The organism is Amycolatopsis sp. NPDC031561 (assembly GCF_055580625.1).
Genome location: NZ_JBVILA010000001.1, coordinates 434,728 through 490,141, shown reverse-complemented (window position 1 = coordinate 490,141; position 55,414 = coordinate 434,728). Strand labels below are relative to the sequence as shown.

At 68.4% G+C, this 55,414-nt stretch carries 57 protein-coding genes; 32 read left to right on the top strand and 25 right to left on the bottom strand.

The genetic code is table 11. The features are described from left to right. Window positions 1-955: 955 nt before the first annotated feature. From ACZ5IK_RS02375 to ACZ5IK_RS02365, 3 genes are read left to right on the top strand one after another with little or no spacing between them, the layout of a single operon-like run. Window positions 956-1,528, top strand: a complete 573-nt coding sequence (locus ACZ5IK_RS02375) for a TetR/AcrR family transcriptional regulator (protein ID WP_465486205.1) — start codon at window positions 956-958, stop codon at window positions 1,526-1,528. Beyond that, window positions 1,528-2,358, top strand: a complete 831-nt coding sequence (locus ACZ5IK_RS02370; RefSeq protein ID WP_465486204.1) for an MBL fold metallo-hydrolase — start codon at window positions 1,528-1,530, stop codon at window positions 2,356-2,358. The genes ACZ5IK_RS02375 and ACZ5IK_RS02370 overlap by 1 nt, the downstream gene beginning before the upstream one ends. Further along, complete coding sequence (locus ACZ5IK_RS02365) at window positions 2,355-3,182, top strand: MBL fold metallo-hydrolase (RefSeq protein ID WP_465486203.1); 828 nt, start codon at window positions 2,355-2,357, stop codon at window positions 3,180-3,182. The genes ACZ5IK_RS02370 and ACZ5IK_RS02365 overlap by 4 nt, the downstream gene beginning before the upstream one ends. A 5-nt stretch (window positions 3,183-3,187) precedes the next feature. Here the strand turns inward: ACZ5IK_RS02365 and ACZ5IK_RS02360 are convergent, their stop codons facing one another. The 5 genes from ACZ5IK_RS02360 to ACZ5IK_RS02340 all read right to left on the bottom strand — a co-directional run bounded on the left by ACZ5IK_RS02360 (window position 3,188) and on the right by ACZ5IK_RS02340 (window position 8,244). Further along, window positions 3,188-4,573 carry an APC family permease gene (locus ACZ5IK_RS02360; protein ID WP_465486202.1) on the bottom strand — a complete coding sequence of 462 codons (1,386 nt, stop codon included), beginning with the start codon at window positions 4,571-4,573 and terminating at the stop codon, window positions 3,188-3,190. A 95-nt stretch (window positions 4,574-4,668) separates the two neighbouring features. Then, on the bottom strand, window positions 4,669-5,253 hold the full coding sequence (locus ACZ5IK_RS02355; RefSeq protein WP_465486201.1) for a DUF3558 domain-containing protein: 585 nt from the start codon (window positions 5,251-5,253) through the stop codon (window positions 4,669-4,671). A 24-nt stretch (window positions 5,254-5,277) separates the two neighbouring features. Then, the gene (locus tag ACZ5IK_RS02350; protein WP_465486200.1) at window positions 5,278-6,561 is read right to left on the bottom strand and encodes an MFS transporter; all 1,284 of its coding nucleotides are present in this window, start codon (window positions 6,559-6,561) and stop codon (window positions 5,278-5,280) included. A gap of 117 nt (window positions 6,562-6,678) precedes the next feature. Beyond that, on the bottom strand, window positions 6,679-7,359 hold the full coding sequence (pdxH, locus tag ACZ5IK_RS02345) for a pyridoxamine 5'-phosphate oxidase (protein ID WP_101610812.1): 681 nt from the start codon (window positions 7,357-7,359) through the stop codon (window positions 6,679-6,681). A gap of 513 nt (window positions 7,360-7,872) precedes the next feature. Further along, a complete protein-coding gene (locus ACZ5IK_RS02340; RefSeq protein ID WP_465486199.1) occupies window positions 7,873-8,244 on the bottom strand; it encodes a hypothetical protein in 372 nt (123 codons plus the stop codon). Window positions 8,245-8,634: 390 nt separating this feature from the next. Between ACZ5IK_RS02340 and ACZ5IK_RS02335 the strand changes: the two genes are divergently transcribed. Genes ACZ5IK_RS02335 through ACZ5IK_RS02305 form a run of 7 tightly spaced genes read left to right on the top strand, consistent with a single transcriptional unit; the run spans window position 8,635 to window position 15,461 of the window. Further along, entirely contained in the window at window positions 8,635-9,639 is a 1,005-nt protein-coding gene (locus ACZ5IK_RS02335) for an ABC transporter substrate-binding protein (RefSeq protein ID WP_465486198.1), read from the top strand. Next, a complete protein-coding gene (locus ACZ5IK_RS02330) occupies window positions 9,636-10,595 on the top strand; it encodes an ABC transporter permease (RefSeq protein ID WP_465486197.1) in 960 nt (319 codons plus the stop codon). Before ACZ5IK_RS02335 ends, ACZ5IK_RS02330 begins: the two co-directional genes overlap by 4 nt. Next, entirely contained in the window at window positions 10,592-11,368 is a 777-nt protein-coding gene (locus ACZ5IK_RS02325) for an ABC transporter ATP-binding protein (protein WP_465486196.1), read from the top strand. The genes ACZ5IK_RS02330 and ACZ5IK_RS02325 overlap by 4 nt, the downstream gene beginning before the upstream one ends. 14 nt (window positions 11,369-11,382) lie before the next feature. Then, window positions 11,383-14,067 (top strand): sensor histidine kinase, encoded by a 2,685-nt coding sequence (locus ACZ5IK_RS02320; RefSeq protein ID WP_465486195.1) that lies wholly within the window; start codon window positions 11,383-11,385, stop codon window positions 14,065-14,067. Continuing rightward, the gene (locus tag ACZ5IK_RS02315; RefSeq protein WP_005156032.1) at window positions 14,064-14,489 is read left to right on the top strand and encodes a roadblock/LC7 domain-containing protein; all 426 of its coding nucleotides are present in this window, start codon (window positions 14,064-14,066) and stop codon (window positions 14,487-14,489) included. Before ACZ5IK_RS02320 ends, ACZ5IK_RS02315 begins: the two co-directional genes overlap by 4 nt. Before the next feature lie 20 nt (window positions 14,490-14,509). Next, window positions 14,510-14,890: a DUF742 domain-containing protein gene (locus ACZ5IK_RS02310; protein ID WP_101610818.1), complete on the top strand. Its 381-nt coding sequence runs from the start codon at window positions 14,510-14,512 to the stop codon at window positions 14,888-14,890. Further along, window positions 14,868-15,461 carry a GTP-binding protein gene (locus tag ACZ5IK_RS02305; protein WP_101610819.1) on the top strand — a complete coding sequence of 198 codons (594 nt, stop codon included), beginning with the start codon at window positions 14,868-14,870 and terminating at the stop codon, window positions 15,459-15,461. The genes ACZ5IK_RS02310 and ACZ5IK_RS02305 overlap by 23 nt, the downstream gene beginning before the upstream one ends. Before the next feature lie 69 nt (window positions 15,462-15,530). On the opposite strand, the gene ACZ5IK_RS02300 is transcribed toward ACZ5IK_RS02305, so the two are convergent. Continuing rightward, window positions 15,531-16,151: a TetR/AcrR family transcriptional regulator gene (locus ACZ5IK_RS02300; RefSeq protein ID WP_465486194.1), complete on the bottom strand. Its 621-nt coding sequence runs from the start codon at window positions 16,149-16,151 to the stop codon at window positions 15,531-15,533. 91 nt (window positions 16,152-16,242) lie between these two features. Here ACZ5IK_RS02300 and ACZ5IK_RS02295 point away from each other — a divergent pair, with 91 nt between their 5' ends. After that, the gene (locus ACZ5IK_RS02295) at window positions 16,243-17,334 is read left to right on the top strand and encodes a lipase family protein (protein WP_465486193.1); all 1,092 of its coding nucleotides are present in this window, start codon (window positions 16,243-16,245) and stop codon (window positions 17,332-17,334) included. A gap of 84 nt (window positions 17,335-17,418) precedes the next feature. Here ACZ5IK_RS02295 and ACZ5IK_RS02290 read toward each other — a convergent pair whose 3' ends face one another. The 6 genes from ACZ5IK_RS02290 to ACZ5IK_RS02265 are packed head-to-tail and all read right to left on the bottom strand — an operon-like array spanning window position 17,419 to window position 21,828. After that, window positions 17,419-18,117 carry an urease accessory protein UreD gene (locus ACZ5IK_RS02290; protein ID WP_465486192.1) on the bottom strand — a complete coding sequence of 233 codons (699 nt, stop codon included), beginning with the start codon at window positions 18,115-18,117 and terminating at the stop codon, window positions 17,419-17,421. Continuing rightward, entirely contained in the window at window positions 18,114-18,818 is a 705-nt protein-coding gene (ureG, locus tag ACZ5IK_RS02285) for an urease accessory protein UreG (RefSeq protein ID WP_465486685.1), read from the bottom strand. The genes ACZ5IK_RS02290 and ureG overlap by 4 nt, the downstream gene beginning before the upstream one ends. Window positions 18,819-18,825: 7 nt before the next feature. After that, a complete protein-coding gene (locus ACZ5IK_RS02280) occupies window positions 18,826-19,500 on the bottom strand; it encodes an urease accessory protein UreF (RefSeq protein WP_465486191.1) in 675 nt (224 codons plus the stop codon). Then, window positions 19,500-21,221, bottom strand: coding sequence for an urease subunit alpha (locus ACZ5IK_RS02275; RefSeq protein WP_465486190.1), 1,722 nt, complete (start codon window positions 21,219-21,221; stop codon window positions 19,500-19,502). Before ACZ5IK_RS02275 ends, ACZ5IK_RS02280 begins: the two co-directional genes overlap by 1 nt. Further along, on the bottom strand, window positions 21,221-21,514 hold the full coding sequence (locus tag ACZ5IK_RS02270) for an urease subunit beta (protein ID WP_465486189.1): 294 nt from the start codon (window positions 21,512-21,514) through the stop codon (window positions 21,221-21,223). The genes ACZ5IK_RS02275 and ACZ5IK_RS02270 overlap by 1 nt, the downstream gene beginning before the upstream one ends. Before the next feature lie 11 nt (window positions 21,515-21,525). Next, entirely contained in the window at window positions 21,526-21,828 is a 303-nt protein-coding gene (locus ACZ5IK_RS02265) for an urease subunit gamma (RefSeq protein WP_465486188.1), read from the bottom strand. Between the two features lie 292 nt (window positions 21,829-22,120). On the opposite strand from ACZ5IK_RS02265, the gene ACZ5IK_RS02260 reads away from it, so the two are divergent. Then, entirely contained in the window at window positions 22,121-23,272 is a 1,152-nt protein-coding gene (locus tag ACZ5IK_RS02260; RefSeq protein ID WP_410665671.1) for a citrate synthase 2, read from the top strand. Window positions 23,273-23,326: 54 nt separating this feature from the next. Here the strand turns inward: ACZ5IK_RS02260 and ACZ5IK_RS02255 are convergent, their stop codons facing one another. Genes ACZ5IK_RS02255 through ACZ5IK_RS02245 form a run of 3 tightly spaced genes read right to left on the bottom strand, consistent with a single transcriptional unit; the run spans window position 23,327 to window position 27,168 of the window. After that, entirely contained in the window at window positions 23,327-23,917 is a 591-nt protein-coding gene (locus tag ACZ5IK_RS02255) for a TetR/AcrR family transcriptional regulator (protein WP_465486187.1), read from the bottom strand. A 23-nt stretch (window positions 23,918-23,940) separates the two neighbouring features. After that, entirely contained in the window at window positions 23,941-25,632 is a 1,692-nt protein-coding gene (locus tag ACZ5IK_RS02250) for an SDR family oxidoreductase (RefSeq protein ID WP_465486684.1), read from the bottom strand. Between the two features lie 36 nt (window positions 25,633-25,668). After that, a complete protein-coding gene (locus tag ACZ5IK_RS02245; protein WP_465486186.1) occupies window positions 25,669-27,168 on the bottom strand; it encodes an MFS transporter in 1,500 nt (499 codons plus the stop codon). 351 nt (window positions 27,169-27,519) lie between these two features. On the opposite strand from ACZ5IK_RS02245, the gene ACZ5IK_RS02240 reads away from it, so the two are divergent. The 9 genes from ACZ5IK_RS02240 to ACZ5IK_RS02200 all read left to right on the top strand — a co-directional run bounded on the left by ACZ5IK_RS02240 (window position 27,520) and on the right by ACZ5IK_RS02200 (window position 34,753). Beyond that, window positions 27,520-28,113 carry a TetR/AcrR family transcriptional regulator gene (locus ACZ5IK_RS02240; protein ID WP_465486185.1) on the top strand — a complete coding sequence of 198 codons (594 nt, stop codon included), beginning with the start codon at window positions 27,520-27,522 and terminating at the stop codon, window positions 28,111-28,113. 48 nt (window positions 28,114-28,161) lie between these two features. Next, a complete protein-coding gene (locus tag ACZ5IK_RS02235; RefSeq protein WP_465486184.1) occupies window positions 28,162-28,899 on the top strand; it encodes a type IV toxin-antitoxin system AbiEi family antitoxin domain-containing protein in 738 nt (245 codons plus the stop codon). A gap of 51 nt (window positions 28,900-28,950) precedes the next feature. After that, entirely contained in the window at window positions 28,951-29,595 is a 645-nt protein-coding gene (locus ACZ5IK_RS02230) for a nucleotidyl transferase AbiEii/AbiGii toxin family protein (protein ID WP_465486183.1), read from the top strand. After that, complete coding sequence (locus ACZ5IK_RS02225; protein ID WP_465486182.1) at window positions 29,517-29,879, top strand: hypothetical protein; 363 nt, start codon at window positions 29,517-29,519, stop codon at window positions 29,877-29,879. Before ACZ5IK_RS02230 ends, ACZ5IK_RS02225 begins: the two co-directional genes overlap by 79 nt. 84 nt (window positions 29,880-29,963) lie before the next feature. After that, window positions 29,964-30,803, top strand: a complete 840-nt coding sequence (locus ACZ5IK_RS02220) for an ABC transporter ATP-binding protein (RefSeq protein WP_465486181.1) — start codon at window positions 29,964-29,966, stop codon at window positions 30,801-30,803. After that, window positions 30,800-31,624, top strand: a complete 825-nt coding sequence (locus tag ACZ5IK_RS02215; RefSeq protein ID WP_465486180.1) for an ABC transporter permease — start codon at window positions 30,800-30,802, stop codon at window positions 31,622-31,624. Before ACZ5IK_RS02220 ends, ACZ5IK_RS02215 begins: the two co-directional genes overlap by 4 nt. Next, on the top strand, window positions 31,621-32,775 hold the full coding sequence (locus tag ACZ5IK_RS02210) for a sensor histidine kinase (protein ID WP_465486179.1): 1,155 nt from the start codon (window positions 31,621-31,623) through the stop codon (window positions 32,773-32,775). Before ACZ5IK_RS02215 ends, ACZ5IK_RS02210 begins: the two co-directional genes overlap by 4 nt. Next, window positions 32,772-33,392 (top strand): response regulator, encoded by a 621-nt coding sequence (locus ACZ5IK_RS02205; protein WP_101610838.1) that lies wholly within the window; start codon window positions 32,772-32,774, stop codon window positions 33,390-33,392. Before ACZ5IK_RS02210 ends, ACZ5IK_RS02205 begins: the two co-directional genes overlap by 4 nt. Window positions 33,393-33,406: 14 nt before the next feature. After that, entirely contained in the window at window positions 33,407-34,753 is a 1,347-nt protein-coding gene (locus ACZ5IK_RS02200) for a serine hydrolase domain-containing protein (protein ID WP_465486178.1), read from the top strand. Here the strand turns inward: ACZ5IK_RS02200 and ACZ5IK_RS02195 are convergent. Both ACZ5IK_RS02195 and ACZ5IK_RS02190 read right to left on the bottom strand, forming a co-directional pair. Next, window positions 34,750-35,268, bottom strand: coding sequence for a hypothetical protein (locus tag ACZ5IK_RS02195; protein WP_465486177.1), 519 nt, complete (start codon window positions 35,266-35,268; stop codon window positions 34,750-34,752). The genes ACZ5IK_RS02200 and ACZ5IK_RS02195 overlap by 4 nt on opposite strands. Further along, the gene (locus tag ACZ5IK_RS02190) at window positions 35,268-35,585 is read right to left on the bottom strand and encodes a hypothetical protein (RefSeq protein WP_465486176.1); all 318 of its coding nucleotides are present in this window, start codon (window positions 35,583-35,585) and stop codon (window positions 35,268-35,270) included. The genes ACZ5IK_RS02195 and ACZ5IK_RS02190 overlap by 1 nt, the downstream gene beginning before the upstream one ends. 115 nt (window positions 35,586-35,700) lie before the next feature. On the opposite strand from ACZ5IK_RS02190, the gene serC reads away from it, so the two are divergent. Beyond that, window positions 35,701-36,828: a phosphoserine transaminase gene (gene serC / locus ACZ5IK_RS02185; RefSeq protein ID WP_465486175.1), complete on the top strand. Its 1,128-nt coding sequence runs from the start codon at window positions 35,701-35,703 to the stop codon at window positions 36,826-36,828. On the opposite strand, the gene ACZ5IK_RS02180 is transcribed toward serC, so the two are convergent. From ACZ5IK_RS02180 to ACZ5IK_RS02160, 5 genes are all read right to left on the bottom strand, one after another. Next, complete coding sequence (locus ACZ5IK_RS02180) at window positions 36,825-38,027, bottom strand: glycosyltransferase 87 family protein (protein ID WP_465486174.1); 1,203 nt, start codon at window positions 38,025-38,027, stop codon at window positions 36,825-36,827. The two genes, serC and ACZ5IK_RS02180, sit on opposite strands and share 4 nt — an antisense overlap. Window positions 38,028-38,119: 92 nt before the next feature. After that, window positions 38,120-39,340 carry an ABC transporter permease gene (locus ACZ5IK_RS02175; protein WP_465486173.1) on the bottom strand — a complete coding sequence of 407 codons (1,221 nt, stop codon included), beginning with the start codon at window positions 39,338-39,340 and terminating at the stop codon, window positions 38,120-38,122. Next, the gene (locus ACZ5IK_RS02170) at window positions 39,337-40,023 is read right to left on the bottom strand and encodes an ABC transporter ATP-binding protein (protein ID WP_101610843.1); all 687 of its coding nucleotides are present in this window, start codon (window positions 40,021-40,023) and stop codon (window positions 39,337-39,339) included. The genes ACZ5IK_RS02175 and ACZ5IK_RS02170 overlap by 4 nt, the downstream gene beginning before the upstream one ends. Further along, on the bottom strand, window positions 40,020-41,120 hold the full coding sequence (locus ACZ5IK_RS02165; protein ID WP_465486172.1) for a peptidoglycan-binding protein: 1,101 nt from the start codon (window positions 41,118-41,120) through the stop codon (window positions 40,020-40,022). Before ACZ5IK_RS02165 ends, ACZ5IK_RS02170 begins: the two co-directional genes overlap by 4 nt. Next, window positions 41,117-41,674 carry a hypothetical protein gene (locus ACZ5IK_RS02160; RefSeq protein ID WP_465486171.1) on the bottom strand — a complete coding sequence of 186 codons (558 nt, stop codon included), beginning with the start codon at window positions 41,672-41,674 and terminating at the stop codon, window positions 41,117-41,119. Before ACZ5IK_RS02160 ends, ACZ5IK_RS02165 begins: the two co-directional genes overlap by 4 nt. A 230-nt stretch (window positions 41,675-41,904) precedes the next feature. Between ACZ5IK_RS02160 and ACZ5IK_RS02155 the strand changes: the two genes are divergently transcribed. The 4 genes from ACZ5IK_RS02155 to sepH all read left to right on the top strand — a co-directional run bounded on the left by ACZ5IK_RS02155 (window position 41,905) and on the right by sepH (window position 46,611). Further along, on the top strand, window positions 41,905-43,710 hold the full coding sequence (locus tag ACZ5IK_RS02155; RefSeq protein ID WP_465486170.1) for an alpha-L-fucosidase: 1,806 nt from the start codon (window positions 41,905-41,907) through the stop codon (window positions 43,708-43,710). Between the two features lie 46 nt (window positions 43,711-43,756). Beyond that, complete coding sequence (locus ACZ5IK_RS02150; RefSeq protein WP_465486169.1) at window positions 43,757-44,416, top strand: response regulator transcription factor; 660 nt, start codon at window positions 43,757-43,759, stop codon at window positions 44,414-44,416. Continuing rightward, window positions 44,413-45,576: an ATP-binding protein gene (locus tag ACZ5IK_RS02145; protein WP_465486168.1), complete on the top strand. Its 1,164-nt coding sequence runs from the start codon at window positions 44,413-44,415 to the stop codon at window positions 45,574-45,576. Before ACZ5IK_RS02150 ends, ACZ5IK_RS02145 begins: the two co-directional genes overlap by 4 nt. A gap of 189 nt (window positions 45,577-45,765) precedes the next feature. After that, window positions 45,766-46,611 carry a septation protein SepH gene (gene sepH, locus ACZ5IK_RS02140; protein WP_465486167.1) on the top strand — a complete coding sequence of 282 codons (846 nt, stop codon included), beginning with the start codon at window positions 45,766-45,768 and terminating at the stop codon, window positions 46,609-46,611. A gap of 36 nt (window positions 46,612-46,647) precedes the next feature. Here sepH and ACZ5IK_RS02135 read toward each other — a convergent pair whose 3' ends face one another. After that, the gene (locus tag ACZ5IK_RS02135) at window positions 46,648-47,013 is read right to left on the bottom strand and encodes an MmcQ/YjbR family DNA-binding protein (RefSeq protein WP_465486166.1); all 366 of its coding nucleotides are present in this window, start codon (window positions 47,011-47,013) and stop codon (window positions 46,648-46,650) included. Window positions 47,014-47,046: 33 nt separating this feature from the next. Here ACZ5IK_RS02135 and ACZ5IK_RS02130 point away from each other — a divergent pair, with 33 nt between their 5' ends. Then, window positions 47,047-47,865: a hypothetical protein gene (locus ACZ5IK_RS02130; RefSeq protein WP_465486165.1), complete on the top strand. Its 819-nt coding sequence runs from the start codon at window positions 47,047-47,049 to the stop codon at window positions 47,863-47,865. Here ACZ5IK_RS02130 and ACZ5IK_RS02125 read toward each other — a convergent pair. After that, window positions 47,862-48,482 carry a DUF2537 domain-containing protein gene (locus ACZ5IK_RS02125; RefSeq protein WP_465486164.1) on the bottom strand — a complete coding sequence of 207 codons (621 nt, stop codon included), beginning with the start codon at window positions 48,480-48,482 and terminating at the stop codon, window positions 47,862-47,864. The two genes, ACZ5IK_RS02130 and ACZ5IK_RS02125, sit on opposite strands and share 4 nt — an antisense overlap. 27 nt (window positions 48,483-48,509) lie before the next feature. Continuing rightward, entirely contained in the window at window positions 48,510-49,325 is an 816-nt protein-coding gene (locus ACZ5IK_RS02120; RefSeq protein WP_465486163.1) for a TrmH family RNA methyltransferase, read from the bottom strand. A gap of 217 nt (window positions 49,326-49,542) precedes the next feature. Between ACZ5IK_RS02120 and ACZ5IK_RS02115 the strand changes: the two genes are divergently transcribed. From ACZ5IK_RS02115 to ACZ5IK_RS02095, 5 genes are all read left to right on the top strand, one after another. After that, on the top strand, window positions 49,543-51,042 hold the full coding sequence (locus ACZ5IK_RS02115; RefSeq protein ID WP_101610853.1) for a glutamate-cysteine ligase family protein: 1,500 nt from the start codon (window positions 49,543-49,545) through the stop codon (window positions 51,040-51,042). A gap of 26 nt (window positions 51,043-51,068) precedes the next feature. Continuing rightward, window positions 51,069-51,662 carry a TetR/AcrR family transcriptional regulator gene (locus ACZ5IK_RS02110; protein WP_465486162.1) on the top strand — a complete coding sequence of 198 codons (594 nt, stop codon included), beginning with the start codon at window positions 51,069-51,071 and terminating at the stop codon, window positions 51,660-51,662. 73 nt (window positions 51,663-51,735) lie between these two features. Continuing rightward, window positions 51,736-52,404 carry a biliverdin-producing heme oxygenase gene (locus ACZ5IK_RS02105; RefSeq protein ID WP_465486161.1) on the top strand — a complete coding sequence of 223 codons (669 nt, stop codon included), beginning with the start codon at window positions 51,736-51,738 and terminating at the stop codon, window positions 52,402-52,404. Window positions 52,405-52,652: 248 nt separating this feature from the next. Then, window positions 52,653-54,521 carry a serine hydrolase domain-containing protein gene (locus ACZ5IK_RS02100; protein ID WP_465486160.1) on the top strand — a complete coding sequence of 623 codons (1,869 nt, stop codon included), beginning with the start codon at window positions 52,653-52,655 and terminating at the stop codon, window positions 54,519-54,521. 198 nt (window positions 54,522-54,719) lie between these two features. Continuing rightward, window positions 54,720-55,343 (top strand): superoxide dismutase, encoded by a 624-nt coding sequence (locus ACZ5IK_RS02095; RefSeq protein WP_037317970.1) that lies wholly within the window; start codon window positions 54,720-54,722, stop codon window positions 55,341-55,343. Window positions 55,344-55,414: the final 71 nt, after the last annotated feature.

The window sequence follows — 55,414 nt, the reverse complement described above, 5'->3', positions numbered from 1 at the left end:
GTGTTCCTTCTTTTCTGCCCCTCCCCCCCTCCCCCCCCGGGGGGGGGGGTTTGGGGGGGGGGGGGGGGGGGGGAAACCCCCCCCCCCCCCCCCCCCCCCCCCCCCCCACCCCCCACCTTTGCCACTCCCGAGCACGCATCGCCCAAACGAGTGAGAAGTTGTTGCGCCGCAAGGACGGATCGCTCATCCCCGGCATCGAGGAGATCCGCCGCGACAGCCGCCGGGACCGCGTAGCCATCCGATCCCGGTGGACGCAGCACACCATGCAGAGCCGGAACCCGGATCACCACGTTGGGCGCCGCGCTGTCCAGCCGAAGGCGCCGTGACCGCGCGAGCTCGTCGAACCGGGCGGCGTCGACATAGAACTCCTCGTCCGCACTGCCCGCCATCAGATCGGCACCGTAGTGCCCGGCCGCGACAGGACCACTGACGACGGCATGAGGGTCTTCCCGTAGTCGTGCCAGCGGCCCGGGCAGCATCCGCACGCGGTGCACACGCGCGCGGCCGGAGAGCAAGCGCGGCCAGTGAACGGGCTCGCGTTCCCGTGCGTAGCGTTTGAGCCGGACCCGTTCCGACGGCGAGATCCACTGCGGATGATGGCCACTCAGCGACCACAGGAATCCCCAGGCCATCCGCGCGGAAAGCGGCCTGCCGGCCACGGGTTTCACCACGCTCTTCCGATGCTCGACCGACCGCGCGTCGACCAGCAGTTCGCGACCGATCCGGATCGCGTCCAGCCTGCCACCGTGCACGAGTTCACGGACGCGCTCTCGCGAAATGTCCAGAACTCGCGCGGCCCGCGCGACCGGGAGCAGATCGGCCGAGTCAGCCATGTCCACTCCCTTCGCCTGTCGATCGGTTCACCACCAGTTTACACAAACCCCCCTTAGTCATGGGCATTTGTGTAAACAGCACTTACTAGACCGGTCGTCATACTTTGGCTACAGTCGGCCGCATGGTCCGCCGCACCGACACCCGGCAGCGCATGCTCGATTCCGCCGCCGAGCTCTTCCACCAGCAGGGTTACCACGCCACCGGTCTCAACCAGCTCGTCGCCGCCGTCGGCGCGCCCAAGGGATCGCTCTACTTCCACTTCCCCGGCGGCAAGGAGCAGCTGGCCGCCGAGGCCATCCGCCAGTCCGCCGAGCGCCTCTGCGACACGTTGCGCGCGATCGTCGTGAGCTCACCCGACGTCATCACCGGCGTCGAGAACGTCGTCGAGGCGCTGGCGACCTCGTTGGAGGAGTCGGATTTCCAGCGCGGGTGTCCACTCGCGACGGTCGCGCTCGACGCGTCGGGTGACAGCGAGGCGATCCGCCAGGCCTGCGCCGACGGCTACACCTCCTGGCACACCCTCATCTCCGAAGCGCTGAACCAGCTGGACACCGACAAGGCGGATCACCTGGCGACAGTCGTCCTCGCCGCCGTCGAGGGCGCGTTGCTGCTGGCCAAGACGTTGCACGACACCGCGCCGCTGCGCGCGATCGCCCCTCACCTCCGCACCACACTCGAACGGGAGCTGTCCTGATGCGCGTCCACCACCTCAACTGCGGGACCATGCGGCCGGTCGGCGGCAAACTCGTCGACGGCAGGCCGGGGCTGTTCCGCCGCGCGGAACTGGTCTGCCATTGCCTTCTGCTGGAGACCGAAACCGGGCTCGTGCTCATCGAGACCGGCGTCGGCACCCCGACCGTCACCCGGCCCGTCGAATGGCTCGGCGCCGGGTTCGTCCGGCTGGTCCACCCCGACAGCGACGACGACCTCAGCGCCACCACGCAGATCCGCAAGCTCGGTTTCGACCCCGCCGACGTGCGCGACATCGTGCTGACCCACCTCGACCTCGATCACGCGGGCGGGCTCGTCGACTTCCCGCGGGCACGGGTCCATGTCCACGCCCGGGAGCTCCAGGCGCTGGAGAAGCCGGTCGACCGCAAGGAGGCGAGCCGCTACCGGAAGGTCCAGTTCGACCACGGCCCGATCTGGCGGTCGTACCGCGCCGACGGCGAGCCGTGGTTCGGTTTCGACGCCGTCCGCGAGCTCGAAGGGGTCCCGGACGTCCTGATCATCCCTCTCGCCGGGCACACCCGCGGGCACGCCGGGATCGCGGTCGACACCGGGGACGGCTGGCTCCTCAACGCGGGCGACGCCGTCTTCCACGGCGGCGAGCTGGAGCGAAAGCCTCACATCCCCTTCGCGCTGGGCTTCTTCGAGTCGTACATGCAGACGGAGAAAACGGCACGACTGGACAACCAGCGCCGGCTGCGCGAACTTGTCAGTAACAACGGTGACGAGGTGACGGTCTTCGCCGCGCACGACGCCACCGCATTCGCACGGCTCAGCCAGAGGAGCAGGCTATGAAGGTCCACCACCTGAACTGCGGCACGATGCGCCCGGCGGGAGGCAAGTTCCTCGACGGCCAGCCCGGACTGCTGCGCCGCGCCGAACTGGTGGCGCACTGCCTGCTCATCGAGACCGGCGACGGGCTCGTGCTGGTGGACACGGGCTTCGGCCGTCAGGGGGTGGCCCGGCCGGGTGCCTGGCTCGGCACGCCGTTCACGGTGATGGTCGGCGCGAAGCCGGTCGAGACGGAGACGGCGGCCCACCACGTCGAAGCGCTCGGTCACAAGCTGGAGGACGTGCGGCACATCGTCTGCACGCACCTCGACGTCGACCACGCCGGCGGGCTCGCGGACTTCCCGAACGCGGTCGTGCACGTCCGCACCGCGGAGCACGACGCGGCGACGTCACCGTCCAGCCAGAGCGAGAAGCTCCGGTTCCGTGCCAACCAGTTCGCCCACCGTCCACTGTGGAGCAAGTACGACGAGGCCGGGGACGACTGGTACGGCTTCCAGGCCGTCCGCGAACTCAAGGGCCTGCCGCCGGAGATCCTGCTGGTACCGCTCGCGGGGCACACCAAGGGCCACACCGGGGTGGCGGTCGACACCGGCGACGGCTGGCTGCTGCACGCGGGCGACGCGTACTTCTTCCACGGTCAGATGGATCCGGTGAAGCCGCACTGCACACCGGGGATGACCGTCTTCCAGAACATGGTGCAGACCCTGCGCAAGCCGCGGTTGGAGAACGTCGAGCGGCTGCGCGAGCTGAGCCGAGAACACGCCGACGAGATCACCGTGTTCTCGGCCCACAGCCCGGTCGAATACCAGTCGCTCAGCCGCGGGTAACGAGGTCAGCCGACCGGCGGCTCGATGGGCTGCCGGTCCTCCTCGCTGTGCGTCGCCCGCATGACCAGCCAGTTGATCCCCCACAGCACGATGCCGACGCCGAGCAGGATCGCGGCGACCTTGTAGTCACGGGCGGGCCGCCCGGACAACGGGGTCACCAGGTAGAGACAGAAGATCGCGGCCAGCACCGGGATGACGGTCGGCGCGCGGAAATGCTTGTGCGCCGACTTCTCCTTGCGCAGCACCAGGACCGCGACGTTGACGATGGCGAACACCGCCAGCAGCAGCAACGCCGTCGTACCGCCGAGCACACTGATGTCCACAAAGGACACCAGGCCGATGGCGATGACGCTGGTGAACACGATCGCCACCCACGGGCTGCGGCGGAACGGGTGCACCGTGCCCAGCTGCTTCGGGATGATCCGCTGGTTCGCCATGCCGTAGAGCAGGCGGCTGGCCATCAGCATGTTGATCAGCGCCGAGTTGATGACCGCGAAGAGACCGATCGCGGAGAAGACCTCGCGCGGGAATCCGGGGGCGCCGACGTCGAGCACCTTCAGCAGCGCGCTGCTCTTGGCGGCCTCCAGTTCGTCGGCGGGCACCAGCAGCGAAGAGGTCACGGAGACCAGGATGTAGATGGTCGCGGCGATGACCATGCCCCACAGCATCGCCTTCGGGAAGATCCGGATCGGGTCCTTGCACTCCTCGGCCATGTTCACCGAGTCCTCGAAGCCGACCATCGCGAAGAACGCCAGCGACGTCGCCGAGGTGATCGCCACCAGCATCGTCTGGTTCTCGGTGTCGAACTCGACCAGTCGCGAAGCGTCCCCGTTGCCGTTCAGCACCGCCCACACGCCGACGCCGATGATGATCAGCAGACCGCCGATCTCGATGCAGGTCAGCACCACGTTGGTCTTCACCGATTCGGAGACCCCGCGGAAGTTGATCAGCGCGAGCCCGATCACGAACAGGATCGCCACCAGCGGCATCGGCGCGGTGATGAACTCGGCGAGATAGGTGTCACCGAAGGCCTTCGCCGCGGACGAAGCCGACGTGATCCCCGAGCACATCACCGCGAACGCCACCATGAAGGTGAGGAAGCGGATCTTGAACGCTTTGTGCGTGTAGAGCGCGGCACCCGCCGCCTGCGGGTACTTGCCGACCAGTTCCAGGTAGCTGAACGCGGTCATGATCGCGACCACGAACGCGATCAGGAACGGCAGCCACAACGCGCCGCCGACCCGGCCCGCGACCTGTCCGGTGAGCGCGTAGACGCCCGTCCCGATGATGTCCCCCACCACGAAGAACAGCAGGAGCTTGGAACCCATGACCCGTTTGAGGCTCGGCTGACCGGTCGGCCCGGCCTCTTCTGATGTCGTCGTGTCCGCCATGCGGCAAGAGTGTGCCGTATCACGTCTGTGGCCGACAGTCCGATTTGGTCAGTTCTTCGTCACGGGTTGGCGAAGCGGGCTTTTGGGTAATCCGGTCAGTTGGCGTCGACCGCGGTCTTCACCAGCGGGACCATCATCTCCTGCGTCATCTTCATCGGCCCGGTGTAGTTGACCAGCACCGGAACGTCGTTCACGAGTTCGGCGGCCGCCAGCGTCGCGGTCTTGTTCTCGTCGGTGTAGTAGACGGCGCCCTCGCCGACACCGGCGACGTCCTTCGCGCCCGGCTTCGCCTTCTTCAGCGCGGCGACCATCTCGGCGGGCTTGATCGGGTTCTTCTCGAAGCGGGTCACCGCGAGCGCGCCGATCTGCTTGCCGGCGGCCGAGTAGACACAGCTCTTGGCCTTGCCACCGTTCGCGGCGTTGTCCTGAACCGGGCCCGGCGCCGACGTCACGCCCTGGACGGAGATCGCCTTCCCGACGGCTTCGGCGGGCAGCAGCGCGCACGGTTCCTTCGCGCCGGCGCCACCGGTGGGAGCGGCCGAGGAACTCGGGGCGGTGGACGGAGCGGGGGCCTGGCTCGACGGCTTGGCCGCGTTGTCCGGCTTTTCGTCCCCGGAAGAACAGGCGGAAAGGGTCGCGATGACAGCGGCGAATCCGGCGATCGCCCGTGAAATACGCATGGATCCGACGATAGCCCCGGCGAATCAGTCCATCGGGGCCCGGTACCGCCAGAAGGACGGGATCAGCAGCGCCGCGGCGACGACCAGCACGATGACCAGGACCCCGCCGCCGGAGGCCGCGGCGGCCGTGCCGACACCGGCGGCGGCCCAGCCGTGGGTGAGGTCGGCGATGCGCGGACCGCCCGCGACGACGACGGTGAACACGCCCTGCAGCCGTCCGCGCATCTCGTCGGTGGTGGCGACCTGGAGGATCGACATCCGGTAGATCGCGCTGACCATGTCGGCGGCCCCGGCGAGCGCCATGAAGAAGACCGCGAGCCACAGCGAATTCGCGAGACCGAAACCGACGATCGCGCCGCCCCAGACGCAGACCGAGACGATCACGCCGACGCCCTGCTTCTGGATCCTCGTCAGCCAGCCGGAGAAGAGACCGATCAGCATCGCGCCCGCCGGGAGCGCGGCGTAGAGCCAGCCCAGTGCCGGGCCGCCGCCGGGCGGGTCGCCGAAGGTGCGCTCGGCCATCTCCGGGATCAGCGCGCGCGGCATGCCTGCCACCATCGCGATGATGTCGACGAGGAAGGAGGCCAGCAGGATCTTCTGTTTCGCCAGGTACTTGAAGCCGTCGATGATGTCGCGGATCCCGGCGCGGCGCGCGATCTCGCCGAGGGGCGGGATCGGTGGCAGTTTCCAGACCGCGATGAGGGTCAGGGTCAGCGCGACGACGTCGATCAGGTAGAGCGTCGAGAGGCCGAGGATCGGGATCAGCGAACCCGCGAGCAGCGGTCCGAAGACCGCGCCGAAGGTGGACATCGTGCTGCTCAGCGCGGTCGCGGGCGCGATCAGGTTGTCCGGGACCAGCCGGGCGACGACGGCGCCGCGGGTCGGCATGTTGATCGCGAAGAACGCCTGGTTGACCGCGAGCAGCGCGAGCACGAGCCAGACGGAGCCAAGGTTCAGGAACGCCTGGAGCCACAGGACCGCCGAGGTAACGGTGACCCCGACGTTGGTGACGAGCAGGAGTTTGCGACGGTCGACGGCGTCGGCGATGGCGCCGCCCCAGAGACCGAAGACGAGCAACGGGATCAGGGCGACCAGGCCGGTCAGACCGACGTAGGCCGACGATCCGGTGAGGTCGAAGACCTGCTTGGGGACCGCGACGGCGGTGAGCTGGCTGCCGACGGCCGTGACCGCGGTGGACAGCCAGAGGCGGCGGAACGCGGGGATCTTGAGCGGCCGGGTGTCCACGACGATCGAGCCGAACAGCTTGCGGACACCTTTACGCTGCTCAGCCCCCACATCGTTACTCACAACCCGACAGCTTAGCCGCGCTAACTAACCAAATGCGCGCGATTTATGTCACCCGCGCGCGTGAAGGCCCCCTTCCCTCGGCTGAGCCGAGGGAAGGGGGCCTTCACGCGCGTTGAGCTACGGCGCTACGCGCTCGATCTGCCAGCCGTCGTCGGTGCGGACGTAACGGAGCCGGTCGTGCATGCGGTCCTCGCGGCCTTGCCAGAACTCGACGACGTCGGGCCGGATGCGCCAGCCGCCCCAGTGCGGCGGGAACGGGATCTTCTCGACGTCGGCGAAGCGGCGCTCGATGCCGTGAAGCGCGGTCTCGAGGGCGCGGCGGCCGTCGACGACGCGGGACTGCGGCGAAGCCCAGGCGCCGAGCTGCGAGCCTCGCGGGCGGGAAGCCCAGTACTCGGCGGTCTCGGCGACGTTGACCTTCTCGACCTCTCCGCGCACGTGGACCTGACGCTGCAGGGCGTACCACGGGAAGGTGATCGACGCGTAGCGCGTCGCGGTGAGGTCGTGGCTCTTCGTCGACGTGTAGTTCGTGTAGAACACGACGCCGCGTTCGTCGAGGCCCTTGCACAGGACTGTCCGGGAGGACGGCCTGCCCTCCGGGTCGGCCGTGGCGAGCACCATCGCGTTCGGTTCGGCGACCCCGGCGGAAACGGCCTGGTTCAGCCAGTCCTGCAGCTGAGCGGTCCAGGTTTCCGCCAGCGCGGACTCGTCGAACGCGGCCCCTTCGTAGGCCACGCGCATTCCGGGCAGGCGCACGACGGCGTCACCGTCCACGCCATCCTTGATCTCCGGCATCATCCGCCAAACCTCCGCACCCGGTCAGGGCATCTGTGACTTCGGCTTTGCCGCCGACGGTATTGCCTAGAAGGCGGCGGCGAAACCCACTGAACGGTGACACCCGCCACCCCCGGTTGATCATCTGTGCGTAACCGCCGGACCGCAAGCCGTTACCTCCCGGTTACCTGCCGGTCCCTGATCGATCAAGGGCTCATGAGTGGCAAGGACGGTTCTAAGCGTCCTTGCCACTCACGAGCCCTTGAATTCACGAAAACTTATTATTCGAAAATCGGCGACCCTTCGACAATTCCCGCGTCGCCCTTTTCCTGATTTCGAACAATTGATTACGACATTCGGCCCATCGTCCGTCTCGCCACCCCGATGGCGCGCCTAATTCTGTCAAACGATAGAAATTACCCTCACGACACATACCCGCGAGTTGTGCCAAGCCTCCCGATCGCGAGACGCGGCGAAGGCCGCCCTCGGGAGGGTCGAAATCCCGAAACCGGCCTTCGCTTCTTCTGTCTCGCCCTGTCAGTTCGTGACAGTGAACTCCGCGCGAACAATCCATCCCCAACAGTCGTACGACGCCGTGTACCGGCCCGGCACCGTCCCCACCGGACCGTCGCCCCGCAACGCGACACCGATGCCACCGGTGCCGCCGTCCCCCACCACCCGCAGGGGAATCGGCGCGGCGAGACCGTCCGCGACGAGGGTCTTCGCGAGCTCGCCGGCACCGGACGGGCGCAGGCAATAGATGTCCGCGGTCACCATCCCACCTGCGACGATGGCGTTGGGACTCAAGACAAGACTGGACGGTCTGGTCGCGTTCGCCTGTCCCGCTCCGACCATCGTGGACACGATCGCCGCCCCCGCGACGCACAACGCGGCCGAACGAAATTTCATCTTCTGCTCCCTCCAGGAGACGGGCGGAGATTTCACCCGTCACCCGATGGACGCGCCTCCGGCGGCACCGGGTTGCCCACCGGCCGAGACGCCGCCCGTTGGGGCGAACGCCCCTGATTTAGCAGAATGTGACAGCAAATCGTGCAAGAGCTGATGATCACACTAGGTAGACCTTGCGCCACTCGATAGGATCGCCGCCGAGAGCAACGGGGTGATCACCTCTATCCAGTGTGTTCAGAGGTTTGGATGGGACGGCCGGGTGTGCGGCTGCTCCATCCGCTATTGCCGGCCGGGCTTCCGCGAGGGAGTTCGACGTCGGTCGATCACCCCTGCGCTCGAGCCGCCGGAACTTTCTACGACCTTGTTACTCCCCTTCCCCAGGAGTGCGTTGTGATTTCCCGTTCCCGCCGTGTCATGACGGCGTTGTTGTGTGCCCTTTCGCTGGCTGGCGTGACGGCCCTTTCGGCCTGTTCCGACAGCACGGCCGCTTCCGGCACCAAGGTCACCATCGGCTACAGCGCTTGGCCGGGCTGGTTCCCGTGGGCCGTCGCCCAGGAGAAGGGCCTCTTCGAGAAGAACGGCGTGAGCGTCGACCTGAAGTGGTTCGACAGCTACACCGAAAGCATCAACGCACTCTCCTCGGGCGCGATCGACGCGAACAGCCAGACCCTGAACGACACCCTCGCCTCCGTCAGTGGTGGCGCGAAGCTGTCGGTGGTCCTGGTCAACGACAACTCGACAGGCAACGACAAGATCATCGCCCGCCAGGGGATCACCGGCGTCGCCGACCTCAAGGGCAAGAAGATCGCCGTCGAGCAGGGCACCGTCGACCACTACCTCCTGCTGCTCGCGCTGCAGGAAGCGAAACTGACCGAAAAGGACGTCCAGCTGGTCCCGCTGCTGACCGACGCCGCCGCGGCCGCGTTCGTCGGCGAGCAGGTCGACGCGGTCGCCGCCTTCGCCCCCTTCACCTCGAAGGCGCTCGAGCGCCCCGGCAGCCGCGCGATCGCGACGTCCGCCGAGTTCCCCGGTGCCATCCCTGACCACCTCGTCGTCTCCGAGCAGATGTCCAAGGAGCGCAAGAAGGAGGTCCAGGCGCTGGTGACCACCTGGTTCCAGACGATCGACTGGATCAAGCAGAACCGGGACGAGGCCGTGCAGATCATGGCCAAACGCGGCGCGGTGTCGATCGACGAGTACAAGAGCTACGACGCGGGCACCACGATCTTCACCAAGCAGCAGAACCTCGACGCGTTCACCCCGGGCGTCACCCCCGCCCACCTGAACTTCCAGGCAGGCAAGATCGCCGACTTCATCATCTCCAACGGGCTCGCCCAGAACCGGCCCAGCTTCGACGGGCTGTTCGACGACCAGTACGTCAAGGCGGTGAAGTGAGCACCACGGATTCGGCCCGTCAGGCCACTCAGCGGACGGACGCCGCTGACGAGGCCGAGGCGCGCCGACTCGACGATGAGCAGCGGCTCGCCGAAGCGCAGGAAGGCCGTCTCCGGGATGGCAAGCGACCGGACTGGTCGCCGCTGCCGCGCCGGGCGGGCCTCAAGCCGAACGCCTCCCCGTTGTTCTCGCTCCGGACACCGATCCCCGCGCGCTGGCGGTGGACGCTGGCGGTGGCCTCGTTCGCGATCCCGCTGCTGATCTGGGTGACGCTGAACGCGCTGGGCACCATCAAGCCCACGTTCCTGCCGACCCCGGTCGCGGTGTTCGACGCGCTGCTCAAGATGATCGAGTCCGGCGAACTGTTCAGCGACCTCTGGGCCACCACCCAGCGGGTCCTGCTCGGCTTCGGGCTCGCGGTGCTCGTCTCGATCCCGCTCGGCATCGTGATGGGGACGTTCAACGCGGGACTGGCGCTGTTCGAGCCGGTCATCGCGATGCTGCGCTACCTGCCGGCGAGCGCGTTCATCCCGCTGCTGATGATCTGGCTCGGTCTCGGCGAGCCGTCGAAGGTCGCGGTCCTGTTCCTCGGCACGGTCTTCTTCAACACGCTGATGACGGCCGACGCCGTCCGCGGGGTGCCGCGTTCGCTGATCGACGTGTCCTACACACTCGGCGCGCGGCGCGGCGAGGTCCTGCGCAAGGTGATCGTCCCGCACGCGCTGCCCGGTATGATCGACGCGACCCGCGTCAACGCCGCGGCCGCGTGGAACTTCGTGGTGGTCGCCGAACTGATCAACGCCACCGCCGGTCTCGGCCTGCGGATCATGCGGGCGCAGCGGTTCACCCAGACCGACCGGATCTTCGCGCTGCTGATCGTGATCGGCCTGCTCGGACTGGTCATCGACATCGCGTTGCGGCAGCTGCGGACGCGTGTCGGGAAGTGGGCGGTATGACGCTCCAGCTGAAGGCCGTCGCCAAGGACTACACCGTCCGCGGCAAGACCACCCGGGCGCTCGACGGGATCGATCTCGACATCGCGCGCGGCGACTTCGTGTGCGTGGTCGGCGCGAGCGGGTCCGGCAAGTCGACGCTGCTCTCGCTGATCGCCGGGCTGGCCGAACCGTCCGAGGGCCTGATCACCCTCGACGGCGACGCGGTGACCGGGCCCGGCCCGGATCGCGGGCTGGTGTTCCAGCACGGGGCGCTGTACCCGTGGCGTCCGGTGGAGAGCAACGTCGCGTTCGGACTCGAACTGCTGAACCTCGACAAGGCCGAGCGAGCGCGCCGAGTCGACTGGTATCTCGAAGAGACCGGGCTCGACGGGTTGCGGAAGTCGTTGCCCAAACAGCTTTCCGGCGGGCAGAAGCAGCGGGTCGCGATCGCGCGGGCACTGGTGTGCGAACCCGAAGTCCTGTTGCTGGACGAACCTTTCGGCGCGCTGGACGTCCAGACCAAAGAAGACATGCAGGTCCTGATCCGCCGGATCTGGACCGACACCGGCACCACCGTGCTGATGGTGACCCACGACGTCGAAGAGGCAGTGTTCCTCGGAAGACGCGTCGTGGTGCTGGCCTCGGACCCGGGCCGTGTGGCCGCGGACATCGTGGTCGACCTGCCCGGTGAACGCGACCTCGCGGTCAAACGCGCGCCGGAGTTCCTCGCGTTGCGCGCGTCCATCGAAGATCTCGTCCGGGAGCAGCACCGCGGGCACCTCGGACGAAGCTGAGAAGAAAGGTGATCATGAGGCACGGGAAGACCCGGCCGGAACGCACCCCGCGTTCCGGGTTACTCGGCAGACTCGGCATCCGGGGCAAGCTCAACCTGCTCCTGATGTTGCCGCTGACCGCCGTGGTCCTGGTGTCGGTGCCTTACGTCGCCGGGGAGATCGACGACGCCCGGTCCGCCCGAACCACCGCCGACGTCGCGTCGCAGGCACGCGCCCTCGGCACGCTGGCGTGGGAGCTGCAGCGGGAACGGCTGCTGACGGCGCACTACATCGCGTCGTCGACGGCCAGCAGCGGGGCCATGCAGAAGCAGCAGGGCGTCGTCGCGGACACGGTGAACCGGGTGCGTTCGCAGCTGAGCGCCGACGCGCCCGAGGAACTCGCGGCCGCCCTGGTGCGGATCGGGTCACTGAACGAGATCCGGGAGAACGCGCTCCGGCGCGGTGCCTCGCTGGACAGCGTGGCGCGGACGTACCACGCGGTGATCGACTCGGTCATCAACTCGCTCCGCCTCGTCCCGCAGCAGACCAGTGACGCGGAGGGCACCCGGCAGCTGACCGCGCTCGACGCGCTGCTGCGCGCGAACGAGGAGAACTCGCTGCGCGGGATGGCGCTGATCATCGTGCTGATCACCCCGGATTCGGGTGAGCCGGTGCTGGACGACGCGAAGCAACAGGCGTCGCTGTTCCTCGAACGGTTCGTGCAGCAGGCCGACGTCACCCAGGCGACGCAGGTCGTCTCGGTGGAGCAGGGCGAGACGGGCCGCCGGGTCGACGCGCTGGAGACCAGGCTTCCGGACACCCGGGGGCAACAGGCCGTGCAGGCCTTGCTGCCGGACATCCTCGGCGCCGTCGAGGCCCAGTCGAACCAGCGACGGCTCGCCCAGGACACGGTCACCACCGGCATCACCGACGCGGCGACCGCGCGAGCGGACGCCGCGCAGAACCTGGCGTGGACGATCGGTGTCGGCGCCGGGGTGCTGTTCCTGCTGGTCGGTGGTCTCGCGATCGCGGTCAGCCGGTCGATCGCGGATCCGCTGCGGAAGCTGACCACGGCGGCGACGTCGGTCGCGGACCTCGCGAGTACCGAACTGGTCCGCGTGACCGACACCGAGCAGGCCGAAGAACTCGCGCCGCGGCTCGCCACCATCGACGTGTCCTCCCAGGACGAACTCGGCAAACTGGCCGAGGCGTTCAACCGGGTGCAGGCCACCGCGGCCGAACTGGTGGAACGGCAGGCCGTCACGCGGCGCAACGTCGGCCTGATGTTCGCCAACGTCGCGAAGCGGACGCAGAACCTGGTGGGCAGGCAGCTGGCGCTGGTCGACGAACTGGAGCGCAACGAGCAGGACGTCGCCCTGCTGGCGAGTCTCTACCGGCTCGACCACCTCTCCACCCGTCTGCGCCGGAACGCGGACAACCTGCTCGTCGTTTCGGGAAACCGCGACGAGGCAAGGATTTCCGGGCCGATCGAGCTGTCGACCGCGCTGCGTTCGGCGCTCGCGGAGATCGAGGACTACCAGCGGGTCCGGCTGGGCTCGATGGGCGACGTCCTGCTGTCGTCGCCGTTCGGTTCGGATCTGGTGCTGATCTTCGCCGAGCTGCTGGAGAACGCGACGTCGTTCTCCCCGCCGGAGTCCTTTGTGGACGTCGGCACGAAGATCCTGCCCGACGGCTCCTGCCTGATCGTGATCGTGGACCAGGGCATCGGCATGACCGCCGAACGGCTCGCCGAGGAGAACCGGCGGCTGGTCGAGCGCGAGCGGCTCGAACTGGCGCCGACCAGTGTGCTCGGGCTGTTCGTGGTCGGGCGGCTCGCGCGGCGGCACGGGCTCAAGGTCGAGCTGACCGAGACCGAGCCGGGAGCGGGCATCACCGCGCGCATCGCCGTCCCGCCGAATCTGCTGACCTACCGGCAGCCCGTGCAGAAGGCCGTTCCGCCGCCGGCGTGGCCGACGACGGAACCGGGCGACGAGCCCGCCCCGCCGCGGTCCCAGCCCAAGTCCCAGCCGCGGGCCAAGGCGTCCGGGCGCGAACTGCCCACACTGGCGATCGCCGGAATGATCCCGCGCGACGGCCAGCCCCCCAAGGACTTCCGGTGGTTCCGCAAGACCGACCGGGAAATCCCGGAGCCGACGCCGATGCCGGAACCCACCCCGTTGCCCGTACCGATGCCCGTTTACGAGCCTCCCGCGCCGGCACCGGTCGCCGATTCCGGGGAGACCCGCGGCGGATTGCGGCGGCGGGTCAAGGGCGCGCAGCTTCCCGGTGCCCCCGAAGCACCGTCGCGACAGAAGTCAAGGCATGATCCAGAAGCGGCGAAAGCGGCCTTCGACGGTTTCGAGGCAGGACTCGCGAAGGCCACCGGGGGGCCAGCAGAATCGGTACCGCCGCAAGCCCCGCCACCGCCGGTGAGCCCACCGGCGGGCAACCCGATGCCCATGCCCATGCCGACCCCGACGCCCGTGCCCGCCGCCTCCCGCGGCGGTCTCACCCGCCGGGTCCCCGGTGCCCAGCTGGCGCCGGGCCTGTCGAAAGGACCGGCCGCGCGCCACCAGACCGCGCGGGCCGCCCTGAACACCGCCAAGCCCAAGGGCATGCGTGACCCCGAGGCCGAACGTGCCGCGTTCGACGCCTTCAGTGACGGGTTGGAGAAAGCCGTCAACCCGGAGATGGAACAGAGAGAGAAGAGCAAGAGATGACGACCGGAGTCAGCGTCGAAGCCCGGAACTTCAACTGGTTGGTGACGCGCTTCGCACAGAACACGGCGAGCGCGATGGGCGCGATCGCCGTCTCGGCCGATGGCCTGCTGATCGCGATGTCGTCCGAGCTGGAACGCGCCAACGCCGACCGGCTGGCCGCGATCTGCTCGGCGATGCTCGGCTTGGCCCACGGTGTCTCGGAGAGCCACCCGCTCGGTTCGCCCGACAAGATCATCATCGAGCTGGAGCAGGGCTACCTGCTGGTCTGCACGATCAGCATCGGCTGCTCGCTCGGCGTGCTCGCCACCAAGCAGGCCAGCCTCGGCACGATCGCCTACGAGATGGCGATGTTCGCCAACCGGGCCACCGAGGTGCTCACCCCCGCGCTGATCGAGGAACTCAAGAAGAGCGTCGGCAGCTGAAATGACGAGGGGATAAGGGAATGAGCGACGATCAGGTACCTCGGCCCCGCGGCGGCGATCAGGGAATCTCGCCGCTGCGCCCGTATCTGCTCACCGCCGGCCGTGCGCAGCCGGTGGACGGCACGCTCGAAATCGAAGCGCAGGTGCTCACCAGCAGGCTCGGCGCGGCGTCGCAGGCGAGGCTGACCTTCGAACGACGGGAGATCGTTTCCCTTTGCCGGGACACGAAATCCGTCGCCGAAGTGGCGGCGATGCTCGGCCTGCACATCGGCGTGGCCAGGGTGCTCGTGGCGGATCTCGCCGCGCTCGGCTACGTGGTGCTCCGGCGCCCGGCCGGAGCCCTCACCCAGGACCTCGGCATGATCGAAAGGGTCATTCGTGGACTCGAAGCAATTCGCTGAACCGGCGGCGGTCAAGCCGCCGACACCGGTCAAGATCGTCATCGCGGGCGGATTCGGCGTCGGCAAGACGACCACCGTCGGGGCGATCTCGGAGATCAAACCGCTGACCACCGAGGCCGCCATGACCTCGGCCGGCGCGGCCGTCGACGGCACGAGCGGGGAGGTGCCGTCGAAGACCACCACCACGGTGGCGCTGGACTTCGGCTGCCTCACCATCGACGACGAGGTGAAGCTGTACCTCTTCGGCACGCCGGGGCAGGACCGGTTCGGCTTCATGTGGCACGACCTCGTGCTGGGCGCGCTGGGCGCACTCGTCATCGTCGACACCCGGCGGCTCGACGACTGCTATCCGGCCGTCGACTACTTCGAGAAGGCCGGTTTGCCTTTCGTGGTCGGGGTGAACGTCTTCGACGGTTCCCTCAAGCACGACCTCGAAGACGTGCGCTGGGCGCTCGCGGTGAGCGAGGACGTCCCGCTGATCACCTTCGACGCGCGGCAGCGGCTGTCGGTCCGGGACGCACTGCTGGCCGTCCTGCACAACACCTTCCGCCGGGCGTCCACCGCCTCCTGACGCGTTTAGTCCTCTAGTTGCGGTCTATGTATACGCATAGACCGCAACTAGAGGACGAAACGCGGGGCGTCAGACGGGCCGGGTGATGGCGGCGAGCATCAGGGCCCGGAGTTCGGCGGCGACGTCGGCGACCGGTAACGGCGGCGTGTGTGCCTGCCACTCGCGCAGCAGTCCGGTCGCCGCGCCGACGAGCGCGATCGCGGTCAGGTGATAGTCGCGGTCCGGTGCGACGCCCGCCACGGCGGCGTGCCGGGCCTCCGACTCGATGAACGCGGCCCACCGGTCGACCCATTCCTGGTGCTGGGCCTCCAAAGCGGCGCTGACGCCGACCGCTTCGACGTAGTTCAGCCGCGGCATCCGGGGATCCGAGGTCACCGTGCTGACGAAGACGTCCAGCAGCGTCCCGATCCTGGTGACCGCGTCCGCGTCCTCCAGCCGTTCCAGGATCCCGGTGACGTGCTCCAGCGCGAGGGCGTTGATGCGCTCGTGCAGGGTCAGCAGCACCTTCTCCTTGCTCTCGAACTCCTCGTAGAAGTTCCGCGTCGAGACGCCGGCGCGCGTGCACAACTCGGTGATCTTCGCCTGCTGGTAGCCCGTCGAAGTGAACAGGTCCAGGGCCGCCACGAGCAGGCGTTCACGCCGTTCGGCGCGCCGTTGCTCGGGTGCGACCCCGCCGTACGTGCGGGCCACTCGACCTCCCCCGATTCGGTAATAGGGATTGCCAGATGCTACCAACACCGCCTACATTGCGAAAATCTTAATTACCAAACTGGAGGCAACGGTGCTTCGGACAGTTCTGGTCTCAGCCCTCGCAGCCGCCCTGATCGGCGCGCCCGCCGCGCAAGCCGCGCCGAGCGCGCCAGGGGATCTGGTCGACTACCGGCCGGTGATCGCCACCGCCCCGGCGAAGGCCTGGAAACTCAACTACCGCTCGACCTCGGCGACCGGACAGCCCAACACGGTGTCGGGCATCTTGCTGGTCCCGCACACGCCGTGGACGAAGGGGCCGCGCCCGCTGGTCAGCTACGCCGTCGGCACCCACGGACTCGGCGACCGCTGCGCGCCGTCGACCCGGCTGACGAACGGGTCCGAGAACGAAGTCCTCCTGATGAGCCAAGCACTTTCGCGCGGCTGGGCGGTCGTCGTGACCGACTACGAAGGCCTCGGCACGCCGGGCACGCACACCTACGCCGTCGGCCAGTCCGAAGGCAGGGCCGTCCTCGACGCCGCCCGCGCCGCCTCCCGCGTCCCCGAAGCGGGCCTGTCCAAGACCGGACCGGTCGGCGTTTTCGGTTACTCACAAGGAGGTCAGGCCGCGGCGTTCGCCGGCGAACTGCAGCCGTCCTACGCGCCCGACGTCAACCTGGTCGGCGTCGCGGAAGGCGGTGTCCCGGCGGATCTGAACGCGGTCCTGAAGTTCAACGACGGCGGCCCGGCGTTCGGGCTGGTCCTCGGCGCCGCTGTCGGCTACTCGACGGCGTACCCGGAACTGCCCTTCAACGACGTGCTCAACGCGAAGGGCGAGAGGGCCGTCGCGAAGGTCAAGGAAGCGTGCGTCGTCGAACTCGGCGCGGCGGCACCTTTCGCGCGGCTCAACGACTTCACGACCGTGCCGAACGTCCCGTCCGACCCGCGCTGGCAGGCCCGGCTGAGCGAGAACCAGGCGGGCAAGACCAAGCCGGGCGCGCCGGTCTACCTGTACCACGCGTCGCTGGACGAGCTGATCCCGCTTTCGGTCGGCAAGGGCCTGCGTGACCGCTACCGCGCCCTCGGCGCCGACGTCACCTGGCAGGAGTTCCCGCTGCTGGAACACATCGGCGGCGTCTCGGTGGGCGGGCCGGTCGCGATGACCTGGCTGGGCACCAAGTTCTGACGGGGAGTCGGGCTGAAGGGGCCCTTCGCCGCATGCGACGCGGCGAAGGGCCCTTTCGTCGCGTTGGACGCGGGGAAAGTCCCTTCAGCTCAGCGGCTTGAGCGCGGTCACGGCATCGGGCGCCAGCGACGTCATAAGTGTCCCACCGGCGGCGAGCGATGTCCGCGACCACCACTCACCGGAAGCTTCAGGAACCGAAGGACCGCCGACGACCAGATCGGTCGCCAGCACCCTGCGTCCGGCCAGATGTGCGAGACTGGAGTCCAAAGTGGAATCCCCGATCTCCAACGTCTGCCGCAACACCGGGACTTCACCGCGCGTCACGTGCTGAGTCGTCACCAGTGAACCAGGCCGCTCACCGGCCCTGCCGAGCACGAGCACCTCCCGCGTATGCAGGTAGGCATCGGCCGCCAGGGACGCCTTGAACACCGCGGAGTGCCGGGCCCGCGCGGTCACGACGGTCGGCTCCGGCAGGTACTCCAGCGACCCGCCGTCCTCGACGGAAACATCCACTTCGGACACACTGCCCTCGCCGTGCAGACCGGGAAGAGCGATGGTCGCTGCGACTCCGGAGAGCCGAAGCGAAGCACCGGCGCCGACGCGGATGGTCAGCTTCAGCTCATCGCCGCCGAGCGGCGACGTCGCCGAGTTGACCAAGTGCACGATCGCCGTCGCACCGGTGCCCCGTTTGGGAAGGAGCGTGAGCGGCGCCATCGAGCGCAGCTCACGCAGTACGGTCCGGCCGCCCTCGAAGCAGGCGGTCAGCCGCGCGTGCGCCTTCACCCCGCTCGGACCGGCAGCAATGAACGGACCCAGGCCGCGACGTCCGGCGCGTTCGGAGTGTCCACAAGAGACTGCGTGATGACCGGCAGCTCACCCCGCATCCGGTGCGCGTCCGACGTCATCACGTCCATGTCCGCGCCGACCAGATGCGCGATGTCGATCTTGTTGATCACCAGCAGGTCCGCGGTCGTCACGCCAGGACCGCCCTTGCGCGGCACCTTGTCGCCACCAGCGACGTCGACCACGAAGACCTGGCTGTCGGCGAGCCCCCGGCTGAACACCGCGGTGAGGTTGTCGCCGCCGCTTTCGATGATCACCAGGTCGAGCCCCGGGAAGCGCTCCTCCAGCAGTTCGACGGCGTCGAGGTTGGCGGTGATGTCGTCGCGGATCGCGGTATGCGGGCAAGCCCCGGTCTGCACGGCCTCGATCCGTTCCGGGTCGAGCACTCCGGCCTTGCGCAGGAAGTCGGCGTCCTCGGTGGTGTAGATGTCGTTGGTGACGACGGCGAGGTTCACCTCGTCGCCGAGCGCCCGGCACAGCGCCGCGGTGAGCGCGGTCTTCCCGCTGCCCACCGGCCCGCCGATGCCGATCCGGTACGCGCGTCCAGCGGTCGGTGCCTGGTCGTAGTGATCGGGTTCGGCGGCGGTCGGGTCGAAGTTGACCGGGTGGACGTGACCGTGTCCGTGGCCACGCTTTTCAATGTCACTGTCAGCTGGCAAAGAGACGCACCTCTTCCTTGTGATGCCGGGCGTGTGCCTCGGCGAACAGATCGAGCGCCGGAGACCCCGGCGCCGGAAGCTCGGCCGGGTCGTCCCCCGCGACCTCGGCCGCACGCAGGGAAACCTCCCGGACCTCGGCGGAAAGCCGTGCCACGACGGCGTTGACAGCGAACGGATCCAGCCCGAGCAGCCGGACGGCCGCGCTCGCCGGACCGCTGATCGCCAGATACGCGACCGCCATCGCCGCGTCGAAAGGCACTCTGATCAGCGCACCGACGATCACCGGATGATGCGGCCGCGGGGTTTCCTTCAGCAGTTGGGAAAGCACCGTCGACGGCCACGCCGCCTTGCCCGCCCTCGCCGTTCCTCGCCCTTGCGCCCGGGACGCCTCCCGCTGCGCGAGCGACGGTGTCCGGGCGTCGAGTTCGAGGTCGAGCCGCCGCCAATGTCCACTCTGGACATTCCGGGCGGCCGCGTGCGCAGACGCCGCGGCGAACACGGCGGCCAGCGACCCCGCAGTCCGCAACCGCCCGGAGAGGAATCCCGGCAGGTCGCGTTCGTGAGTGATCAGCTTGCGGGCGACGGCTTCTTCGAGACCGCCGGAATGGACGTGGCCACCCCCGGGAAACCGGGAGTCGGCCAAAATGAGCGCGGCGAGGTCCATCAAAACAAGAAATACCTTTGCGCCATCGGCAGTTCCGTCACCGGTTGCGGCTCGATCAGCTCACCGTCGACGTGCACGGCGAAACTGTCCGGCTCCACCCGGATGTCCGGCGTGGCGTCGTTGAGCACCATGTCGGCCTTGCCTCGGGAGCGGGTGTTCGAGACCGGCACCAGTGTCCGCGAGATGCCGAACCGTTCGGCCACTTCGTTGTCGATCGCTTCCTGCGCCACGAAATGGAAACTGCTCGCGGACGCGACCGTCGGGGCCGCGCCGAACATCGGCCGGGCCAGCACCGGCTGCGGTGTCGGGATGGACGCGTTCGCGTCGCCCATCGCCGCCCACGCCGGGAAGCCGCCTTTCAGCACGACATGCGGCCGGACGCCGAAGAACTTCGGCTCCCACAGCACGAGATCCGCGAGTTTCCCGATCTCGACCGAACCGATCTCGCGTTCCATCCCGTGCGCGATCGCGGGGTTGATCGTGTATTTGGCGACATAGCGACGAGCCCGCAGATTGTCGGCGGCGCCGTCACCGGGCAGTGCGCCGCGCCGCCGCTTCATCACGTGCGCGGTCTGCCAGGTCCGGATGATCACCTCGCCGATCCGGCCCATCGCCTGGGAATCCGAGCTCATCATGGAGATCGCGCCGAGATCGTGGAGGACGTCCTCGGCCGCGATCGTCGTCGGCCGGATGCGGCTTTCGGCGAACGCCAGATCCTCGGGCACGGACGGGTTCAGGTGGTGGCAGACGACGAGCATGTCGAGGTGCTCGTCGAGGGTGTTCGCGGTGTGCGGGCGCGTCGGGTTCGTCGACGACGGCAGGATGTTGGGCAGCCCGGCGACCTGGATGATGTCCGGCGCGTGCCCGCCGCCCGCGCCTTCGGTGTGGTACGCGTTGATCGAACGGCCCCGGATGGCGTCCACAGTGGACTCCAGGAAACCCGCCTCGTTCAGGGTGTCGGTGTGGATCGCCACCTGGACACCGGATTCGTCGGCCACGGTGAGGCAGGCGTCGATCGCGGCCGGGGTGCTCCCCCAGTCCTCGTGCAGTTTGAACCCGCCCGCGCCGGCGGCGAGCTGTTCGCGCAGCGCCTCGTGCCGGACGGTGTTCCCCTTGCCCAGCAACAGGACGTTGACCGGCTGGCCGTCCATCGCCTGCAGCATCCGGCCGAGGTTCCACGCGCCGGGCGTGACCGTGGTCGCCTTGCTGCCCTCGACCGGCCCGGTCCCGCCGCCGACCAGCGTCGTCAGCCCGGACGCCAGCGCGGTATCGGTCAGCTGGGGGCAGATGAAGTGGACGTGACAGTCGATCCCGCCCGCGGTGAGGATCTTCCCGTTGCCGGACAACACCTCCGTCGACGGCCCGACGACCAGCGCCGGATCCACACCGTCCATCGTGTCCGGGTTGCCCGCCTTGCCGATCCCGACGATACGGCCGTCCCGGACCCCGACGTCGGCCTTGATGATCCCCCAGTGATCCAGGATCACCGCGCCGGTGATGATCAGATCGGGCGCTCCTTCGGCCCTGGTCGCCATTCCCTGGCCCATGGATTCGCGGATCACCTTGCCACCGCCGAACAGCACCTCGTCCCCGCTGCCGGACGGCCCCATGCTGCGGTCTTCGGTGACCTCGATCAGCAGGTCCGTGTCCGCGAGGCGGATCCGGTCCCCGGTCGTCGGGCCGAAGAGTTCGGCGTAACGCTCGCGGTCGATCGACGGCATCAGGATTCCTTCCGCAGGCCGGGCACGAGCCGGTTCCCGACCAGCGGAACGAGGTCGACTTCCCGTTCGACGCCCGGTTCGAACCGCACGGACGTTCCCGCGGGCACGTCGAGACGATGCCCGCGCGCGGCTTCGCGATCGAATTCGAGGCCCGGATTGACCGCCGCGAAATGGTAGTGCGAACCGACCTGGACGGGCCGGTCGCCGAGGTTCCGCACGAGCAGCCGGATCCGCGGCCTGCCGGGATTCAGTTCGACCGGTTCCGCGCCGGTGATGATCTCTCCTGGGCGCACCCGTCCCCCTTCTAGACGATCGGGTCGTGCACGGTGACGAGCTTCGTACCGTCCGGGAAAGTGGCTTCGACCTGGACGGAATCGACCATTTCCGGCACCCCGTCCAGCACTTGTGCCCGGGAGAGCACCGACCGGCCGCCGGCGACGAGTTCGCTCACCGTCCGCCCGTCCCTGGCGCCTTCGAGAACGTGGTCGGTGATCAGCGCCACCGCCTCGGGGTAGTTCAGGATGACCCCGCGTTCCAGGCGTTTGCGCGCTACGTCCGCCGCGACGTGGATGAGCAGTTTGTCCCGCTCCTGGGGGCTCAGGTGCATGAGAAAGGTCTATCACCGGAAACCGTCCCGCGCCGGTTCTCGAAACACAGGATTTACCTCGGCGTCCGGTACACGCAAAGTGAACGTCGCCGTAACTCTTCGCGTACGAAGGCCGTTTTCACTGAATCGTTCTCGTAATCGTGACCGAAACCACCACATCTTTCGATTGCCCCTGGCCCCGACGTGGAGCAAGGTTTGTCCATCCGTGCGATGAGGCGCGCCTTCGCTGCGTGTATCCCGTCCACGCGTGAAACACAAAGCCGGGGAATGCGCATCGAAAGGTTTCACCACAGTGAGTGCCTCCACGATCAGCACCAATCAGCCGTCCGACCAGGTCGACGACGGTTTCCGACCGGGCCTCGAAGGCGTTGTCGCCTTCCGGACCGAAATCGCCGAGCCCGACCGTGACGGTGGCGCCCTGCGCTATCGCGGTGTCGACATCGAGGATCTCGCCGGCAAGGTGACCTTCGGTGACGTCTGGGGTCTTCTCGTCGACAGCCGGTTCGGCCACGGGCTACCGCCCGCCGAACCGTTCCCGCTGCCGGTGCACACCGGTGACGTCCGGGTCGACGTCCAGGCCGCGCTGGCCATGCTCGCCCCCATCTGGGGCTACCGGCCGCTGCTCGACATCACCGACGAAGAGGCCCGCGACCAGCTGGCCCGCGCTTCGGTGATGGCGCTTTCCTACGTCGCCCAGTCCGCTCGCGGCATCGGGCAGCCCGCCGTCCCGCAGACCCGGGTCGACGAGGCGAAGTCGATCACCGAGCGGTTCATGGTCCGCTGGCGGGGCGAGCCCGACCCGGCCCACGTCAAGGCCATCGACGCCTACTGGGTCTCGGCCGCCGAGCACGGTCTCAACGCCTCGACCTTCACCGCCCGCGTCATCGCCTCGACCGGCGCCGACGTCGCCGCGGCGCTGTCGGGCGCGATCGGCGCCATGTCCGGCCCGCTGCACGGCGGCGCGCCGGCGCGGGTGCTGCCGATGATCGAAGAGGTCGAGAAGACCGGTGACGCGGCCGGCCTGGTCAAGGGCATCCTGGACCGCAAGGAACGGATGATGGGCTTCGGGCACCGCGTTTACCGCGCGGAGGACCCGCGGGCGCGCGTGCTGCGCCGCACCTGCCAGGAACTCGGCGCGTCACGCTACGAGGCGGCCGCCGAGCTGGAGCAGGTGGCGCTGAAGGAGCTGCGCGAGCGGCGTCCGGATCACCCGATCGAGACCAACGTCGAGTTCTGGGCGGCCGTGATCCTGGACTTCGCCCAGGTACCGCCGCACATGATGCCCGCGATGTTCAGCTCGGCCCGCACCGCAGGCTGGGCCGCCCACATCCTGGAGCAGAAGAAGACCGGCCGCCTCGTGCGCCCGTCGGCCAAGTACGTCGGGCCGGAGCCGCGCAAGCCGGAAGACGTCGAAGGCTGGGACCTGGTCGCGAAGCAGGCCTAGCGCGGCATGTCATGAAAGGGGCTTTCAGGACGTTTCTTGTCCTGAAAGCCCCTTTCATGACATCTGCGGGACCGAAGAATCGTGCTGAGCGGTAGTGGCGAGCATGGCCGTCAGCTGATCGACCAGCCAGCCGTCGAGCACCTCGCGCGGCACGGAGCGCTCCTGCAGCCAGCTCAGCAGGGCGCCCTCGACGACAGCGGTCCAGCACCGCAAAGTCAGCAGGAGCATGGGCGAGGGCTCCGGCACCACCAACGCGTCGAGGATGAGCTCGACGGCACGGTTGCGGACCTCGTCGATCGCCGCGTCCGTCTCCGAGGTCGCGATCACCGAACCGCTGCGCAACAGGGCGACGTAGCCCGCGCGGTAGTGGTCGGCGACGTCGATCAGCCCGCGGACGGCGGCCCGCAGTCGCGTTTCGGGCGGGCCTTCCTCGAGTCCGGCCAGGCCGTCTATGAGCCCTTCGGTGACCGTCTTCAGCGCCTCGACCTGTAGTTCCCGCAGGCTCGAGAAGTACCGGTAGAACAACGGCCTCGAGACCTCGGCGCGGGCGATGATGTCGTCGACCGTGACGAGTTCGGGCGCGCGCGAACCGAACAGGTCCAGCGCGGCGCGGATCAGATCCTCGCGGCGCGCCTGGGGCGACATCCGGCGAGGCCGTCTGGCGGATGTCACGGGGTGATGTCCAGTTTCGCCGCGGCCCGCAGCAGTCCGGGGGTGAGCCGGGAGAGGACGAGCGCGGCCTTGGCCTCCGGGGTCGACGGCTGGATCGCCTTGTCCTTCTCGACGGCGCGCAGGATGTCGCGCGCGACCTTCTCCGGGCCGAAGCCGCGTTTCGCGTACAGCTTGCTGCTCGACTTCTGGCGCCGCTTCTGTTCGACGTCGTCGACGCCGACGAACCGCGTGGTGCTGGTGATGTTGGTGTTCACGATGCCGGGGCAGATCGCGGTGACGCCGATGTTCTCGGCGGCGAGTTCGGCACGCAGGCACACGCTCAGCGTCAGCACGGCGGATTTCGTGGTGGCGTAGGCGGAAAGGATCTTCGACGGCAGGTACGCGGCGGCCGAGGCGACGTTGACGATCTGGCCGCCTTCGGCCCGGTCCCGCATCTGCTCGGCGAAGACGCGGCAGCCGTGGATGACGCCCCACAGGTTCACGTCGATGAGGCGTTCCCAGTCCTTGACGGTCGTGTCGAGGAACGGGCCCGACAGGCCGATCCCCGCGTTGTTCACGACGATGTCCGGGACGCCGAACTCCTCCTTGACCTGCTGGGCGAACTTCTCGACCGCTTCGGCGTCGGAGGAGTCCACTGTGTACTCGCCGACGGTGACACCCTTGTCCCGCAGGAGTTTCGCGGTGTCCGCGGCCGCCGAGCCGTTGATGTCGGTGATGACGAGGTCGGCCCCCTTGTCCGCGAACGCGAGCGCCGTCGCGCGGCCGATCCCGCTGCCCGCGCCGGTGACCACGACGAGCTTGTGCGCGAAGCCGCCTTCTCGGGCTTGCTTGAGCGCGCGGCTCTCCTCGCCGCCTTCGACGTGGTCGATCAGCTCGGCGGTGGCCGTCGCGATCACCTGCGGCTTTTCGCGGACCACCCAGTGCGTACCGGCGATCCGGCGGACGCGCAGATCCGGCGCCCAGCGCTCGATCTCGGTCTGCAGCGGCGTGGTGACGAACTTGTCGCCGGTGGGCGCGAGCACCTGCACCGGGATCTCGGCGTTACGCGGCTTCGGCCGGGAGAGGCGCGTGAACATGTTGGCGCGGTAGAGGTTGAGCCCGTAGAGGCCGTCCGAAGTGGAGGGTGCGGCCGCCGCCGGGTCCATGCGGCCGATGAGCGCGCCCATCGCGCCGGTGCGCCACAGCAGCTGCGGGATCAAGGGAAGCTGGAAGCCGAGAATGTACGTCGAGTGCGTGCCCTGCGCGAGCGCGTTCTTGAGCCGCCTCGGATTCGGGCGCATCTGCGCGCGGAACCACGCGCCGGCGTGGTCGAGGCTCGGCCCGGAGATCGACGTGAACGACGCGAGCCGTCCGCGCAGCCTGTCACCGGTGACGGAATGCCAGGTCTGGATGGAGCCCCAGTCGTGGGCGAGCAGGTGGACCTTGCCCTCGGGCTGGACCTCGTCGACGACCGAGGCGAGGTCATCGGACAACTGGTCCAGCTTGTAGGACTTGCGTCCCGAAGGCTTGTCCGAGCGGCCCGCGCCGCGGACGTCGTAGACGACGACCCGGAAACGGCGTTCCAGCAGGGCGGCGACGCCGTCCCACATGGAGCCGTTGTCCGGATAACCGTGGACGAGCACCACCGTGGGCGCGTCGTCGACACCGGTCACCCGGACCGAGAGGCGGACACCGTCGCTGGCCGTCACCCACGTATGAGACATAATGTCATGTTAGACAACATGTCAATAAGGCCGCTTTCCCAGGAGTGCGCGACCCGCCGTCCACACGGTGTCGATCACGAAGACGAAGGTCCAGATCCGGCCGAGGTTCAACAGCCAGTGACCACTCTCGTTCCAGAACCAGGCGGCGTCGTGCGGGCCGCCGAGCAACGCTTCGACGGGCCAGCTGTATCCGGCCATCGCCAGCGCCGCCTGCGCGAGGACGTAGACGGCGGCGTGGATCGCCCAGTTCCGGAACGAATTCGCGCGCTTGTTCGCATCGGCCTTCACCGGTTCGGTCGCTTGCGGACTCTCCTCGACCATGCGGGGAGCCGTTTTTTCCTTCTGTGACACCGTTTTCGCTGGTTCCACGGGAAACTCTGCAACTCCGACACGCCGGACGGCGCCGCGAACCACGAACGCTCCGAAGAGCAGGAGTACCGCCGCGCCGAAGCAGGCGACGCGCCAGCCCGCGTCCGAGCCGTAGAGCTGCCCCGCCAGGAACGTCCCGACCGTCGCTCCGAGTAGCGTCGCGCTTTCGTAGATCCCCATCGCCCTGCCGAGGCTCAGCCCAGCCGCCTCGGCGACCACCGCCTGCTCCACCGGGATGGCCGCCGCGAACGCCGCCGCGGACAGGATCCACATGACCGCGAGCACCACCGGACTCGGCGCGAAGGACAGCCCTGCGGCGAAGAGCGCGCTCGCGACCATCGCCAGCGCGAGTACCCGCGTCCGGCCGATCTTGCGGACGAAGCCGTGCAGGTAGTCCGGCAGGACGCTGTACACGATGAACCCGGGGATGAAGACGGCCGCGATCTCCCCCAGTTGCAGCTGATGCCCGCGCTGCAGATGCATCAGGAGCAAGAGAGCGACCCCGGCCTCGGCCATCGCGGTCAACGCTACGAGCGCCAGCATCGGGCGCATCCGTTTGCCCAGTTGCAGAAGCCGCGGCGAGCCTTCCGCCCGGACCGGCGCGGATTTCGCGTTCAGCAGGACCACCGCGGCCACCACGCAGGCCGCCGCGCCGAGCCAGAACACGCCCCGGTAGTCGATCCAGGCGATCGCGGTCAGCGCGACCACGAACGCGATCCACGTGCCGCCGCCCTCGGCCGCGAACAACCTGCTGAACGCGGCGTCGTCCCTCGCGAGCCCTTCTCCCACGCGGGCCCGCAACGCGACCCAGAACAGCGCGCCGCCCGCGCCGCCGAGAACCGCGGCCAGATAGGCGACCCCGATGCCCGGCGTCACGGCGTAGACCACAAAGGACAGTCCATAGAGGACTGCTCCAATGGCGGCGACGCGGCCGCGGTCGAACCTGTCCGCGAGCGAGCCCGCGATCGGCCGGACCACGAACGACACCAGCGTCTCCAGCGCCGTGAGCGCCCCGACCTCGGCGGCCGACGCGCCGAGCTGACTCCCCACCCACAACGGCAGGAGGAAGTCGAGGACTTCCGCCGGCCCCTTGGTCAGCGCGGCGGCGAGCTGATTCTCTTCCGCCTGCCTTTTCTGCGTGACTACATCCACCCCAGTACCCCCGTTTCGGATACGAATGTATTCTAAAAATTACGGACGGGCAAGGTGGTCACGTCGGTCGCGGAGCTCATGAGTGGTAGGGACGGTTCGAGCGGGCCGGTATTTGCTACCCACGCCTGACCAGGGCGAATGTGAAGCGTCAGGGGCGACACGTTCGAGTGGGGAAGATTTGGGACGTTCAACGTCTCAAATCTTCCCCGCTCACCCCCATCGGCATCCAGAACAAGCTCACCAAGACGACATCAGGATCCAGCGGGTAGGCAAATACGGGGTCCACCAGGACCTCCCTTACCACTCACGACCCAGACAGCCGACCGAGTCAACGAAGGGGAAGATACGGCCGTGCCGAAGATCGTGGACCGGACCGAACGCCGCCGAGAGATCGCCGGAGCCCTCTTGCGCATCGTCGCGCGCGAAGGCGTCGAAGCCGTCAGCGTGCGCTCGGTCGCCACAGAGGCCGGGGTTTCCGCGGGCGCGGTGCAGAAGTACTTCTCCACCAAGGAGGACCTGTTCCGCTTCGCCCTCGACATGACGAGCGAATTCCTCGAACAGCGCTGGAAGACCCTCGATCAGTCCGGAAACCTGCTGGACCTGCTGATACGACTGCTGATCGAGGCGATGCCGCTCGACGAACAACGCCGAGCGGAAGTGATCGTCATCAACGCCTTCACCGCGCGCGCCGCCGTCCTGCCGTCCTGGGCCGAGTTCATCCGCACCGGCTACGACGAACTGCAGGAGATCACGACGCGTTACCTCGAGGAGGCCCAGACCGCGGGCGACGTCCGCGACGACCTCGCGGCGGGCGACCTGGCCGATGCCGTGCTCGCCCTCTCGGACGGCTTCGCGAACCGGATGCTCACCTCCGCCGACCCGGCCGCACTGCTGCCCTCCCTCGAAACCGCAGTGCGTACTTTGCTGGCCCCGACGCAGCGATAGTTACATTCAGTTGCAACTATCGCTGCCCTGGGGTGTAAATTACGCTGCATGAAGACGAGTGGCGCGCTTGAGTTGCTCGGTGCGTTCACCAGCGCCCAGTGGGGCATGGTCACCTCCCGGCAGGCCAAGGAGGTCGGGGTCGACGGTGTCACGCTGCATCGCCTGGAGCAGGCCGGTCACCTCGACCGGATCCGTCACGGCGTCTACGCGGCCACTATCGCCGTCATCACCGAAGCCCGGGAGGAACAAGCCGCCTGGCTGATGCTCGACGTCGCCAAGCCCGCTTGGAAGCGAACGCCTCTCGATCCTGACGGAGGGGTCGTCTCTCACGAGTCCGCCGCCCGTTTGCACCGGCTCGGCGAACTCGTCAACGACCGGATAGTCCTGACGACACCACGCCGCCGCACCAGCCGAGACCCGGAAGTACGGTTCAGGACCGCCGCACTGACCGCCGACGATGTCACGTCGATCGACGGGCTCCCCGTAACCACCGCGCTGCGCACTATCCGCGACCTGCTGGACCAGCACATCGACGGCAGTCATGTCGCCACGATCATCCATGAGGCCGTGGAAGCGAACTTGGTCGGTTTGGACGTGCTGGCGGAGCACATCGGTCCCTATGCCTTGCGTTACGGCCTCCGCCGCCCCGGCGACGGCGAAGCGTTGCTCGAACTGCTACTGGCGAAGGTCGGCACCACGGTCACGAGACTCGCCCACCGCCCCGTTCCTCCTCGCTCCGCCGCGGTCACCGGACGCGCACTAGAGCTTGCGGAGCAGGAAATCTAGCCCGGAAAACCTATTCCAACGAGTTCGCCACGACACGCGACGATGGCGGGCATGCCATCGCAGCGTCCGAGTACACCGCGCGGTTATCTCGACTCCCAGAAGAGCCGGGCGAAGAACAGCGCCTCGAAGACCGGTGTTCCGACCGGCGAACTGCTCCAGCTGCATTTTCACCGGCGGCTGATCGCGCGGGTGTTCCACGGAGACGACGCCTCGAACTGGGTGCTCAAAGGCGGGCAAGCGCTGCTTGCTCGCTGGCCTGCCGCGCGCTACTCCACCGACGTCGATCTCTTGTCCACAGAGGACACCACCGCCGCCGCGGTCGAAGCGCTCAAGACGGCCGCCGCGCTCCGCCTCGACGACGCCATCTGGTTCTCCCACCTCAGTACCTCCGAACAGAACCATATCGAACGCCCGACCCGCAAAGTGGTGTTCATGGCGATGTTCGAGAACGCGAGCCTCAAGTACCGGATCCCCGTCGACGTCGTCACCTCCGGGCTCGCGCCACGCGGAACCATCACCACCGAAAGACTGAAACCACCGTTCGCGAGTGAGTGCGCCCCTTGGCCGGACGTGCGGATTTTCCGATCGAAGACCATGTCGCGGAAAAGATCTGCGCGATGTACGAACGCCACACAGCCCGGCGAAATCCGTCCACGCGCTACAAGGATCTCGTGGATCTCGCACTCTTCGCTTTGAAGACGCCGATGTCGGGCGAGAAGACGCACGAGATCCTGCACGACGAGATCGCCCGCCGCCGGAAACGCGGGATGGTGCTGGAACTGCCCGGCAGGTTCGAGGCGCCGGATTCTCATTCCTGGACCGGTGGATACCGCAAGGCCGCTCAAGGTGTCCGTGAACTCCCCGATGAGCTTCGGACGCTCAACGGCGTACACGTTCTCGCAGACGCCTTCATCACCCCGCTACTCCAGACCGAGCCTCCGACAGGGCGATGGTGCCCCGAGGAACGAGCCTGGCGGTGACACCGGTGTCCACCGAACGGTTGACAGCCGGGTTCAGTCCTGCGGACGTCCCTGGAGCAGGGGTCCGCGCAGCACGATCAACGTATGAAAACGGCAGTGAAAGTGCGCGGCCTGCGCAAGGAGTACCCGGGCCACACGGCCGTCGGGGGTATCGACCTCGACATCGAACAGGGTGAGGTCTTCGCCCTGCTGGGCCCCAACGGCGCGGGCAAGACGACGACGGTCGAGATCCTGGAGGGGCACCGCAAGCGGACGGACGGCGAGGTCGACGTCCTCGGCGAGGATCCCGGCACCGCCGGCCGGGCATGGCGGGCGCGGCTGGGGATCGTGCTGCAGACGGCCAACGACGCCGCCGAGCTCACCGTCACCGAGACCGTCCGGCACTACGCCCGCTACTACCCGAATCCCCGTGACGCCGACGAAGTGCTCGACAAGGTCGGCCTGACCGAGAAGGCGGGCGCCCGCGTCAAGAGCCTTTCCGGCGGACAGCGTCGTCGCGTGGACGTCGCGCTCGGGATCATCGGGCGGCCGGAACTGGTGTTCCTGGACGAGCCCACGACCGGGTTCGATCCGGCGGCCCGGCGTCAGTTCTGGGACCTGATCAGGAGTCTCGCCCACGAGGGCACCACGATCCTGCTCACCACCCACTATCTCGACGAGGCCGAGGCGCTGGCCGATCGCGTCGCCGTCATCACGCGCGGCGCGATCGTCGCCGAGGGGACGCCGCAGACGCTGGGCGGCCGCGCGACCGCGGAGGCCACCGTCCGCTGGGCCGACGAGAACGGCAGCCACCAGGAGCGCACGCACTATCCGGCCAAGCTCGTCCGCGAGCTTTCCGCCGACGGCCGCGAGCCGTCGGAGCTGACCGTGCACCGGCCCACCCTCGAAGAGACCTACCTCGACCTGATCGGAGAAGCCCGATGAGCACGCTGACCCACCAGGGCAAACTCCCCGGCACCCTGTCCCTCGGCCTCCTCCGGGGCACCGCCGAACTCCGTCAGTTCTTCCGCATCCGGGAACAGGTGATCTTCACCTTCGCCTTCCCGTCCCTGCTCATGATCCTGCTCGGCTCGATGCTGAACTCCTCGATGCCCGGCATGGCGATCACCACCGGCCAGGTGCTGGCGGCGGGCATGATCGGCTCCGGCATCGTCTCGACGTCGTTCAACAGCATCGGGATCAACCTCGCGTCCGATCGCGAGCTGGGCGCGCTGAAACGGCTGCGCGGAACGCCGATGCCCGCCGCGTCCTACTTCATCGGCAAGATCATCTTGGTGGGCTTCACGAGCATCGCCCAGGTGGTGCTGATGTCGATCGTCGGCAGCCTGCTGTTCGACCTGGAACTGCCCACCGACCCGATGAAGCTGCTGACCGCGCTGTGGGTCTTCCTGCTCGGCATCACCAGCTGCACGCTCCTCGGGATCGCGCTCAGTTCGGTGACGAAGACGGTCAGTGGCGCGGTCGCGGTGACCAACCTGATCTACATCGCGCTGCAGTTCATCTCCGGGGTGTTCGTCACGCCGATCACCAACCTGCCGAAGGTTATGGTCGACATCGCTTCGTTCTTCCCGGTGAAGTGGATCTGCCAGGGCTTCCGCTCGGTGTTCCTGCCGGCCGAAGCCGCGACACAGGAAATGGCGGGGACATGGGAACTTCCGATGGTGGCACTGGTGCTGACGGCGTGGTGCGTCGCGGGGCTGCTGCTGGCGAAGCTGACGTTCCGCTGGTCGAACGAAGGCAAGTGAACGCCTGGGAGCGGTCCTTCTGGCTCTGGGAAGTCCTCTTCTCGATCACCTATGTCGCGACGACGGGCCTGGTGCTCTTCGAAGACGGCGAAACCGTCAACAAGGTCATCGCCGTACTGTGCCTCGGTGGCATCGGCGTGGTCTACCTCGTCCGCGGACGCCGCCTCGTCACCGGGCCGGACTACGAGTACACGCCGTGGTTGTTCGTCACGACCATGATGGTCCTGCTGGTGGGCGCCGTCTTCGCCGCGGGCAATTCGAGTTTCATCCTGTTCCTGGTCTGCCCGTTGCTCTACATGACGTTGCCGACGAAGACCGCGTCGATCCTCACCACGGCGGCGGTGCTGCTGACCCCGTTGTCCTTGCTCGTCCGGGGCGGGATCGACGAACAGCCGGTCTTGCTGCCGATGACGGCGATCCTGGTCATCTTCAGCCTCCTGGCCGGCCGCTACACCACACAGATCATCGAACAGAGCAAGGCCCGAGCCGCGCTGATCGAACAGCTCGAAGCCAGTCAGGCGGAGGTCGCCCGGCTCTCCCGCGAGGCGGGCACGGCCGCCGAACGCGAGCGGATGGCCCGCGAGATCCACGACACGCTCGCTCAGGGCTTCACCAGCATCGTCACGCTCACCCAGGCCATCGAGTCCGAAATGGACACCGATCCGAAGGCGGCCCGGCGCCACCTGGAACTGGCGGCGCGGACGGCGCGGGAGAACCTGACCGAGGCGCGGGCGATGGTCGCGGCGCAGGGGCCGTCGGCGCTCGCCTCCGACTCCCTGGAGGAGGCCCTGCGGCGGCAGGTCGAACGGCTGACCGAGGAAGCGGGCATCGAGGCGGCGATCGAGATCGACGGCCCGCTGCCCGCGCTGCCGATGGCCACCGAGGTCGTCCTGCTGCGCGGGGCTCAGGAGGCGTTGAGCAACATCCGCAAACATTCTCGCGCCACCAGGGTTTCGCTCCGGCTGTCCGTTGTGGAGGGAAAGGTCCGGCTCGGCGTGACCGACGACGGCTCGGGGTTCGACCCCGCGGAGCCCACCGGCGGCTTCGGCTTGGCGGGGATGCGGACGCGGGCGGATCAGGTCGGTGGCATCGTGGCGCTGAAGAGCGAACCCGGTGCGGGGACGACGCTGGAACTGGAGGTGCCCGCGTGATCACGATCATGCTGGTCGACGATCACCCCGTGGTGCGGGAAGGCCTGCGCGGCATGCTGGAGGCCGAGCCGGATCTGAGCGTCATCGGGGAGGCGGGTTCCGGCGACGAGGCCGTCGCGCTGAGCCGGGTCAAGCAGCCGGACGTGATCCTGATGGACCTGCGGATGCCCGGTCTCGACGGCGTCGGCGCGACCCGGAAGATCCTCGCCGACCGGCCGGGGCAGCGAGTCGTCGTCCTCACCACCTACGAGACGGACGCGGACATCCTGCGCGCGGTCGAGGCGGGGGCCTCCGGCTACTTGCTGAAGGACGCTTCGCGCACGGAGCTGGCCGGAGCGATCCGGGCGGCGTCACGCGGCGAGACGGTCTTGGCGCCGTCGGTCGCCGGGAAGCTGGTGAACCGGGTGCGCAACCCGACGGCGTCGCCGCTCTCGGCGAGGGAGATCGAGGTACTGCGGCTGGTGGCGCAGGGAAACACGAACGCCGACATCGGCCGGGCACTCCACATCAGCGAGGCGACCGTCAAGACCCACCTGCTGCGCGTGTTCGGCAAACTGGACGTTTCGGACCGGACGGCCGCCGTGACCACCGCTATGCGACTGGGCCTGCTCGGGTAGGCACAATGCATCTCATGCTTGCCACGACCGAATTGGCGCTGCTTCGCCGCCTCGCGCACGAGCAATCCTCGTGCCGCGCCCCGTCCCTCGTCGCCGCTGTCGTCCGCGATGGTGAAATCGCCTGGTCAGGGGCGCGTGGCCGCGTCAATGGCGAGACACCGGACGATGACACGCAGTACCGGCTCGGCTCGATCACCAAGACACTCGTCGCGACGGCCGTCATGCGCCTGCGCGACGAAGGCAAGCTGGATCTCAACGACCCGCTCGAAAAGCACCTGCCGGGCACCGCGTTCGGCTCGGCCACCATCGCGCAGCTGCTCTCGCACACCTCCGGACTGACCGCGGAATCGCCCGGTTCCTGGTGGGAGCGCACGGTGGGCGCGGACTGGGCCGCGCTCGTCGAAAGCCTCAAGGACGGCGCGACGCGGCTGCGGCCGGGCAGCCGGTTCCACTACAGCAACGTCGGCTACGGCGTGCTCGGCGAGCTGGTCTCCCGGCACCGCGGGCAGTCGTGGCTCGACGTCGTCCGCGCCGAGATCCTCGGCCCGCTCGGCATGACCCGGACCTCGCCGCATCCGGAAGGCGCGCACGCGAGCGGCTTCGCCGTGCACCCCTTCGCCGACGTCCTCATGCCGGAGCCGTCGCCGGACGCGGGTGCGATGGCGCCCGCCGGGCAGCTGTGGTCGACGGTCACCGACCTCGCCCGCTGGACGGCGTTCCTCGGCGGCAACACCGGCGGTGTGCTGAGCGAGAAGACCGTCGCCGAGATGCGCGAAATGGTCACCGTGGACGACGGCGACACCTGGACCACCGGCTTCGGCCTCGGGATCATGCTGGTCCGCACGCAGGGCAGGCGGCTGGCCGGGCACACCGGGTCGATGCCGGGCTTCCTCGCCTGCTCTCTGATCGACGCGAACGCCGGCATCGGCGCGCTGGTGCTGACGAACTCGACGGCGGGCGTCGGCATCACGCAGCTGTGCCTCGACCTGATCACGCTGACCGAGACCCACGAGCCGTCACTGCCCACGGAATGGCAGCCGTCCACTGTGGACCCGAAGCTGCTGGAGCTGACCGGGTTGTGGCACTGGGGCCCGACGCCGTACCACCTGCGGCTGCTCCCGGACGGCCTGTTCTCCCTCGCGCCGACCGACGGCCCCGGCCGCGCGTCGCGGTTCGCGCCGCTCGGTGACGACACCTGGATCGGCCTCGACGCGTACTACGCGGGCGAAACGCTGCGGGTCGGGAGGGACTCGGCCGGGAAGCCGAACCACCTCGACCTCGCGACGTTCATCTTCTCGCGGACCCCGTTCGACCCCGCCGCGCCCATCCCGGGCGGCGTAGACCCCGGCGGCTGGCGCTAGCGCAGCCGGAAGGAGGCGGTCGTGAACTCGCGGCCGCCGATGGCGCACACCAGGACATCGCTGTAATCGCCGTCGTCGACGTAGCCGACGACCCACATCCGGCGCTGTTCGCGCAGCGACTCGGCGAGTTCGTCAGGGCAGTCCTCGATGACGAACTTCGCCGGGTCGCCGTTGTGGACGGCCCACCCCCGCGCGGTGTCCGCGTCCGGGGCCAACGCGGCGGTGACCCGCGCCCATGGCCCGAAAACGACGTCGAGAACGCCTCGGCGACGCCGGATCGTGAACCGCAGCGCCGTCCACCATTGCCGGACCCTCGGCACGGCGATCTCCCCCGGGAGGTCGCCGTGCACCCAGCGCGGCAGGCCGGGGACGAAAACGAGGACCAGCGTCGCCACGAAACCCACGGTCGCGCCGATGGTTTCCGTGTCGCCCCAGTCGCCGAAGACCCAGTGAACGGCGAACACGAGGAAGTACAGGAACAGGAAGCCCCACCGCGGGCCCCACGGATCGGGCATCAGGCGGCCGGGGTGTGCCCGACGTCGTCGCCGACGGCCGCGATGAACTTGCGGGCGATGCGCTTGCCCTCGCCCCAGTCGGCGAAGCCGAACTGCAGGCTCGTCTGGATCGCCAGGCCCGAGCCCTCCGGCGTCCGCTCGACCTTCACCGTGACGGTCTGCCCATAGCTGAAGAAGCCGAGTTTGGTCGAGAAGGTGACGTAGCCGGCGGCCGCGTCGTAGAACGGGTTCTGTCCCTTGACCGCGGTGACCCCGTTCGGGAGGGCCTGCCACAACGCCTCGGGGGGCACGGGGAATCGCTCGTGCACTGTCGCCATGAGGCGAGAAGCTACCCGGCGGTCGGCCTCGATGGGAGCCAGTCCACCGATCTCACATGCCGGACACGCGGCACCAACTGTCAGCAGGCCCATCCCGACCTGAGAGACTGGGCACATGACCGACGCACCTGAGTTGCCCCTCCCCGCGGACCTGAAGCCTGCCGATGGCCGCTTCGGCTGCGGACCGTCCAAGGTCCGTGACGAGCAGCTCGCCAACCTGGCGAAATCCGGTGCCACCTACCTCGGCACCTCGCACCGCCAGAAGCCGGTGAAGTCCCTCGTCGGCCGCGTGCGTGCGGGTCTGTCCGAATTGTTCTCCCTGCCCGAAGGCTACGAAGTGGTCCTCGGCAACGGCGGGACGACCGCATTCTGGGACGCCGCCGCGTTCGGCCTCGTGCGGGAACGTTCGCAGCACTTCACCTACGGCGAGTTCTCGTCGAAGTTCGCCACGGTGACCAAGGGCGCCCCGTTCCTCGCCGACCCGATCGTCGTCAAGTCCGACCCGGGCACCGCGCCCGAGATCGCCTACCAGGCCGGCGCCGACCTGGTCGGCTGGGCGCACAACGAGACCTCGACCGGTGTCGCCGTGCCGGTTCGCCGCCCCGAAGGCAGTGAAGGCGCGCTCGTCGCCATCGACGCCACCTCCGGCGCGGGCGGCCTGCCGGTCAAGGCCGAGGACTTCGACGTCTACTACTTCGCGCCCCAGAAGTCCTTCGCCGCCGACGGTGGTCTCTGGATCGCGCTGGCCTCGCCCGCCGCGGTCGAGCGCATCGGCGAGATCGGCGCGAGCGACCGCTGGATCCCCGAGTTCCTGTCGCTGACCACGGCGCTCGACAACTCCCGCAAGGACCAGACGTACAACACCCCGGCGGTGTCGACGCTGTTCCTGCTGGCCGACCAGATCGAGTGGATGAACTCGAACGGCGGTCTCGAGTGGACCACCGCGCGCACCCTCGACTCGTCGACCCGGCTGTATGAATGGGCCGAGAAGACCTCGTACACGACGCCGTTCGTCAGCGACCCGTCGCTGCGCTCGCAGGTCGTCGGCACCATCGACTTCGCCGATGAGGTGGACGCCGCCGCGGTGGCGAAGGTGCTGCGTGCCAACGGGATCGTCGACACCGAGCCGTACCGGAAGCTGGGCCGCAACCAGCTGCGCGTCGGCCTGTTCCCGGCCATCGACCCGGACGACATCACGAAGCTGACCCAGAGCATCGAGTACGTCGTCGAGCGCCTGGGCTAGGACCGCTTTCGCGCGTGAAGGCCCCCTTCCCTCGGCTGAGCCGAGGGAAGGGGGCCTTCACGCGGCGACACGGCGAAATAGATCAACATCAAGAGGCCGTACAGCACAAAGGATTCCGTCGCCAGCCACCAGCCGAAGCTCCCGGCGGGCCGCGGCGCCAGCCACATCGGCGCGACGACGAACAGCGCCACCGTCACCGCCGCGAGCGCGTACGAAACGGCCGAGCGCATCCAGACGAGCAGCGCGAGGATCGGGACACACCAGATCCAGTGGTGCGTCCAGGACACCGGCGAGACCAGCAGCCCGCCGATCGCGCAGGCGGCCAGCGCGAACACCGGTTCCGCGAGGCGCACGATCACGAACCCGGTCAGCGCGACCACCACGATCGCGGCCGCCACCCAGACGACGGACTCCGCCGATCCGAGCCCGAACCGCGCGAGCATCCCGCGCAACGACTGGTTTCCGACGTAGCCGCTGTCGCCGATGCGGCTGGTGTCGAAGAGGATGTTCGTCCAGAATTTCGCCGACGCGCCGGGCGCGACCATGAACATCAGCAGACCGGCACCGAGGAACCCGGCCACGACTCGCGCGGACGAGCGGAAGTCCTTGCGGAACAAGAAGAACAGGATGAAGAAGGCCGGGGTCAGCTTGATCGCCGCGGCGACGCCGATCAGCAGCCCCTTCGTGCGGGCGCGTCCCGGGAGCAGGGCGTCGAGGACGACCATCAGCATCAGCAGGGTGTTGATCTGGCCGAAGCCCAGCGTCGAACGGACAGGCTCCATGACGCCGCTCGCCGCCTGCGCCCCGATCGCCGCCAGTACGGCGATGGCGCGACCCCGCACCGCGGATCGGTCGGTGAGCGAGCCGTTGAGCGTCGCGACGAAGAGGTAGACGACGATCCCGCCCGCGATGATCGACGCGAGCCCGACCAGTCTCGTGGCGAGCGCGGCGGACATCAGGGTGCCGGGCAGGAACACCGCCGCGGCGAACGGTGTGTAGGTGAAGGGCAGCCAGCCCCCGTGCGTCTGCACCCACGTGCCGTACGGGTCGCCCGCGTCGAGGAGGAGCCGCGCGCCGCCGATGTAGACCTCGAGGTCCTGGCCGTCGAACACCTTGAGCGTGAACAGTACGGCGACCACGACGACTTCGAGCGCGATCAGCGCCCCCGCGAGTTTCCGCCCCGACAATCCCACCAGCACCCGGCGAGGTTACCCACCGCCACCACGCAAGTAGTCCTCTGGTTGCGGTAGTCGGGAGTGCCGACTACCGCAACCAGAGGACGAAACGCAGGTCAGGCGAGGGCCTGGGTCGGCGGGAGCCGGGCCGCGCGCATCGCCGGATAGGCACCGGCGACGGCACCGACCAGTGCCGAGACCCCGACCCCGCCGAGCAGGGCGCCGACGGGCAGCACCGCCGGCCAGCCCTGGCTCAGCGCGTACCCGGACGTCACGAGCACGCCGACCAGCACCCCGGCGATTCCGCCGAGCCCGGACAACAGCACCGACTCGGCCAAGAACTGGCCTCTCACCTGCCGTTTCGTCGCGCCGAGCGCGCGGCGGAGGCCGATCTCCCGGCGCCGCTCCAGCACCGAGATCACCATCGTGTTGGCCACCCCGACACCGCCGACCAGCAACGCCACCCCGCCGAGCCCGAGGAACAGGGCGCTGTAGGTGTTCTCCGTCAGCTTCTGCGCCTCCAACGCCTCCGACGGACGTCGCACCTCGACCTCGTTCGGTGCTTCCGGGTTCATCGTCTGCGCGAGCACCGAGCGGACGTTCTCGACCTGCGAGTCCTTCGCCCGGACGTACACCGTGCTCGGATGCCCCTTGAAGCCGAGGAGCCGCTTCGCCACGTCCCAGCCGACCAGCACCGACCGCTCGATCTCCGGCGCGAGCGGCATCGGGCCGAGGATCCCGCCCACGGTGAACCACTGCCCGTTGATGAACACCTGCGGCGGTTTGGCCTGGTCGATGTGGTCGATCCCGAGCCGCGCGGCCGCGACCGAACCGAGCACGACGACCGGATAGTCGCGAGTGGCGTCCCGGAGGAACTGTCCATCCCGGATCGAACCGCCGACGACGTCGAGCAGCTCCGGGGTCGCCGCGAGCACCGACAGTCCGGACGTCTCGTCCTTGGCGACCTTGTCCGTGCGCCGCACGGTCCCGTCGGTGCTCCCGGTCGCGGAAGCCGCCGTCACCGGGGCGATCCGCTTCGCCATCGGCACCGCGCTGTCCGGCAAGGTCGCGTCTCCGCCGAACATCGTCTTGCCCGGCCCCGCCGAGAGCAGGTTGGTACCGAGCGCGGCCAGCTGATCTTGCAACGCCTTCGCGCCCGACGCCGGGATCGCGAGCACCGCCACCATCGCGGCGATCCCGATCCCGATGCCGAGCGCGGACAGCACCGCGCGCATCGGCCGCGTCCGCATGCCGTGCGCGCCGAGGGTCAGCACGTCACGCGGGCCGAGCCGGGCCGGATTCGGCGTCGGCACCTTGTCGAGGACTGGTGCGCTCACACCAGCACCCCCGTCCCGGTGTCGAGCCGGATCCGGCCGTCGCGCAGCTCAATCCGCCGCGGGATCCCCGCCGCGATCTCCCGGTCGTGCGTGATGATCACGACCGTCGTCCCCTGCGAACTCAACGTGGCGAGCAGGTTGAGGATCGCCGCGCCGTTGCCCGTGTCGAGGTTCCCGGTCGGCTCGTCGGCCAGCAGGATCGACGGCGAGTTGACGACCGCCCGCGCGATCGCCACCCGCTGCCGTTCGCCGCCGGAGAGCTCGTTCGGGAAATGAGTGGCCCGATGCGCGAGGCCGACCCTGTCGAGCGCCGCCAGCGCCCGCTCGTGCCGTTTCCGCCGCGGCACCCCCGCGTACAGCAGCCCCGTCGCGACGTTGTCGACCGCGCTCACCCCCTCGCTGAGGAAGAACTGCTGGAACACGAAGCCGATCCACCGCGACCGCAACGCGGAAAGCTTGCGGTCCGGCAACTTCGCGACGTCGTGCCCGCGCAGTTCGATGACGCCGTTGGTCGGCCGGTCGAGCGTGCCCATCAGCTGCAGCAGGGTCGACTTCCCCGAACCGGACGGCCCGAGAATGGCGACCATCTCCCTGTCCTCAATGGACAGTGTGACTTCGTGCAGGGCGCGCACGCCGCCGGGATAGGTGCGCGAGGCGTTGCGCACGGCCAGCACCGGGGTCATGACGTCGTCACCACCCGCATCCCGGCGACGAGGCCGGTTCCGGTGACTTCGACGCGGCCTCCGGAGAACAGGCCGGTCTTCACCGCGATGAGCCGCCGCTTGCCGCCTTCGTCGACCTCGACGGCGTACCCGCCCTCGGCGAGCGCGAGCAGCGCCCCGACCGGGACCGCCAGCACTCCACTGTGGACTTCCTTGGTGAACCGCACGGAAACCGGCGTCGAATCGAGCGACCCCGCCGCGGCCGGATCGTCCAGCTTGATCTTCACCTTGATCTTCGGCTTGCCGTCGTCCTGCCCGGCGGCGTCCTTGCCGGTCTCCGCGACCTTGCCGACGTCGGTGATCACGCCGGTCGCGGTCTTGCCGCCGGTGATGTCGATGCCGACCTTGTCCCCCGTCTTGGCGATGGCCTGCTTGGCGGCGTCGAGCTTGACCTCGACCTGACGCTCGGTGCCGGTGTACTTCAGCAGGTCACCCCCACCGGGTCCGCCGAGCTGCGCGGCGACCTGCGAAACCCGGATCTCGCCGGGCGCGAGGACGGCGTCGCCCTGGCCGAAGGTTCCGGTCTGCTCCACTCCCAGCGACTTCTGCCATTTCTTGATCGCGGCCGCGGTGGCCGAGGTGAACTTCTTGTCGGGCGTGCCGAAACCGCCGAAACCGAGCGCCTTCAGGTTCTCTTCCAGCTGTTTGACGTCCGGGCCGTCCGTGGCCCCGTCCGCGAGGTCACGGAAGAACGGCAGCGTGCCGTAGAACAACGGCACCGGTTTGGCGTCGACGCCGTACACGGTCTTGCCGCGGGTGAGCACCGAACCCGCGTCCGGAAGGGACGTGATGGTCCCCTGTTTCCGGCCGGCGAGGGCGTTTTCCGCGCCGTAGCCCAGCGTTCCGTTCGCCTCTTCTTCCTCCTGCAGATCGGTCTTCTCGACCTTCGCGGTCTCCACCGGAGGCGGCGCCTGCCCGACCTGCTGGGCTTCCGAAGTGACCCTGGTCAGCACGACCACCGACATCGTCCCGACCACGACGACCAGGACCGCCGCGATGATGAACCAGCGCGCCCGGCGCGAACGCCGAGCGCCGCCGGGTCCTTCGTGTTCACTCATTTCGCCGGGGCCGCCCTCATGCTCATGCCGAGGCCGCAGGCCTTCGCCGCGTCTTCGAACTTCTTGGGATCGCCACCCGCGTCACCCAGCGCGATGGCGGCGCCTCCCTTGCCGGGGTCGGGGTCCGGGTCCGGGAAGTCGATGCCGTGGTCGCGCATGCACTTCGCTTCCTTGCGCATCTTGTCGAGCTCTTCCGGCGTGGGCGGCTTGATCTCGCCACCGTTCGGCAGGAACTTGCGGCACGCCTCGTCCGCGGCCTTCATCTTCTTCTCGTCGAACCCGCCTTCGCCCGCGTCGAGGGTGATCGTGTCTTGGCCGTTGGCGTCGGCCTTCGGATCCGGCATGTTGACCCCGTGCTCCCGCATGCACTTCGCGAAGTCGCGCCTCTTGTCCTCATCGGACGCGTTGTCGGCCTGTTTCCCGTCGTCGGCACCGGCGGCGGGCGGCGACGAGATCGAGGCGACCTTGTCGCCGCCGTCCCCGCCACCACCGCAGCCGGCCACCAGCGTGAGGACCGCTCCGGCGATCAGTACCGCCATCGGTCGTTTCCGCATCGCTGCTCCTTCGGTCGTCTTGGCGAACCGATTTCTACGGAAACGGTGATTCCGGCGCGGTAAGCGAAGTCGCTTATGCGGTGCTTACGGTCCCACTCAGCGACACAGAGATCGGATGTATCTACCGTCTTTACGGGTGAACTAGCGCGTTGGCGAGCCCTTCGGGGGTTAACATCGGATCTCTGGCTTCTTAGAGTCCCCGACGTCCACACCTCAGCGAGGAGGAGTGCATGAATCGCCGCAAGCCACTCAGGGTCCTGGCGGCCCTCGTCATCGCGACCACCGCGCTCGGCGTCTCACCCGCCGTCGCGCAGGCCGCACCACTCCCGTCCGACCACGCCTACGACGACCCCTTCACCGCCGACCGGACACGCTGGTGGCGCGACGACCGGTTCGGCCAGTTCATCCACTTCGGCGCGTACTCCCAGTTGCAGGGGAAGTACCAGCGCCCCGACGGCAGTGTTTGCCAGGACGCGGAATGGATCCAGCGGAACTGCCAGATCCCGCGCGCCGAATACGAACAGATGGCCGCGAAGTTCAACCCGTCCGGTTTCGACGCGAACGCCATCGCGCAAACGGCGAAGGACGCCGGGCAGAAGTACGTGGTGATCACGTCGAAGCATCACGAGGGCTACGCGATGTGGCCGACGAAGGTCAACAAGTTCAACCTTCGCGATCATTCGTCGTTCGACAAGAAGCGGGACATCCTCGCCGAACTGAAGCGCGCGACAGCCGCCCGCGACGTCAAACTCGGCTTCTACTACTCGATCTGGGATTGGCACGACCCGGACTTCCCCGATCCCGCGACGTTCCCGAAGTACAAGGAGCGGATGTACGCCCAGCTCAAGGAACTCGTCGACAACTACCACCCGGCGGTGCTGTGGTTCGACGGCGAATGGAGCACCGAACGCCCGAACAACCCATGGTCCGAAAAGGACGGTGAGGAACTCGAGGCCTACGTCCGGAGCCTCGATCCGTCCATTGTGGTCAACAACCGCGTCGGCAAACGGCGAGTGGTCGACGGCGACACCGGTACACCCGAACAGGAGATCCCGGACAAGCCCGTCGACGGCCAGCTCTGGGAGTCGTGCATGACCCTCAACGGCAGCTGGGGATACACCGATTGGGACCACAACTGGAAATCCTCGGCGGATCTGACCAGGAAACTGCTGTCGATCGCCGGCCGCAGCGGCAACTTCCTGCTCAACGTCGGGCCCGATCGCACCGGCCGCGTCCCGCAGGAATCCGTCGACCGGCTCAAGCAGATGGGTCAATGGCTGCGGACGAACAAGCAGTCCTCGGCCGTTTACGGTGCGGGCGCGCCGGGTCTCGTCGCGGAACCTCAATGGGGCGTGGTCAGCAGGCGCGGCAACAAGCTTTACGCGTCCGTGTTCGACTGGCCCGCTTCAGGCGGTTCGCTGACGCTCGACGCGTTGGCGCCCTTCCGGGTTCGCGACGCGCGGGTGCTCGGCAGCGGGCAGCGCGTCCGCGTGGAGCAGTCGTCCGGAAGCGTGAAACTCACGCCGTCGGGCGGCAAGACGAACGACGTCGCGACCGTCATCGAGCTGGATGTCGACTCGCTGCCGCAGGCACCCGCCGGACGCGGGACCGGCCTGACCGCCGAGTACTGGCCGAACGCGGACTTCACCGGGACGCCGACGGTGCACCGCGTCGAGCCGGGCGTCAACCACAACTGGAAGTTCACCGGCTCGCCCGACGCGAAGATCCCGGCGGAGGCCTTCTCGTCGCGATGGAGCGGCCAGGTCACCGCGCGGGACACCGGGAAGTACACGTTCACCACGGTTTCGGACGACACCGTGCGACTGTGGGTCGACGGGAAACTCCTGATCGACAACACCACCCCACACGGCCCGAGTGTCGACAAAGCGACCCTGGACCTGGTCGCCGGGAAGTCGTACGCGATCCGGCTCGACCACACCGAACGAGGCGGGGAGGCGTCGATGAAGCTGCTGTGGTCCAGCCCGAACACTCCCCAGCAGGTGATCCCGGCGCGGCAGTTGCACCCGGTCGGCTGATCCACGCTTATCCCGCGCTTACCCCCTCCCGGGGCAGACTGACCTGGTGAGAGTGCTGGTGGTGGAAGACGAGCGGCTCCTGGCGGACACGATCGCCGAGGGCCTGCGACGGTTCTCCATGGCCGTCGACGTCTGCTACGACGGCGAACAGGCCCTGGACCGGGTGGGGGTGCACGGCTACGACGTCGTCGTGCTCGACAGGGACCTTCCCGTCGTGCACGGCGACGAGGTCTGCGCCGCGGTCCTCAAGACGGGCGGCGAGGCGCGGGTCCTGATGCTGACGGCCGCCGCCGACGTCAACGACCGGGTCGCCGGGCTGGGGCTGGGCGCCGACGACTACCTGACGAAACCGTTCGCGTTCGCCGAGCTCGTCGCGCGAGTGCAGGCGTTGTCGCGGCGCGCGCGGCCGGCGCTGCCGCCGGTGCTGGAACGCGGCGGCGTCGTCCTCGACCTGCCCCGGCACCAGGCGTCTCGCGACGGCCGGTTCCTTCCCTTGTCCCCCAAGGAATTCGCGGTACTGGAGGTGCTCATGCGCGCCGAAGGGGCCGTGGTCAGCGCGGAGGAACTGCTGGAGAAGGCGTGGGACGAGCACGCCGACCCGTTCACGAACGCCGTCCGGGTGGCGATGATGACGTTGCGGCGCAAACTCGGCGAACCGCCGGTGATCGAGACCGTGCCCGGCGCCGGTTACCGGTTCGGGTCATGAAACCGCTCCGGCTTTCCCTGCGCACCAAGCTGACCGCGCTCTACGGCGGGGCGTTCCTGGTCGTCGGGCTCGCCCTGCTGATCGTCAACTACCTGCTGGTCAGTTCGTCCCTGCCGGACACGGCGGCGTTCGCCGACACCGCCGCGGACGTCTCCCTCCAACGCGCCCCGGCGTATCCGCTGGAAGCGACGACCATCATGCCCGCCGAGCGCGCCCAAGCCTCCCAGCTGGTCGCGACCTCGATCACCGAGTACCGCTCGGACGTTCTTTCGACGCTGCTTTGGCAATCCCTGGTGGCACTGGCGATCGCGGGCGCGCTCGCGGTGCTGTTCGGCTGGATGATGGCGAGCCGCGTGCTGCGGCCGCTGCACGCGATCACCTCGACCGCACGGAAACTCGAGGCCGAGAACCTCGACCGGCGGATCGACCTCGACGGCCCCGACGACGAACTCAAGGAACTCGCGGACACCTTCGACGGCATGCTCGACCGGCTCGCCGTGTCGTTCGACAGCCAGAAACGCTTCGTCGCCAACGCCTCCCACGAACTGCGGACCCCGCTCGCGGTGCAGCGCACGCTGGTCGAGGTGGCGATGGCCGATCCCGACGTGAGCCCGGAGGTCCGGAAACTCGGCGAACACCTGATCTACACCAACGAACGCAGCGAGCGGATGATCGAAGGCCTCCTCGTGCTCGCGCGCAGTGATCGCGGCCTGGCCTCACGCGGCCCCGTCCGGCTGGACGAGGTCGCGGCGACGGTGATCCGGTCGGCGGCGGCCATGGCCGAGGAAGCGGGCGTCACGGTGGAGTCGCGACTGCGGCCGCGGACGGTGTCCGGCGACCCCGTGCTCCTGGAGCGGCTGGTCACGAACCTCGTGCACAACGCCATCACCTACAACCGCAAGGGCGGCTGGATCCACGTCGACATCGGCGGCGATCCGGCGCTGGTGGTGCGCAACACCGGCCCGCAGGTACCGCTGGACGCCGTTCCCGCGCTGTTCGAGCCGTTCCGGCGGCTTTCGGGCGACCGGACCGGAGACTCGCGCAACGCCGGGCTCGGCCTGTCGATCGTCCGGTCCATCGCGACCGCGCACGCCGGGACCGCGGGCGCGGAACCCGGCGGCCGGGGCGGCGGACTGGTCGTCCGGGTGCGGCTGCCTTAGATTCCCCCGATCGTGACAGTGCGTGTCCGGCGCGTCACTCTGCGAGCCACGAATTGCTCCAGCAGAATGCACTTGCTGCCATGAACAAAATAGTGAGCAGGACACATGACATCGGCGCGCCTCGCACGTCAAGGCGACGCGCCGTACTAGCGTTGACACCCACAAAGGTGAAGAGCAGGGGAGGCGAAAATGCGAGCGCTACGAGTGGTCGGGCTGCACGAGGACGGTAAGTCCATCGTGTGCGAAGACCCGGCGAGCCGCACGCGTTTCCTGCTCCCCGCGGACGAGAGGCTGCGAGCGGCGGCGAGGGGTGACATCACCCGCCTCGGCCAGATCGAGATCGAGTTGGAGAGCCAAATGCGGCCACGCGAGATCCAGGCACGAATCCGGGCCGGTGAGTCCGTGGAGCAGGTCGCGAGCAGCGCCGGCGTCACCGTGCAGCGTGTCGAGCGGTTCGCGTACCCGGTCCTGCTCGAGCGTTCGCGTACCGCCGAACTGGCCCAGCGCGCGCACCCGATCCGCGAAGACGGCCCCGACGTGCAGACGCTCGGCGAGGTCATGGCGCACTCGTTCGGTCTCCGCGGCCACGACTACAGCCAGGCCACCTGGGACTCCTGGCGAGGCGACGACGGCAAGTGGGTCGTCGTGCTGAGCTGGAAGGCCGGCCGGTCGGACAACCGCGCGCACTGGTCGTTCGCGCCCGGCGCGCACGGCGGCACCGTGCAGGCGCTCGACGAGAACGCCGAAGTCCTGCTCAACCCCAACGCTTACCGCGCTCCGCGTACGGTCCGGGCACTGGAACCGGCCAAGGAAGCCGTCGTCCAGCCCACTCTCGACAGTGCTCCCGAAGAGCAGGTCGCGAAGGTGATCGACGCGCCGATAGCGGAGCCGGAAGAAGACATCGAGCCACCACCCTCGGCTGACGAGCCGGCGGAAGTGGCCGAACCCGCCCCACGGGCGAAGGGGAAGAAGAACCACCCCATAGTCCCATCCTGGGAAGACGTCCTATTGGGCGTCCGATCGCAACGAGGTTGAATTCGCACGTAATGGCCCCTTCCGGTGGAGGGGCCATTACGTGCGTCCAGGGACCTGCGCGACCAGGGATTTCGGCGCCACGAGGCAGTACGCGTCGGTGACGATCCGCTCGATCTCGGCCCAGTCGACGTCGACGTCCAGCCGCACCCCGAGCCATCCCCGGTGCCCGACGTACGGCGGCCGGAAGAATCGCTCCGGCTCGGCTCCGACCAGTTCTTCCTGCGCCCCGGGCGGCGCCGGGCACCAGAAGGCCAGCTTGTCGTCGTGATGCCGATCGGCGTACATGACGAACGTCTTCTTGCCGCGCACGAACCAGGTCGGCTCGCCGTGGCTGAGCCGCTCGGAGGTCTCCGGCAGCGCGAGGCACAGCCGTCTGAGCGAAACGAGCGGATCACCGGCCATGGATCTCAGTATCCTCGTGCCGGGGGGATGCACATGCAGGATTGGTACACGCGCACCGTCAGGCTGCGTTTCGAGGTGTTCACCGGGGCTCCGTACGCCCACGTCTCACCGCTGGATTGGCAGTTGGACCCGGTGGTTCTCCGCGGTATCGCCCGGAGCCGCGGCTACCTGGAGATCGCGCCGATGTTCCAGGGCTGCTTGAGCTTCCGGTTCGCACCGCACCACGTCCCTCCCATCCCCGCTTTCGACGGGCCCGACCGGCCGGACAAGGACCGGGAGCGCTGGCTGCTCAACCGTCTCAGCGGTTCGGACCACGTCTGGATCAGCCTCAAGCACGCGAACCTCTCCGCCCGGCGTGTCGCGGAAGTCGCCGAGACGGAGGGCTTGCGTGTCGCGGCCGATTTCGGCGCTCCGGACGACCGGGTCCTCCGGCTCAGCCGGAACCCGGCGCCACCACGGCTCCCCTTGCCCGCCCCCGCCGGATTCCGGTTCCGCTACGCCTGGCTGAACCACCTCGTACCCATCACGGTCTTCGCGCTCCTCACCGCAGCGGCCATGGTCGTCGGAACGGCGGAGAACTCCGAAAACCCGGCGGGCGGTCTGCTGTTCATGGCCGCCGTGGTCGGCGCCATCCCGGCCGCGTTCACCACCAACCTGTTCCCGCGCACCACCCGCGTCGGCTGGCTCGCACGCGAATTCGACGGCAGCGCGCACGTCGGATTCGCGGTGCGCTCCTACCGGATCCCCGTCGATCTGGTCGTGCAGATCGCCGGTTTCCACGGCTATGTCTTTTCCGGGCAGACCGCCTCACAAGCGAGCGGGCCGATCCTGAATTTCTCCAAACGCGTCTAGAAGACGACGATCAGCACGCCGATCCACGCGATCACGATCCCGGCGGCGGCCCCGAAGGACGCCCACCGCACGATCGGGACGCGCCGCGCGAGCCACAGCGACGGCGTGATCCCACCGGTCACGACGGCGGACGCGAGCAGCGCCAGCCAGCCGTTGGTCTCCCGCGCGAGGGTGTTCGCCAGCGCCAGCATCGCGACGACGACCACGGCCGCGGCGAACGCGGAGACGGTCAGACCGGTCAGCCAGGGCGTCGGCTCCCCGGCGGGATCCGGCGTGCCGAAAAGGCGACGCGCGAGTTCGTTTCGAGGAGTGGGGGCGGGCGGGTCGATCATGACGCCGTCACCGGAGACGGGGTCGACGAACCGGACCGACGTGCCCATCGTGGCGGCGACCCGCTGGGCGAGCTGGCGGCCCCGCTGAGAAACCACGGAAGCGGCCTCGGTGCCGGACTCGCCTGGGCGGGCGGCGGACCCGACCGCGGACGCGACACGGGCCCACTCGTGCAACGCCTGGGCGAGGTCCGAACCAATCGCGAGTGAATGCGGGTCCACCTCTCGGGCGGTTTCGCCGCCGGGCCCGGCCAGCACCGCGCGTCCCTCACGGATCCGCAATTCCATGGGTTCTCCTCGTGATCGCTCGGGTGCTCACGATAGCGGGGGACGCGTCTCGTAGAACGCGATCGCGCCCGCCGTGGCGACATTCAACGAATCGACGCCCTCGGGCATCGGGATCCGCACCGCGACGTCGGCGGCGGCGATGGCCTCTTCGGTCAGGCCGGGCCCCTCGGCACCCAGCATCAACGCGACCTTCTCCGGTGCCTGGTCCCGCAACTGGCGCAGCGAAACGGAATCCGCACGAGGAGTGAGGGCCGCGATACGAAAACCGCGTTCCCTCAGCAGTTCCAGGTCCGATGGCCACGATCCGAACGTGGCGAACGGGACACGCAGGACGTGCCCCATCGAAACGCGGACGCTGCGCCGGTACAGCGGATCCGAGCAGCCGCCGCCGAGTAGGACCCCGTCGACGCCGAGCGCGGCGGCGTTGCGGAACAGCGAACCGAGATTCTCGTGGTCACCGACGCCTTCGAGCACCGCGAGCACGCGCGCGCCGTCGATGACCTCTTCCACCGTCGGTGGCGGAACGGGCCGGTCCGCGACGGCCAGCACCCCGCGATTCAGGTGGAATCCGACCACCTCGGCCATCGTCTCGGCCGACGCCACATAGCCGGGGGCGTCGACTTTCGCCAGGTCAGCGCCCAATTCGTGGAATCGCCGCTCCACTCCGAGGAGGGCTCGCACCGGGTACCGGGACTTGAGAAGACGCTCGACGACGACGGTGCCTTCGGCGATCACGAAGCCGCGCCCGCCCGGCCGGTCGGGCCGCCGATCGGCTGTGGACAAGTCGCGGAAATCGTCGACCCGCGGGTCGGCGGGGTCGTCGATGGTGATCAGTTCGGCCACCCGGAGAGTGTGTCATCCGCCCGCCGCGAGCCGTTTGCCTCCGAACGTCTACCGGCAGGTGGTACGAACGGGCGTATTTTGCTGTAAGTTAACCCCTGGTGACAGAGAGCACCAGTTTGGCCGCTAGCCGGGCGACGGCGATGCGTGAAACCGTTGGGCCGCCTGGCAGTCCCGCCTGGAATCCCGCGGAGCGTGGCCAATGAGGAGCTCTACGAACATGGGTAAGGATCTTTCCGCGGAACCCTGCGGACCGCAGGATCGCGGACGTTACCGCCGAAAGGTCCAGCGCTGTCTCGACACCCTGGCCCGTATGCTCACCGATGGAAGTTTTTCCTTCCCTCGCAAGAACATCGGGCTCGAGGTCGAACTCAATCTGGTCGACGCCGAACTACGCCCGTCGATGACGAACACGACGGTCCTCGACGCGCTGAACGATCCGTCGTTCACCACGGAACTCGGCCAGCACAACCTGGAACTCAACGTGCCGCCGAGGCCACTGGCCGGCGAGTCCGCGTTGCAGTTGGAGGAGGATCTCCGCGCGTATCTGGGCGCGGCCGCGCGCAAGGCCGAGGAATCCGGCGCCTCACTGGCGATGATCGGCATCCTCCCGACCCTGCGGCACGAGCACTTCGACCAGAAGTGGCTCACCAACAACGCCCGGTATTCGCTGCTCAACGACCGGATCTTCGCCGCGCGCGGTGAGCGGACCGTGCTCTCCATGGAGGGCGCTCCCCTGCCGGGCAGGCAGCCCGAGCGGCTGCGCAGTTACTCCGAATCGATCCTGCCCGAAGCCGCCTGCACCTCGGTTCAGCTGCATCTGCAGGTCGCGCCGGAGGAATTCGCGGCGCATTGGAACGCGGCGCAGGCGCTGGCCGGGGTCCAGATCGCCGTCGGCGCGAATTCGCCGTTCCTGCTCGGCAAGACACTCTGGCACGAGACCCGGATCCCGCTGTTCCTGCAGGCCACGGACACCCGGCCGGAGGAGCTGAAGAACCAGGGCGTGCGGCCGAGGGTGTGGTTCGGCGAGCGATGGATCACGTCGATCTTCGATCTGTTCGAGGAGAACGTCCGGTACTTCCCCGGCCTGCTGCCCGAAACCGACAGCGAGGACCCGGTCGAGGCGCTCGATTCCGGTCAAGCCCCGAAACTCACCGAACTGCGGATGCACAACGGCACCGTCTGGCGCTGGAACCGTCCGGTCTACGACGTCGTCGACGGCCTGCCGCATCTGCGGGTGGAGAACCGGGTGCTGCCCGCCGGCCCGACCGTCGTCGACATGGTCGCGAACGCCGCCTTCTTCTACGGCGCGCAAAGGGCGCTCGCCGAAGCCGACCGTCCAGTGTGGACACAGATGTCGTTCCAGGCGGCCGAGGAGAACATGTACGCGGGCGCGCGGAGGGGTTTCGACGCGCAGCTGTACTGGCCGGGCATCGGCTGGATCCCGCCGGACGAGCTGGTGCTGCGGGTCCTGCTGCCGCTGGCCCACGAAGGACTACGCCGTTCGGATGTTTCGGACGAGGCGAGAGAACGCTACCTGGGCATCATCGAGCAACGGTGTCTCACCAGGCGGACCGGTGCGGCGTGGCAGCGGGAGTACGTCCTGCGCGCGGAGGAGCGCGGCGCCGAGCGGGAGACCGCGCTGAACCGCATGCTGGGCCGGTATCTGGAGCTGTCGGCGACCGAGACGCCGGTGCACACCTGGTCGCTTGAGGCTTAGGCTGCCACCCAGGGAGGTGGCAGCGCGTGCCCAAGATCATCGGCCGGTCGCTGGAGGAGCACCGGCGTGAGGTCCGCAGCAGGGTGTTCGACGTCCTGCGCGGGCAACTGTACGAGCGCGGGTTCGACGCGATCACGCTCGCGGGTGTCGCCGCCGAAGCGGGCCTCGGCCGGACGGCGATGTACAACCACTTCCCCGACAAGGAGAGCCTGCTGGTCGCCTTCGTCGAGGACGAGGCGACGCGGTACGTCGAACGGCTGACGGCGGCGGTCGCGACGGCCGACACCCCGGTCGCGAAGCTTTCGACGTTCGTCCGGCTGCAGCTGCGGGTGCTGGCCGAGTACCACCTGCCGCCCGGGACGGCGCTCGCGTCGGCGCTGGCTCCCGCGGCGTACCGGAGGATCAGCGCGCACGCCGACCCCATCACCGGCCAGCTCCGCGAGATCCTCGCCGAGGGTGTGCCGGAGGAGGATCCCGACGTGCTGATCCCGATGATCACCGCCGCGCTGGGCAGCCGCCAGGTCGTCGACGTGCCACCCGAACGGCTGGACGACGCGATCGAAGGAGCCGTCCGCTTCGTGCTCAGAGCGGTCGGAATGACGGAAAACCTTGAAGATTAGGGTAGCCTAACCCGCAGTTGTGCCTTACGCTCTTTCTGACAGCATGTCAGAACGATGCTTGGAGGCTCTGCCCATGCCGGTGACCACCGACGTCGAATCCGGGCCGTTCTCCGCGACCCTGCGCGCCTCCACCTTGCCCGCCCACGAACGGGCCAACCACTCCGTGTACATGAACGCGCTGCTCGGCGGCGAGCTCACGCTCGAGGGGTACACCCGGCTGGTGATCCAGTACTACTTCATCTACCAGGCCATCGAGCAGGCCGCCGACAAGCTGGCGCAGGACCCGGTGGCGGGCAAGTTCGTCTTCGAGGAGCTGCGGCGGCTGCCGAGCCTCGAACGCGACCTCGAACACCTCGTCGGCCCGGACTGGCGTGAGACCGTCCGCCCGCTGCCGTCGACCGAGCGCTACGCGCGGCGCGTGGCCGAGGCGGCGGACTGGTCCGGCGGCTTCGTCGCCCACCACTACACCCGCTACCTCGGCGACATCGCCGGCGGCCAGGTCATCCGGCGGCTGCTGGAGCGCAAGTACGAGGTCAGCGAGGCGGGTTCGCTGTTCTACCACTTCGACCAGCTGGGCAGCGCGCCCAAGTTCCGGGACAACTACCGCGAGCAGCTGAACTCGGCGCCGTGGACCGAGGACGAGCGCGCGCGGTTGATCGACGAGGCGATCGTGGCCTTCGAGTGCAACATCGCGGTGTTCGACGAGCTGGCGGGAGAGCTGGACTCGTACCGGGCCGCTTGACCTCGGTCCCGCCGTGCGGCGAACGTCAGGAAAGGGGCTTTCAGGACGAAAAATGTCCTGAAAGCCCCTTTCCTGACGTTCCGGAGCGGCCGTCGGCCTCGATTGTTCGGACCCGTCGGTGACGTGCGCCATCGTCTTCATCCCGGTTTCGTTCTCCTGACGCGGGCCGCGGGGTAGGGCTCGCCCTACCCCACGATCGGCGGTCCACCGGATCCCGCGACACCCCGGAAGACCCTAATTTTCCAGGTATGTTCCGGATCGCGGCCACGGCCGTACTTTTGACCCTCACGACGATCGTCACGGCTCCCGCCGCCCAGGCCGCCACCCCGTCCTCCGCCGCCGGGGTCTTCGACGAAGTCATCCCTCGAAGCCTTGCCGAACATCACATTCCCGGTGCCGCCGTGGTGGTCGTCGAAGGGGACAAGACCGTCTTCTCCGCGGGCTACGGAGTGTCCTCAATAGACACTCAGGCGAAGGTGGATCCGGAGCGCACGGGCTTCCTGATCAACTCGGTCGGCAAGTCGATCGCCGCCACGGCCGCGATGCAGCTGGTCGAGCAGGGCAAACTCTCGCTGGACGCCGACGTCAACGGCTATTTGAAGTCGTTCCAGCTGCCCGACACCTTCCCAGGCCGTCCGGTCACCCTGTTCTCCCTGCTGACCCACACCGCGGGGTTCGAAGACCACGTGTACCGGATGTTCACCCCGCGCGACGAGAAGCTTCCGCCGCTCGCGGAACACCTGGCGACGGAGATCCCCACCCGCGTCCGGCCACCCGGCGAGCACACCGCCTACTCCAACTACGGCTTCGCCCTCACCGGGCACCTCGTCGAGCTCGCTTCCGGACAGTCCTATGCGGACTACGTGCGTCAGCACATCTTCGAACCGTTGGGAATGAAGAACAGCAGCGTCGCGCAGCCCACTCCGGACGTCCCGCTGGCCACCGGCTACCGCTGGGACGGCTCGGCGCAGGTCGTCCCGCCCGCGAACTTCGGCCCGGAACCGCCCGCGGGCGACGGGAACGTCGCCACCCCCGCGGACATGGGCCGCTACCTCTCCGCGAACCTCGTGCCCGGCACGTTCAGCCGCCCCTTGCTCGACCGGATGCACGGCGCGCGGTTCCGCAACGACCCGCGTCTGCCCGGAGTGGGTTTCGGCTTCTCGGAACGGCGGCTGAACGGACTTCGCCTGGTGGAGAAAGTCGGTGACTCGCCGGGATTCCTGAGCGTGCTGGAGCTGATCCCGGAGAAGAACACCGGCGTGTACCTGACGTTCAACGGCGGCGCGTTCTCCGGCGACGCCGCCGCGGTCACCTTCAAGGCCCTGAAAGCGTTCCTCGACCGGTTGAATCCCGCCGCACCCGTCTCCGCGCCGAAACCGCTGGCCGGCGACGTCTCACGGTTCGAGGGCAGCTACAACAGCACCAGGCTGGACTTCGACGACTTCACGAAGGTCCGCGCGCTCGCGGGCGCCGTCTCGGTGACCGCGGACGGTGACGGCGTGCTGACGACGTCCGGCCTCGGCGAAGGCACCCGGCGCTGGACCCAGACCGAGCCCGGGCTGTTCACCGACGAGGGCGGCGAGCGGATCGCGTTCCGCGAATCCGGCGGGCAGGTCCTGCTCTTCTCCGGCGACGACCCGAGCTCCTCCTACGAACGCACGTCGTGGCTCGGATCGTCCTCCACGCACCTGCTGATCCTCGGCGTCGCGCTGCTGCTCCTGCTGGGCGCGCTGCTGTGGTGGCCGATCCGCGCGTTCGTCCGGCGCGGCCGGGAGCGGTACTCGAAGGGCGCCCGGTTCGCGACCGTGGCCGCCTGGTCCGCGGCGCTGGCCGTCACGCTGTTCGCGGCCGGTTTCGCCCTGCTCATGAGCGACTTCAGCGGTGCCGCCGTCGCGCTGACTTCCGGACACTCCCCGTTGCTGAGCGTCACCTTGCTCCTGCCGAACGCCGTCCTGCTCCTGACCGGCGCCGCCGTCGTCTGCACGGCGCTCGCATGGCTGCGCGGTTGGTGGAACACACCCGCCCGGATCACCTACACGGTGGTTTCCGTGGCACTGATCGCCTTCCTCGGCGTAATCGCGTCCTATCACCTGGTGGGATTGCCCTACCTGGCTTGATGACCGCCGTCACACTGCCTTGACCTCCAGCTAACTAGAGCTAGCAGAGTGGGTTTCAGGCAGTCGGCCCAACGGGTACAGCTGCTGAGAACGAGTCGTTCCACCTGGGGAGAAACGCGGCGCCCCCGGTCGCCGCAAACGGGTGAAGACGACTAAGTTCGTCCTTGGAAACTTGTGTCGAAGACAGAAGGAGGGCCGATGGCCCGCTACGTGCTCCCCGATCTCGACTATGACTACAGCGCCTTGGCGCCGCACATCTCGGGCGAGATCAACGAGCTGCACCACAGCAAGCACCACGCGACCTACGTCAAGGGCGCGAACGACACGCTCGACAAGATCGCCGAAGCCCGTGAGGCCGGCAACTTCGGCGACATCGTCGGCCTGCAGACCACGCTGGCGTTCCACCTCGCGGGGCACGCCAACCACGTCGTGTGGTGGAAGATCCTTTCCCCGGAAGGCGGCGACAAGCCGACCGGCGAGCTGGCCTCCGCGATCGACGAGGCGTTCGGCTCCTTCGACAAGTTCAAGGCGCAGTTCACCGCGGTCGCCACCACGATCCAGGGCAACGGCTGGGCCGCGCTCTCCTGGGACCCGATCGGCAAGACGCTGATCACCCAGCAGCTGCGTGACCACCACAACAACCTGGTCCTGCCGACCACGCCGATCCTGCTGGTCGACGTCTGGGAGCACGCGTTCTACCTGGACTACAAGAACGTGAAGCCGAAGTACGTCGAGGCCCTGTGGAACATCTTCAACTGGGCCGAGATCTCCAAGCGGTTCGACAACGCCGTCGCCGGTGGCAACGGTCTGCTGCTCGGCTGACTTTCTCACCACGAAGCGGGGCTCTCCTTCCGGAGGGCCCCGTTTTCTTTCGCTTGACCTCCAGCCGAGTC

Coding starts and splice junctions, on each gene's coding strand:
- ACZ5IK_RS02355 (WP_465486201.1), bottom strand. CDS start 5,253: ATGCGTATTTCACGGGCGATCGCCGGATTCGCCGCTGTCATCGCGACC.
- ACZ5IK_RS02235 (WP_465486184.1), top strand. CDS start 28,162: ATGAAGACGAGTGGCGCGCTTGAGTTGCTCGGTGCGTTCACCAGCGCC.
- ACZ5IK_RS02220 (WP_465486181.1), top strand. CDS start 29,964: ATGAAAACGGCAGTGAAAGTGCGCGGCCTGCGCAAGGAGTACCCGGGC.
- ACZ5IK_RS02265 (WP_465486188.1), bottom strand. CDS start 21,828: ATGCACCTGAGCCCCCAGGAGCGGGACAAACTGCTCATCCACGTCGCG.
- ACZ5IK_RS02095 (WP_037317970.1), top strand. CDS start 54,720: ATGGCCCGCTACGTGCTCCCCGATCTCGACTATGACTACAGCGCCTTG.
- ACZ5IK_RS02190 (WP_465486176.1), bottom strand. CDS start 35,585: ATGGCGACAGTGCACGAGCGATTCCCCGTGCCCCCCGAGGCGTTGTGG.
- ACZ5IK_RS02215 (WP_465486180.1), top strand. CDS start 30,800: ATGAGCACGCTGACCCACCAGGGCAAACTCCCCGGCACCCTGTCCCTC.
- ACZ5IK_RS02315 (WP_005156032.1), top strand. CDS start 14,064: ATGACGACCGGAGTCAGCGTCGAAGCCCGGAACTTCAACTGGTTGGTG.
- ACZ5IK_RS02125 (WP_465486164.1), bottom strand. CDS start 48,482: ATGGAATTGCGGATCCGTGAGGGACGCGCGGTGCTGGCCGGGCCCGGC.
- sepH (WP_465486167.1), top strand. CDS start 45,766: ATGCGAGCGCTACGAGTGGTCGGGCTGCACGAGGACGGTAAGTCCATC.
- ACZ5IK_RS02370 (WP_465486204.1), top strand. CDS start 1,528: ATGCGCGTCCACCACCTCAACTGCGGGACCATGCGGCCGGTCGGCGGC.
- ACZ5IK_RS02145 (WP_465486168.1), top strand. CDS start 44,413: ATGAAACCGCTCCGGCTTTCCCTGCGCACCAAGCTGACCGCGCTCTAC.
- ACZ5IK_RS02365 (WP_465486203.1), top strand. CDS start 2,355: ATGAAGGTCCACCACCTGAACTGCGGCACGATGCGCCCGGCGGGAGGC.
- ACZ5IK_RS02275 (WP_465486190.1), bottom strand. CDS start 21,221: ATGCCGTCGATCGACCGCGAGCGTTACGCCGAACTCTTCGGCCCGACG.
- ACZ5IK_RS02155 (WP_465486170.1), top strand. CDS start 41,905: ATGAATCGCCGCAAGCCACTCAGGGTCCTGGCGGCCCTCGTCATCGCG.
- ACZ5IK_RS02360 (WP_465486202.1), bottom strand. CDS start 4,573: ATGGCGGACACGACGACATCAGAAGAGGCCGGGCCGACCGGTCAGCCG.
- ACZ5IK_RS02135 (WP_465486166.1), bottom strand. CDS start 47,013: ATGGCCGGTGATCCGCTCGTTTCGCTCAGACGGCTGTGCCTCGCGCTG.
- ACZ5IK_RS02100 (WP_465486160.1), top strand. CDS start 52,653: ATGTTCCGGATCGCGGCCACGGCCGTACTTTTGACCCTCACGACGATC.
- ACZ5IK_RS02375 (WP_465486205.1), top strand. CDS start 956: ATGGTCCGCCGCACCGACACCCGGCAGCGCATGCTCGATTCCGCCGCC.
- ACZ5IK_RS02325 (WP_465486196.1), top strand. CDS start 10,592: ATGACGCTCCAGCTGAAGGCCGTCGCCAAGGACTACACCGTCCGCGGC.
- ACZ5IK_RS02310 (WP_101610818.1), top strand. CDS start 14,510: ATGAGCGACGATCAGGTACCTCGGCCCCGCGGCGGCGATCAGGGAATC.
- ACZ5IK_RS02280 (WP_465486191.1), bottom strand. CDS start 19,500: ATGGACCTCGCCGCGCTCATTTTGGCCGACTCCCGGTTTCCCGGGGGT.
- ACZ5IK_RS02200 (WP_465486178.1), top strand. CDS start 33,407: ATGCTTGCCACGACCGAATTGGCGCTGCTTCGCCGCCTCGCGCACGAG.
- ACZ5IK_RS02340 (WP_465486199.1), bottom strand. CDS start 8,244: ATGAAATTTCGTTCGGCCGCGTTGTGCGTCGCGGGGGCGGCGATCGTG.
- ACZ5IK_RS02255 (WP_465486187.1), bottom strand. CDS start 23,917: ATGTCGCCCCAGGCGCGCCGCGAGGATCTGATCCGCGCCGCGCTGGAC.
- ACZ5IK_RS02160 (WP_465486171.1), bottom strand. CDS start 41,674: ATGCGGAAACGACCGATGGCGGTACTGATCGCCGGAGCGGTCCTCACG.
- ACZ5IK_RS02130 (WP_465486165.1), top strand. CDS start 47,047: ATGCAGGATTGGTACACGCGCACCGTCAGGCTGCGTTTCGAGGTGTTC.
- ACZ5IK_RS02225 (WP_465486182.1), top strand. CDS start 29,517: ATGTACGAACGCCACACAGCCCGGCGAAATCCGTCCACGCGCTACAAG.
- serC (WP_465486175.1), top strand. CDS start 35,701: ATGACCGACGCACCTGAGTTGCCCCTCCCCGCGGACCTGAAGCCTGCC.
- ACZ5IK_RS02230 (WP_465486183.1), top strand. CDS start 28,951: ATGCCATCGCAGCGTCCGAGTACACCGCGCGGTTATCTCGACTCCCAG.
- ACZ5IK_RS02115 (WP_101610853.1), top strand. CDS start 49,543: ATGGGTAAGGATCTTTCCGCGGAACCCTGCGGACCGCAGGATCGCGGA.
- ACZ5IK_RS02195 (WP_465486177.1), bottom strand. CDS start 35,268: ATGCCCGATCCGTGGGGCCCGCGGTGGGGCTTCCTGTTCCTGTACTTC.
- ACZ5IK_RS02170 (WP_101610843.1), bottom strand. CDS start 40,023: ATGACCCCGGTGCTGGCCGTGCGCAACGCCTCGCGCACCTATCCCGGC.
- ACZ5IK_RS02165 (WP_465486172.1), bottom strand. CDS start 41,120: ATGAGTGAACACGAAGGACCCGGCGGCGCTCGGCGTTCGCGCCGGGCG.
- ACZ5IK_RS02105 (WP_465486161.1), top strand. CDS start 51,736: ATGCCGGTGACCACCGACGTCGAATCCGGGCCGTTCTCCGCGACCCTG.
- pdxH (WP_101610812.1), bottom strand. CDS start 7,359: ATGATGCCGGAGATCAAGGATGGCGTGGACGGTGACGCCGTCGTGCGC.
- ACZ5IK_RS02320 (WP_465486195.1), top strand. CDS start 11,383: ATGAGGCACGGGAAGACCCGGCCGGAACGCACCCCGCGTTCCGGGTTA.